Below are 53,308 nucleotides of genomic sequence, written 5' to 3'. Positions count from 1 at the left end.
CGACGTCGCCAAGCGCAAGCCGGTCGATCCGGCGACGACGCTGTTCCGTCCAGGCTCGACCTCGAAGCTCTATACCTGGACCGCGGTGATGCAGCTGGTCGAGGCCGGCAAGCTCAACCTCGACGCCGATGTGAACCAGTATCTCGACTTCAAGATCCCGCCCTATCAGGGCAAGCCGATCACGCTGCGCAACATCATGACGCACACGGCGGGCTTTGAAGAAATCATCAAGGGCCTGCTGACCTTCAACAAGCCGGTGCCGAGCCTGGGCGACGTGCTCAAGCATCGCATCCCCGCGCGCATCTATGCGCCGGGCAGCACTCCGGCTTACTCCAACTACGCCACTGCACTCGCCGGCTATATCGTCGAGCGCGTCTCGGGCGTGCCGTTCGACGACTATATCGAGAAGAACATCTTCGCCCGGCTCGGCATGCAATATGCCAGCTTCCGCCAGCCGCTCCCCGACCGGCTCAAGCCGTTCATGTCGCAGGGCTATGAGCTCGGCTCGGGCCCGGCCAAGGGCTATGAGCTGATCGGCATGGCCCCCGCGGGCGCCTCGGCGATCAGCGGCGGCGACATGGCCAAGTTCATGATCGCGCACCTGGCCAATGGCGGCCCGCTGCTCAAGCCCGAGACGGCGTTGCAGATGCACACCGCCCAGCCCAGCGCGATCCCGGCGATCAACGAGATGGCGCTCGGCTTCTACGAGCAGCGCATCAACGGTCACCGCGCAATCGCGCATGGCGGCGACACGGTCTATTTCCACAGCGACCTGTGGATCTTCCCGGAAGACAATATCGGCCTCTACATTTCGATGAACAGCAGCGGCAAGGACGGGGTGACCCGCGTGCTTCGCGGTTCGCTGTTCGACGATTTCGCCGATCGCTATCTGCCCGCGGCGAACAACGCGCCGCCCAAGGAGCTGGCCACCGCCAAGGAGCATGCCAAGCTGCTCGTCGGCAGCTGGACTAACAGCCGCCGGATCGACTCCAACTTCGCCAAGATCATCAACCTGCTCGGCGACACCAAGGTGACGCTCGACGCCGATGGCCGCCCGGTCATCCCCGCGCTGACCAGCCCGGGCGGCGCGCCGCGCAAGCTGATCGAAGTCGAGCCCTTCGTCTGGCAGGATGCCTATGGCCATGAGCGGCTCGCCGCGCAGGTCGTGGACGGCAAGGTCGCGCGCTGGAGCTTCGGCGAAGTCTCGCCCTTCATGATCTGGTACCGCACCCCGGCCTCGCTCGACTCGGCCTGGCTGATCCCGGCTTTGCTGTTCGGCGTGGCGATGGTGTTCCTCACCGCCCTCTCCTGGCCCGTCGGCTGGTTCGCGCGCCGCCGCTACGGCGCGACGCTCAAGCTCGAAGGCGAATCGCGGCGGACCTACAAGGTGCTGCGCGGCTTCGCCTGGCTGGTGCTGGGGGTGCTCGTCCTCTGGGGTGTCGTGATCACGGGTCTCGAGAATTTCGAGAGCCATGGTTCGACCGACTGGCTGATCCTGCTCGTCCAGTTTGCCGGCACGCTCGCCTTCTTCGGGATGTTCGGGCTGTCGATCTGGAACGCCTGGCTGGCCTGGAGCACCAGGCGCAGCTGGTTCGCCCGCATCTGGAGCCTGTTGCTCGTCCTCGGGGTGTTCTTCATCCTCTGGGTGGCACTGGCCTTCAACCTGGTCTCGTTCGGGACCGAGTTCTGAGGGCATGGTAATGCGCCGCTCGCTCGACATCGCCGTGGAACGGCTTCCCTTCGCGAAGCCGTTCCACATCTCCGGCCATGTCTTCACCGAGTCCGCCGTGGTGGTCGTCACTGTCTCCGACGGCCTTCACACCGGGCGTGGCGAAGCGAGCGGCGTCTATTATCTGGGCGACAATGAAGCGACGATGGTCGCCGCGCTGGAGGCGGTGCGCGGCGACCTCGCCAACGGCATGACCCGCGCCGAGCTGCAGCAAGCGCTGCCTGCGGGCGGCGCGCGCAACGCAGCCGATTGCGCGCTGTGGGAACTCGATGCCAGGCGCGAGGGTGTCCCGGTATGGAAGCTCGCCGGGCTGCCCGAGCCCAAGCCGCTGCTCACCACCTTCACGCTGGGCGCCGATGATCCGTCTGTGATGGCCGAGGGCGCCCGCGCCTATGCCGATGCCCGCGCGCTCAAGTTGAAGCTTACCGGCGACCTCGACCTCGACATCGCCCGGGTGCGCGCAGTGCGCGCGGCACGCCCGGAATGCTGGATCGGGGTCGACGCCAATCAGGGATTCAAGATCAACGAACTCGATCCGCTGATCGTCGCGTTGGTAGATTGCGGCATCGCGCTGCTCGAACAGCCGCTGGCGCGCGGATGCGAGGCCGATCTCGACGGGTTCGCCTCGCCGATCCCGATCGCCGCTGACGAGAGCGCGTTGACGCTCGCCGATGTCGACGGGCTGGTCGGGCGGTTCCAGACGATTAACATCAAGCTCGACAAATGCGGCGGGCTTACCGAGGCGATCGCGATCGCCCGGCGCGCGCGGGCGCTGGGGCTCGACGTGATGGTCGGCAACATGGTCGGCTCGAGCTGGGCGATGGCGCCCGCCTGGCTGCTCGGCCAGCTCTGCGACGTGGTCGATCTCGACGGGCCGACCTTTCTCGCCACCGATCGCAACCCGGGCATCGTCTATTCAGACGGCCTGATCGACTGCCCAGAGGCAGTCTGGGGCCAGCGTGCCCTTTCGGCCACGGCTGCAACTTAATTGTCAAATTGGATTGACTCTTCTCTGATCAGGATAATAGCATCCTGATCAGGCAACGAGGTGGCTGCAATCGCGCCGATAGTCGCGCAGCCACTGCCATCCTCCGCAAGGGAGCGGAGGTGGAGGACATCGAACTCCGAGGGGGAGACGAACGATGACGCGCAAGACCAACCGGGCTCATCTGCTGATTACCGCCGCCGCGGGGGCGCTGCTGCTGCCCTGCGCCGCCTTCGCGCAGGACAGCGCGCCGGCTTCCACCCAGACCGCGGTCGCAGGCGATGACGAGATCGTCGTCACCGCGCAGAAGCGCGAGGAGCGGCTGCAGGACGTGCCGATCTCGATCAGTGTCGTCGGTGGCGAGCAGATGCAGCAGAGCGGCGCCTCGCAGCTCGCCGACTATGCGGCCTATGTCCCCGGCTTCCAGGTCGACAATGCCGGCTCGCCGGGCCGCTCCACCCTGTCGCTGCGCGGCGTCGCGCCGATCGGGCCGAGCGCCACGGTGGGCATCTATCTCGACGATGCGCCGATCGGCTCGAGCGGCATTTACAACCGCGCCCAGACCTTCTCGCTCGATCTGCTGCCCTATGACATCGAACAGATCGAAGTGCTGCGCGGGCCCCAGGGCACGCTCTACGGCGCCAGCTCGATCGGCGGCCTGCTCAAGTACGTGACGGTGCAGCCCGACCTCAACAATTTCTCGGTCAAGGCCGGCGGCGAGGTCTTCACCATCGCGCACGGCAGCGACACCGGCTGGGCCGCGGGCGGGCTGGTCAACATCCCGATCGTCAAGGACAGCCTGGCGATCAGCGCCAGCTATTCGCAGCGCAACACGCCCGGGTTCATCGACAACGTCCTGACCGGCGAGAAGGACGTGAACGACGCCGTCCAGAAGGGCGGCCGCGTCGCCTTGCTGTGGAAGCCCGACGCCAATCTCACGGTGAAGCTCAGCGGCCTGTGGCAGCGGACCGAATCTGACAATTTCGGCATCCTCTACGAGACCCAGGGCAGCCCCGCGCCGCTGGCGCCCGGCGCCTCGTGGCTCAGCACCAACCAGCAGCTGCCCGAGCCCTTCCACAGCGACTTCAAATTCGCGTCGGGCTCGATCGCCTATGATCTGGGCTTTGCCGAGCTGAGCTCGACCACCTCGTACAGCGAGCTCAAGATCCTCGAGACCAGCGACGCGTCGCGCGTCTATGGCGTGATCTGGGGCGGCCTGGCGAACTACCCTGCCAACCTCCACCAGAAGAAATGGACCGAGGAGGTCCGGCTCACCTCGGCGACCAACAAGCTGCTCGATTGGCAGCTGGGTTTCTTCTACACCAACGAGGACAACACCCACGACCAGCTGGTCCGTGCGCTCGACGCAAACGGCGCGCCGCTCGCACCGTTCGACCCCTTCGCGGTCGTCGCGCTACCCAACACCTACAAGGAATATGCGGTCTTCGGGAACGCCACGCTCAAGCTGGGCGACGTCTTCCACATCACCGGCGGCCTGCGCTGGGCGCGCAACGACCAGACCTTCACCCAGACGACGCAGATCCCGCTGATCGGCCTCAACAGCGGCGGAGACGGTTCGTCGAGCGAAGAGATCGTCACCTGGAGCGTGAGCCCGCAGCTCAACCTCAGCCAGGACACGATGCTCTATGTCCGCGCCGCCACCGGCTATCGCCCGGGCGGCCCGAACATCGCGCTGCCCGGCTTCCCCTCGACGGTGAATTCGGAAACGGTGACCAGCTATGAAGCGGGCATCAAGGCACGCTTCCTCGACCGCAAGGTCACCTTCAACGCCGCCGCCTTCCTGCTCGACTGGAACGATCTGCAGGTGGCCCAGGCCTTCGCCAACGGCATCAACGGGCTGGTCAATGCCGGCACGGCGCGCAGCCAGGGCTTCGAGGCGCAGCTGCTGATCCAGCCGGTCCGCGGGTTCAATGTCGGTGCGAACTTCGCCTACACCGATGCCAAGTGCACGCAGACCACGCCGAACTGCACCGATGGCGACCAGCTGCCCAATGTGCCCAAGCTCGCCGCAGCGGTGACAGCCGACTATAGCTTCGCGCTCAGCAGCTCGGCCGCGGCGCATGTCGGCGGCGCGGTGCGCATCGTCGGCGACCGCATCTCGGCAGTGGCGAGCGACCCGCTGTCGGTGCCGGTCGACGGCTACGCGACCTTCGACCTCAACGCCTCGGTGACGATCGCCGAGAAGTGGACGGTGCGCGCCTATGCCCGCAACCTGACCGACAGCGAGGGGCGGATCACCACCAGCGTCGCCACGGTCAACCCGGGCTATCTCTCGACCGTGCCGGTCCAGCCGCGCACGCTGGGTCTCGCGCTCGACATCGCCTTCTGATCGGAGCCGCCAAATGAATGCCCCCTTCGGCGCGCGCAGCACCGCCCTGGTGCTGCCGCAGCCCTATCTGCTCTTCCTCGGCGACACGACCGAGCCGGGCTATGCCAAGACCGCCTTTGGCTTGCGCGACTGGGCCGGGGACAAGTGCGTGGGCGAGTTCGCATGCGGTGCCACCGTCACCACCGGGCTGCCCAGCCTGACGCCGGCCGAGGCGGCGGCGCAGGGCGCGCGCGGGCTGGTGATCGGCGTCGCCAATCCGGGCGGCGTCATCCCGGCCTCATGGCGCAAGTCGCTGGTCGAGGCGCTGGAAGCGGGGCTCGACATTGTCTCGGGCATGCACGTCCGCCTCTCCGACATTCCCGAGCTCGCCGAGGCGGCAGCTTTGCTCGGGCGGCGGCTGATCGACATCCGCGTGCCCCCGCTCGACGTACCCGTTGCCTCGGGGCGCAAGCGCAGCGGCAAAAGGCTGCTCACCGTCGGCACCGATTGCGCGCTCGGCAAGAAATACACTGCCCTCGCGCTCGCCCGCGCTTTCGAGGCGCGCGGGATCGACACCAGCTTCCGCGCCACCGGCCAGACCGGGATCATGATCGCCGGCGGCGGCATGCCGATGGACGCGGTGGTCTCCGATTTCGAGGCCGGCGCGGCGGAAGTGCTGTCGCCCGATGCCGATCCGGCGCATTGGGACGTGATCGAGGGCCAGGGCTCGCTCGCGCATCCGGCCTATGCCGCGGTGTCGCTCGGCCTGCTCCATGGCAGCCAGCCCGATATATTCGTCGTCTGCCACGAGCCCGGCCGCACCGAGATGCTCGGCACCGCGGGCTATAAGGTCGCCAGCATCGAGGAGATCATCGATCTCACCACTGCGCTCGGCCGGCGGACCAATCCGAACATTCGCTGCGGGGGCGTGAGCTTCAACACCTCGGCTTTGGGGGAAGCCGAGGCGTTGGAGGTCATGGCCAGCGAAAGCGCGCGGCTGGGGCTGCCCGTCGCCGATCCGGTGCGCGGCGGCCCTGCCTTCGACGCGCTGGTCGAAAGCTGCCTCGCATGAGCGCCCCGGCGGCAGGATCGAGCTGGTTCCAGCGCTTCCTGCTGCCGGGCTTCGCAATGAAGGCCGTCATCATCGGCGGCGGCTATGCGACCGGGCGCGAGCTGGCGGAGTATTTCCTGCCCGCCGGCCCCTGGGGCGGCCTTGCCGGCATGATCCTGGCGATGCTGATCTGGAGCATCGTCGCCGCGACTGCCTTCGCCTATGCGCGGCTGGTCGGCGCGCTCGACTATCGCGCCTTCTTCGCCAATCTGCTCGGCCCCGCCTGGATCGCGTTCGAAGGGGCCTACATCCTCTTCGTCGTGCTGATCCTCGCCGTGTTCGGGGCAAGCGCAGGCGCGATCGGCGCGGCGATGTTCGGCTGGCCGAGCCTGGTCGGCACGCTGGCGCTGGCGCTCGCCATCCTCGCCACCGTCTCGCTCGGCAACAAGGCAGTGGAGGGCGTATTCAAATATGTCTCCTTCCTGCTCTACGGCGTCTATGCGATCTTCCTGGCGCTGAGCCTGTGGCGCTTCGGCGACCGCATCGCCGACGGTTTCGCCACGCCTGCGCCGTGGAGCGGCTGGGCCTCGGGCGGGCTTACCTATGCCAGCTACAACATCATCGGCGCGGTGGTGATCCTGCCGGTGCTGCGCCATCTGACCAGCACGCGCGACGCTGTGGTCGCCGGCCTGATCGCCGGGCCGCTGGCGATGGCGCCGGCGATCCTGTTCTTCACCTGCATGATCGCCTTCTATCCCGGCATCGGCGCCGAGACGCTGCCCTCGGACTTCCTGCTGCGCCAGCTGAACGTGCCGGTGTTCCACTGGGGGTTCCAGATGATGATCTTTGCCGCCCTGCTCGAAAGCGGCGCCGGTGCGGTCCATGCGATCAACGAGCGCGTGGCGGGCGTCGTCCGTCGCCGGCGAGGCACCGAGCTCGGCCCGCGCGCCCGCGCCGCGATCGCCGGCGGGCTGCTGCTGATTTGCATGTTCGTCGCCGACCGGGTCGGGCTGATCGCGCTGATCGCCAGCGGCTACCGGCTGCTCGCTTATGTCTTCCTCGCCGTGTTTGTGCTGCCGCTGATGACGCTCGGCCTCGCACGACTGCTCCGTCGTCCCATCCCCGCTCAGGAGATCGCCGCATGAAGCTGCGCCATCTGCTCGCATTGCCCCTGCTCGCGCTCGCCATGCCTGCCTTGGCCGACCCGCCCGGCGGGCTCGACGCCAAGGTCGAGGCGCTGCGCAAGGCCAGCGGCGCCCCCGGCATCGCCGTTGCCATCGTCGAGCACGGCAAGACCACGCTCGCCAAGGGCTGGGGCTATCGCAAGCTCGGCGCGCCCGAAAAGGTCGATGCCGACACGATCTTCCAGACCGGATCGACCGGCAAGGCGTTCACCGCCGCCGCGCTCGCCATCCTTGTCGACCAGGGCAAGATCGGCTGGGACGACAAGGTGATCGACCACATGCCGTGGTTCCGTATGTATGATCCGTGGGTGACGCGCGAAATCACCGTGCGCGACCTGCTCGTCCATCATTCGGGCCTCGGTCTCGGCGCCGGCGACCTGCTGTTCGTCCCGCGCGGTAGCCTGTCGCGCAAGGAAACGGTCAAGCGGCTCGCCTATATCAAGCCCGCCACCAGCTTCCGCTCGTCCTATGCGTACGACAACATCCTCTACATGGTCGCCGGGCAGCTGATCGAGGAAGTCAGCGGCAAGACCTGGGAAGACTTCATGACCCAGGAGGTCCTGAAGCGTGGCGGCATGAACAGCGCCACCGCGACCTATGAGGCGCGCTGGGCGACGGCCGACCGTGCCTTCCCGCATGCCCGCCTTGGGGTATTGCGCGGTGACGGACCCAATTCGGTGCTCGACGAGCGCGAGGAGCTTGGCCGTGCCGCGGCGCCTGCCGGTGGCCTTGCGCTCAGCGCCAACGACCTCGCGCAGTGGCTCAAGATCCAGCTCGGCCATGGCGCGCTGCCGGGTGGCGGGCAATTGTTCAGCCCAGCCCAGGCAGCGGAGATGTGGAAGGGCGTCACTGTCCAGCCGCTCACCCCCTACCCCGGCAGCCTCGCCCCGCTCACCCCGAAGTTCAGCACCTATGCGCTCGGCTGGGAAGTCGAGGACTATAAGGGCGCGCGGATCATCTCGCATGGCGGCGGCGTATTCGGATCGATCACCCATGTTATCCTGTTGCCCGACCAGGATGTCGGCATTGCAGTGGTGGTCAATTCGGAGGACGTGGCGCTGCTGCGCGGCGTCGCGCACATGCTGGTCGACCATTATCTCGGCATCCCCGACCAGGACTGGCCCAAGCGCTTCGGCGAGTTCATGACCAACCGCATGGCGGCGGGCAAGGCGGCGCTGTCCACGGCAAAGGCCGCGCCGGCCAAGGTCGGGCCTTCGCTGCCGCTCGATCGCTACGCCGGCACCTATCGCGACGCCTGGTACGGCGATGTCGCAGTCACCCAGGGTACTGACGGGCTGCGCATCGACTTCAAGACAACGCCGCGCATGGCCGGCAAGCTGGTCCACTACCAGTACGATACCTTCGTCACCCGCTTCGACGACAAGGCGATCGAGCCGGCCTATGTCACCTTCGCGCTCGATGCCGATGGCAAGGTGGCGCGGGTGTCGATGAAGGCGGAAAGCCCGATCGCCGACTTCAGCTATGATTATCGCGACCTCGATCTGCGCCCGGTGGAAGACAAGAAATGACCAAGCGTCTCGCGTTCCTCACCCTCCTACTCTCCGGCTGTGCGGCGGCGCCCGTGGCCCAGACGCCGGCGCCCAAGCAGCACAAGGATTTCCTCGTGCTCGACACGCATCTCGACACGCCGATCCACTTCGCCCGGCCCGGCTGGAGCTTTGCCGGCCATCATGATCCGGCGACCGACCTGGTGCAGGTCGACATGGAGCGGATGGAAGCCGGTGCGCTCGATGGCGGCTTCTTCGCGATCTATACCGAACAGGGGCCGCTGACGCCGAAGGGCTATGCCGATGCTTTGGCCTATGCGCGTGGCCGCTCGGACCTGATCGACTCCACGCTGGCGAAGTTCCCCGACAAGATCGGCCGGGCCCTCACGCCCGACGACGCGCTGCGGCTCAACCGCGCGGGCAAGCTGGTCGCGTTCAAGAGCATGGAGAACAGCTACGAGCTCGGCGAGGATCTCTCGCTGTTCAAGGAATTCTACGATCGCGGCGTGCGGCTGGCCGGGCCGGTGCACGGCGCCAACAACCAGTTCGCCGACAGCTCCGGTGACAAGCCGAAATGGCACGGCCTTTCCCCCCTCGGGCGCAAATGGGTGGCGGAAGCGAACCGGCTGGGCATCGCGATTGACGCGAGCCATTCGTCGGACGACACGTTCGACCAGATGCTGGAATTGTCGAAGACGCCGCTGCTGCTCTCACATTCGAGCGGCCGCTGGGCATTCGACCATCCGCGCAACCTCGATGACGGCCGCATCCGCAAGCTCGCGGCCAAGGGCGGGGCGATCTGCGTCAGCACGATCTTCCTGTCGAACATGAACATGACGCCCGAGCGCGCGGCGCTGTTCACGCAGTACGAGCATATCGCCGACCTCGCGCCCGAAGCGCAGGTCGAACTCACCCGCAAATGGCGCGAACTCGACAAGACCCAGCCGATGTGGGGCGTCAACTTCGATCGCTACATGGAGATGGTCCTCCATGTCATCAAAGTCGCCGGCGTCGACCATGTCTGCTTCGGGGCCGATTGGGATGGCGGCGGCGGCCTGCCGGGGATCGAGGACATCTCGGCACTGCCCAAGGTGACCGAGCGGCTCCGCGCGGCCGGCTATTCGGATGCCGATCTCGAGAAGATGTGGAGCGGCAACATCCTGCGCATCGTCGGCAAGGCGCAGCGCGCGGCTACGGCGCAATAGCCATCCCGACTATGGAATGAGGCAAGCTGGCGCCGGTTGATGCGCAACCGGGCAGCGCGGTCATTTCTTCGACGTCACCCAGACGGCAACCGGCGCGATCACCTTGCCCGGCGCCGGCTTGCCCACATCGACCCGATCGATGGCCACGAGTTCGCCGCTCTCGAGCGTGAAGGAGCCCCAGGGTTTGGGCATACGGCCGAACGTCATCTTCTGGATGGGCTGGCCGGTGGTGGAATTCATGATGGTGGCAACGACTGGCATCGGGGGCCGATACGCGCTCGATTCCGCACCTGTCCAGCCCGCCTGCGCCAGATACGAGGATGCCGCGGCCAATCTCGGCACCCCGGGGCAGTCGACGCCCCGCCCTTGCTGATTCGCGCCAAAAGGGCCACATGGGATCGACTGGCGTTCCCTTCGATGAGCGCCGATTCGCATATTGGCAGCGCTGGCTCCGGTTGTGAAAGCGACGCCTTGGTCGCGGCCCAGCAACCCGAACGGCCAATTTCCATGACGGCCAGAACCGCCAAACCCGGCCGCGATGCGCGCAATGACAGCCTGCGCGACGCCGACATTCTCGACGATGCGCGGATCCAGCCGCGGCATCCCCATTAATTCAGGAGCACTTCATGACCCCGATCACGTCCAAGCCCCCGCTTCGTCCCTTCCTCGTGACCAAGGATGAAGAAGGCATTTTCCGCGTGACCGTGCGGACCACGCGGTTCAATTCGCAGGGCTATCCGCTGGTCTCGAGCGAGATGCTGGAGGACGAGTTCAAGACGCAGACTGCAGCGCGAACCTTCGTTCGCGAGCAGTACAGCGCCGAGACCAGCCAGATCGCGACCAAATAGGGAAAGCTATTTGCGGTTCTTGCGGGCAGCGTAGCGCGCGTCGCGCTCTGCCTTGCGTTCGGCCTCGCTCTTGACCGCGTCGCTCTTGGCCGAGGTTGCAGCCGCTTCGTCGGCAAGCGCCTTGGCCTTGGCGGCGCGAGCAGCCTCTTCCTTCGCAGCCTTGGCCGCAGCCGCGCGCTCGGTGCGCTGCTTGGCTTCCTCAGCCTCACGCTCCAGTCGTGCGGCCTTGCGCTCGGCCAGTTCGGCCTCGCTCGGCGCGGCCTTGGCGCGCAGCTTGTCGAGCGCCTTCTGCCGGGCCTGGCGCGAAAGCTCCGCGCGCTCGTTGAAATCAGGGGGTCTGTACGAAGTCATGTGCGGCTAGCCATCCTGGGAAAATAAACCTTGGTCCGTAAAACGACAATGGGGCGGATGCGATCCTGTCGCACCCGCCCCATTGAGTCGATCGATCAGACCGCCTGGAGATTGACCGCCGACGACTTGCCGCGCTGATCGCTCTCGATGTCGTACGACAAGCGCTGGTCAGGCTGGAGCGTCGACATGCCGGCGCGTTCCACCGCGCTGATATGGACGAAGCTGTCATTGCCGCCGTCTTCCGGCGCAATGAAACCATAACCCTTGTCGGAATTGAAGAATTTGACCTTGCCGATCGGCATGGGATGTTCCTTTCGCGAAACATGGTTTCCCGCGTGCATGTGCAAGCGGAGCCAAGGAGCGAGAAAGGGAAGGATCTGCCCGAGGGCATCAATTTCCGTCGCAGGCGACGATAGCGCGGCTGCTATGGAGATATTGGGCGCGATAAGCAATGATGCCGTGCCTGGCGGTCATCCCTCCCGCACAGGCTCGAAGGCGCGCAGGAACACCTCGGCCGCCTGTTGCGCTTCCCGATCGCGCTCCTCGACGCTGATCTCCAGTCCCCACATCACCCGCTGCTGCACGCCCAGGCACAGGCTGGAGAGCGCCCGCGCGGCATGCAGCGGGTCGTCGCGGCGCAGATTGCCCGCGGCCATCTCCCGCTCGAAAAAAGCGCACAGCAACTGCTGGGTCGGCAGCGGCGCGCGGCGGTAGAAGATATCGCCGACCTCGGGAAAGCGGTTGATCTCGGCCGCCACCAGCCGGTGCAGGCGCAGCCCGTCGGGCGAAGTGATCTTTGCGATGAAGCTGCGGCAGAATTGCAGCACGGTCGCACGCACATCGTCGCTGGGCTTGAGCAGGTCGGTGAGCTGGCGCCGATAGTCCGCCGTCGCATCGTCGAGCACCGCTGCGAACAACTCCTCCTTGGAGGGGAAATAGCTCCATAGCGTACCCTTCGAGCCGCCAAGCTCCGCCGAGATCGCCGACATCGACGCGCCCGAATAACCCTGGTCGAGGAACACGCGCTTGGCGATCGCCAGGATCGCCTCGCGCCGCTCTTCCTTCCGCGCCTCGCGCTTGCCGGGCGCCTTCTCCACGATTTTTTCCATTACCGTACTATAGGGTACGATTTCTGCTTGACAAGATGCCGGGTCGAGCCCATCTGCCGCGCCGTACCAGACAGTACGGTATTTAAATCATGATCCGATTCTCTCTTCGCCCGCTTTTGCTCACCGCGACTGCCGGGACTGCCCTTCTCTCCGCCTGCGCGCCGGTGCCGCAGCTCGGCGCCCGCCCCGAAGTGCGCGCGGCGACGAGCTATGCCGCCGACCAGTCGCTGGCCGCCCGCGCCGACGCGGCCAACTGGCCGGCCACCGACTGGTGGAGCGCCTATGGCGACCCGCAGCTCAGCGGCTTGATCGCCGAGGGGCTGGCCGACTCGCCCGATCTCGCCGCCGCCGCCGCCCGGCTCCGCTCGGCCCAGGGCTATGCCCAGCAGGCCGGCGCGGCGTTGCTTCCGTCGGTGGGCGTCAAGGCCGGCGCGACCGAGGGCAAGCAGAGCTATAATAACGGCATCCCCGCCGCCTTCGTGCCCCAGGGCTGGAACGACAGCGGCCAGGTTTCCGCCAACCTGAGCTTCGACCTCGATTTGTGGGGCAAGAACCGCGCGTCGCTCGCCGCCGCCACGTCGGATGCCGAAGCCGCGCGGATCGAGCTGGAACAGTCGCGGCTCGTGCTGTCGACCAACATCGCCAGCGCCTATGCCGATCTCGCCCGCCTTGCCTCGCAACGCAGCGTTCAGGCCCGGGCGGTCGAGCTGCGCAGCAATACGCAGAAGCTGGTCAGCGACCGGGTCACCAACGGGCTCGATACCCGCGCCGAACTCAAGCAGGCCGATGCCGCAGTCCCCGCCGCACGTGCCGACCTCGCCGCGACCGACGAGGCGATCGGCCTCACCCGCAACCGCATCGCGGCGCTGCTGGGCAAGGGTCCGGACCGCGGGCTGACGATCACCCTCCCCGCCGGCCCTGCCGAAAGCCACGGCCTGCCCGCCGGCGTGACCACCGACCTGATCGGCCGCCGCCCCGACATCGCCGCCGCCCGCGCCCGCGTCGAGGCCGCCGCCAGCCGCATCAAGGTGGCGCGCGCCGACTTCTACCCCTCAGTCAACATCAGCGCACTGATCGGCTTCCAGGCCTTCGGGCTCGACAATCTCTTCAAGAGCGGATCGACCTACGGCTCGGTCGGTCCGGCGGTGAGCCTGCCGATCTTCCGCGGTGGCGCACTGGCCGGCCAGTATAAGGGCGCCCGCGCCGGCTATGACGAAGCGGTCGCGAGCTATGACTCGGCCGTCACCACTGCCTTTCGCGAAGTCGCCGACGCAGTGACCAGCAAGAACGCGCTGGTCACTCGCCTGTCCGAGAGCCGCCAGGCGCTGAGCGACTCCGAAGCCGCCTATTCGATCGCGAAGCAACGTTATGAGGGCGGCCTCTCGACCTTCCTCAACGTGCTGAGCGCCGAACAGAGCGTGCTGCTCAACCGCCAGATCGTTGCCGATCTCGAGGCGCGGGCCTTCACGCTCGACGTCCAGCTCGTCCGCGCGCTCGGCGGAGGTTTTTCCACCAACAACGCGGCGGCCGCCGCAACCAAGGACTCGACCCATGGCTGACGCCGAACCCCAGATCCACATTGCGAACGCCGGGGAAGCGCCGGCCAAGCCGAGCCTGCGCAAGCGGCTGCTGGGTGGCATCGCAGGCGCGGTGCTGATCGCCGGCATTGGCTATGGCGGCTGGTACGCACTGGTCGGCAGCCACTATATCAGCACCGACAATGCCTATGTCGGCGCCGACACTGCCAGCGTGACGCCGATGGTCGCGGCGCAGGTCGCGGGCGTCGCGGTTTCCGACACCCAGACGGTGAAGAAGGGCGACATCCTCGTCCAGCTCGACGACAGCGACGCCAGGATCGCGCTTGCCCAGGCCGAGGCCGAGCTGGCCAAGGCCCGCCGCCAATATGGCCAGGCCTCGGCCACCAGCACCGCGCTTGCGGCGCAGGTCCAGGCCCGCGGTGCCGATATTTCCAGAGCCCGCGCCCAGCTCGCCGCTGCCGAGGCGGATTACGAGAAGGCGCGGGTGGACCTCGCCCGGCGCCAGCGCCTCGCCCCCAATGGTGCGGTGTCGGGTGAGGAGCTCACTTCGGCGACCAACGCCTTCTCCTCGGCCAAGGCCAATCTGGAGCTCGCGCGCGCCGGCATCGCCCAGGCGAACTCGACCCGCGGCGCGGCATCGGGCGAACTTGCGGCGAACAACGCGCTGATCAGCGGCACCACCGCCAATTCGGCGCCCGAGGTGCTCGCCGCGCAAGCCAAGGTGTCGCAGGCACGCCTCGATCTCGAGCGCACCGTGATCCGCGCGCCGATCGACGGCGTGATCACCCGCCGCGCCGTCCAGGTCGGCCAGCGCGTCGCCCCGGGCGCGCAGCTGATGCTGATCGTCCCGGTCGGCCAGCTCTATGTCGATGCCAATTTCAAGGAAGGCCAGCTGAACAGCGTGAAGGTCGGCCAGCCGGTGAGGCTCAAGTCCGACCTCTACGGCGGCAAGGTCGAGTATCACGGCAAGGTCGTAGGCCTGTCGGGCGGCACCGGCTCGTCCTTCGCGCTGATCCCGGCGCAGAACGCCACGGGCAACTGGATCAAGGTGGTCCAGCGCCTGCCGGTGCGCGTCGCGCTCGATCCTAAGGAACTCGCCGACCACCCGCTGCGCGTCGGCCTCTCGATGGACGCCGAGATCGACGTCTCGAAGAACTGAGGACCAGCCCGATGAACGGCAAGGCCGAGGAAATGGCGCCGCTGAAGGGCGTGTCGCTGATCCTGGCGGGCGTGGTGCTCGCGCTGACCAACTTCATGGTGGTGCTCGACACGACCATCGCCAACGTCTCGGTGCCGCATATCGCCGGCAGCCTGGGCATTTCGGGCAGCCAGGGGACGTGGATCATCACCTCCTATGCCGTGGCGGAGGCGGTGTGCGTACCGCTCACCGGCTGGCTCGCCGGACGCTTCGGCACGGTGCGGACCTTCACCTTCGGCATGATCGGCTTCGGCGTGTTTTCGGTGCTGTGCGGCCTGTCGAGCACGCTCGGCATGCTCGTCGCCTGCCGTATCGGCCAGGGCCTGTGCGGCGGCCCGCTGATGCCGCTGTCGCAGACGCTCCTCATGCGCATCTTCCCGCCCCAGCAGCGTGCCCAGGCGATGGGCGTCTGGGCGATGACCACCGTCGTCGCGCCGATCCTGGGGCCGATCCTGGGCGGTACGATCTCGGACAGCTGGTCGTGGCACTGGATCTTCTTCATCAACATCCCCGTCGCCGCGGCCTGCGCGTTCGGCGCGATGCGGCTGCTCGCCAAGGTCGAGACGCCGACGAGCAAGCTGCGCGTCGACCGCGTCGGGCTGATGCTGATGCTGCTGTGGATCGGCGCGCTGCAGATCATGCTCGATCTCGGCCGCGAACATGACTGGTTCAACGACGGCACGATCGTAACGCTCGGTGTGATCGCGCTGGTCGGCTTCCTGGTCTTCCTCGCCTGGGAAGGCACCGAGGACCAGCCGATCGTCGACCTGCGCGTGTTCCGCCACCGGGGCTTCACCGTCTCGGTGCTGTCGCTGGCCTTTGCCTTCGGCACCTTCTTCTCGTCCGCCGTGATCATCCCGCAATGGCTGCAGACCAGCATGGGCTACACCGCGACCTATGCCGGCTATGCCACTGCGTTCACCGGCGTGGCGGCGGTGATCATGTCGCCGATCGTCGCCAAGCTGTCGTCCAAGGTCGATCCGCGCGCGCTGGTCTGCTTCGGGATATTGTGGCTGGGCCTGACTTCGCTGCTTCGCGTCCACTGGAACAGCCAGGCCGATTTCTGGAGCCTCGCCTTCCCGCAGATGCTCCAGGGCTTCGGCATGCCCTTCTTCTTCATCCCGCTGACCACGCTGGCGCTCGGCGCGGTCGAGCCGCACGAAACCGCTTCGGCGGCAGGCGTGATGGCGTTCCTGCGGACGATGGCCGGCGCGATCGCCACGTCGATCTCGACCACCGCCTGGGACGACAGCGCCCGGGTCTCGCGCAGCGAGCTCGTCTCGAAGCTCAACAGCGACGGCACAGTCAACGCGCTCACCGCACAGGGCTTCTCGCTCGATCAGGCGCGGGGCGTGGTCGCCCAGCTGGTCGACAAGGAGGCCTTTGCGCTGGCGACCAGCCACATCTTCCTGCTCTCCGCGTTCGTCTTCGTCGCAGCGGCGATGATCATCTGGCTCACCCCGCGTCCGCGCCGCATGGTCGGCCCCGGAGCGGCACACTAGGCGCCGCACCCGACCGGCTTCAGCCGGTCGGACGGAGTCCAGCCAAACACCCAACCATGGGAGCATTCTGCACTATATCAGTGCCTTGAGGCCGAATCCCGAGGGTCCTACTGGCTGGGGCGGCAGGATTCGAACCTGCGAATGCCGGTACCAAAAACCGGTGCCTTACCGCTTGGCGACGCCCCAGCAGAGCGGGCGCTTATACGGGCTTAGATCAGCCGTTCAACCCAGCCGTGCGGGTCTTGTGCCGTGCCGCGCTGAATACCGCCGAGTTCGGCCCGCAGCTTCTCGGTAAGGATGCCGGGGCCGCCATTGCCGATCATGAACTCATAGCCGCGGCCGCGCACCTTGCCGATCGGCGTGAGCACCGCCGCGGTGCCGCAGGCGAACGCCTCGCGCAGCTTGCCGCTCTGGGCATCGGCCTTCCACTGGTCGATCGAATAGCGCTCCTCGCGCACCGTGATGCCCTGGTCGCGCGCCAGCGTGAGCAGCGAGTCCCGCGTGATCCCGGGCAGGATCGTGCCGCCCAACGGCGGGGTGATGATCGAGCCGTCGTCCATCACGAACATCACGTTCATCCCGCCGAGCTCCTCGACATAGCGATTCTCGACCGCGTCGAGGAACACGACCTGGTCGCAGCCTTCGCCGATCGCTTCCTTCTGCGCGACCAGGCTCGCGGCATAGTTGCCGCCGCACTTGGCCGCACCGGTGCCGCCCGGCGCCGCGCGGGTGTAATGCTCGGAAACCCAGAGGGTGACCGACGGCGCGCCGCCCTTGAAATAGGCGCCCGCCGGCGAGGCGATCACCATGTAGAGATATTCGCTGGCCGGCTTGACGCCGAGGAACACTTCGCTCGCGAACATGAAGGGGCGCAGATAGAGCGAGCCGCCCTCGATCTCCGGGATCCACTTCTGGTCGATCTTCACCAGCTCGCGGATCGAATTGAGGAACATTTCGTCCGGCAGCGGCGCCATCGCCATGCGCTCGGCGGATTCGCGGAAGCGGCGGGCATTCTCGTCCGCGCGGAACAGCGTCACGCTGCCATCGGGCGTACGATACGCCTTGAGCCCCTCGAAAATCTCCTGCGCATAGTGGAGCACGGCCGTCGCCGGATCGACCTGGATCGGCCCGCGCGGCAGGATCTTGGCGTCGTGCCAGCCCTTCTCGGTCGAATATTTGATCACCGCCATATGGTCGGTGAACACCTTGCCGAACCCGGGGTTCTCAAGCACCGCTGCACGGTCGGCATCGCTGACCGGGTTGGTGTGCGCTTCGAACTCGAAATCCAGGATCGTGGTGTCGTTCATCATACTCTTCCCGACTCTGCCTTGAGCGGCTTGCAGCGGGTTAGGCGCGGTGGCAGAAAGCGTCAACATGGCTGCCCCAATTCCTGCCTCTCCCCTGTTCCTGCGCGAGCCCGAGATCCGGCGCGGCGTGGAATTGCTCTATTTCGGCTATGCCCATCTCACCCGCTCGATCGATGCGGGGCTGGCCGAGCAGGGCCTGGGCCGCGCGCATCACCGCGCGCTCTATTTCATCGCGCGCAAGCCGGACCTGACGGTGAGCGAGCTGCTCGCGATCCTGTCGATCACCAAACAGTCGCTTGGCCGCGTACTGACCGAACTGGCCGATCGCGGCTTTGTCGAGACGCGCACCGGCGACCGTGACCGGCGCCAGCGCCTGCTGCGGCTCACGCCCTCCGGCGCGAAGCTCGAAGGCGAGCTGTTCGACGCGCTGCGCGAGAAGATGGCCGCCGCCTATTCGAACGCCGACCGCGATGCGGTGGGTGGCTTCTGGGCGGTGCTCGAGGGGCTGGTGCCCGACGAGGAGCGCGCAGTGGTGGCGACGCTGGGGCGCTAGGCCCCAGACGCCCTCCCGTCATCCGAGCCGGATCGACAGCTCCACTTCGTCGGTAAACGGCATCGACAAATAGCCGTTCGCGACATTGCCGACGCGCTCGAGATATTCCGGGCAATAATCGGCGTTGTCGGCGATCAGGATCGCGCCCGGCCGCAAGCGGCTCTCCACCCGGTCGAGAATGTCCGAATAGAGCGCCTTGGCGCCGTCGAGCAGCAGCAGGTCGATATGCTCGGGCAGGTCGGTCGCCAGCGTCTCCAGCGCATCGCCTTCGCGGAACTCGACCAGATCGGCCAGCCCGCCCTCGGCGAGGTTCGCCCTGGCCCGCGCCAGCTTGCCGGCTTCGAACTCGCTGGTGATCAGCCGCCCGCCGCCATTGTCGCGCAGCCCGGCCGCGAGGTGGAGCGTCGAGAGGCCGAACGAGGTGCCGAACTCGACGATCGAGCGCGCCCTGGTCGCGCGCACCAGCATGTAGAGAAGATTGCCCACCTCGGGTGACACCGGCAGCGCGAAGTCGCTGAGTTGGCCGTAGAATTCGCGATAGTCGGTCTTGCTGCGCATCATCGCGCGATGATCCTCGCTGGTCATGCCGGCAAAGGCCGGGTGGCGCGTCGGCGGGTTGGCATCGGACTCGGCGAACAGGCGCGCGAGCAGGGGCGCCACGGGGGCGCTCGATAGCGTCGTCATTTTGGGTTTCTCCGTGTGGAAGCAGGGGCTTGCCTGCTGGAACGGAAAATACGACTAGTTCGTCAGGTTTGACTATTCGCATTGGCAGAACGCCCGCATGACCACCGCCCGCAGCGCCCCTATTTCCTCGCGGAAACAGCCGAAACAGGAGCGCGCACAGCAGCTCGTCGAGGCCGTGCTCGACGCGGCTATTCAGGTTTTGATGAAGGAAGGCGCACAGCGTTTCACCACCGCGCGAGTCGCCGAGCGCGCCGGGGTGAGCGTCGGCTCGCTCTACCAATATTTCCCGAACAAGGCCGCGATCCTGTTCCGCCTGCAGAGCGACGAGTGGCAGCGGACATCGGCGCTATTGCGCAGCATTCTCGAAGATTCCGCCGCTCCGCCCCCTGCCCGGCTGCGCCGGCTGGTCCATGCCTTCATCCAGTCCGAATGCGAAGAAGCAGCGGTGCGCACCGCGCTGAGCGACGCGGCGCCGCTCTACCGCGATGCGCCCGAGGCGGTGGAGGCGAAGGGCGAAAGCGCCGGGATCTTCCGGGCGTTCCTGCTGGAGGCACTGCCGGGGGTGGAGGAAGCCAGGCGGACGCTGGCGGGCGACCTGATCAAAACCACGCTCAGCGAAGTGGGGAGCAGCTTTTCCGAGACGCCTCGCGAGGAGGCGGAGATCGTGGCATATTCGGAGGCCGTGGCGGATATGCTGTGTGCATATATGGAGAGGCTGGCCGAGGGGCTTTGACTATGGAGCACCACATCTGGCGGAAGATCAGGGCCACGGCGCTTGCCGCTTTGCTTGCGGCATCGCCCGTTCCCGCTCTCGCGCGCGAAGAAGCCGCGCCGCTGCCCGACGGGCTTGTCGCGTCGAGCCAGGCCAAGGTTCGCGGCCTATATGCCGAAGATCGCTTTGGCCGGGTAGACGTGAACGAGGCGGTGACGCAACTGGAGTCGAGCTGCGCGACGCGCGGCCTGAAAGCGAAGATCGAAGGCAGCGAGCTGCAATGGTCGGGCAAGCGCCAGATCTATCGCGACCGGGATCGCGTCGCGGTTTTCGAGAACATTCCTACCATCAGCGCAGACAGCGCGGCCTGCACCGCCCGGATCTCCCTGCGGCGCACCAGCTCGGTCCTCCCGGCGACAAAGGGCTCTCTGCAATTCGCCGGTTGGGACCACGACATTCCTGTCTGCAAGCCCAGATCGCTGATCCATAGCTGCATGGAACAGGTCATCGCCGGGGTGAAGGCGCGATGCGTAAGCGTGGGCGACCCGTTCGTCGGCTCCACCAATTGCTACTCGGCACAGCCGGATCTCAGCGAAGGCCTCATGCTCTCCCGCTCGGATTATTCCGACGACGGAAGCCTGCCGGACAACAGCTGGCAGATCGCCACCGTCCTGCCCGACGCCTTGATCGACCCCGCCGTGTTCGGTGCGAGGCCCTATAGCCCTACGCCACCTTGAAGCCTTCCTTGTTCATCGTCAGCGTCAGCGCCTTGTTCTTCTCGTCGCTGAGTTGGGCGCGCAGCATCGGGAAGAGGCGCATTTCCTCCTCGCCCATATGCTCCTCGATCGCGGCGCGGAACTCGCGGACCTTGGCGATCCAGTCGGGCGAGGCGGTGGGCGTGTTCTCGAGCTCGTAGAGATATTGCTTCACATAGCCGTGCTCTTTGGTGAGTTCGTCGGCACCCTCACGCTGCCCTGCCTCGCGCAAGGCGGGGTAGATGACATTCTCTTCCTCCACCGCGTGCTTCATCAGCGCGTGCTTCAGATGCGCGAGCAGCAGGTTGCGCTTGGTGGTGGAGCGCTCGTCGGTCGCTTCGATCTGGTCAAACACCTTGCGCACGGCTTCATGCTCTAGCGCGAGCGCTTCATCCCAATTGCCGGCGAGCAGGCTCGGCGCCTGCACCGCCGCCTTGCGTCCGAGCAGGGCGAGCACGCCCAGCGCCATGCCGCCCGCCGCGGCGCCGGCGATCACGCCGAGGTTGTGGCCGGTGCTCGTCCGCTTCGATCCGGTGAAGCGGCCCTTATTATCGCGGGTGGCAGTGGTGGTCGTCATGGCGCTCGACTCCATCGGTTACGCTATCGGCGCAACAACGGCGGAGCGGAGCAGGCGTTCCTAGCGGCGCGCCTCGGCGGCCATTTCGGCGCTGCGGCGCTCGGAGGCTTCGAGCGTCGCCTGCATCAGCTTGCGGATCGCGCCATCGGCATCGAGCACGTCGAGCCCCTTGCGCGTCGAGCCGCCCGGGCTGGCCACCCGGTCCGCCAACGTCGAAGGCGGCGCATCGGCTTCCGCGGCGAGCAGCCCTGCCCCGCCCACCGTCGCGATCGCGAGGCGCAGCGCCTGGTCTTCGGGCAGCCCGAGGCCGGTACCGGCGGCGGCGAGCGCGTCGATGAAGCGATAGGTGAAGGCCGGGCCGCAGCCGGCGAGCACGCCGAGCAGGTCGAGCCCGCGTTCGTCGGCCATCCACTCGACCAGCCCGAGCGGCTGCATCAGTGTATCGGCCGGATGATTATGTTCGCCGGCCATGCCGACGACCCCTTTGCCGATCGCCACCGGCAGGTTCGGCATGACGCGCACGATCGCACCGGCGGTGAACCGGTCCGCCAGCGATGCCAGCTCGACGCCGGCGAGGATCGAGATCAGCAGCTTCACGCCGGCTATACGGGCGCCATGCGTTTCGGCGATCAGGTCGATCTGCTGCGGCTTCATGCCGAGCATCACCGCGTCGGGCAGCGGCCCTTCGGGGAACTCGCGGCCCTGGCGCACGCCGGCGGGCAGCTCTCGGTCCTCGCGGTTGACGACGAAGACCTGGGCGGGGTCGATCGTCCCCGTCTCGATCCAGCGGCGCAGCATCGCGCCCGCCATGTTGCCGCAGCCCACCAGCCACAGGCTGGCCGGGGGGATCGGCTTCACGCTTCGCCCTGCGTTTCGATAAGCGAGGAGGCGAGCGCGTCCTGCGGCGTCTTGCCGCCCCACAGCACGAACTGGAACACCGGGTAGAAGCGCTCGCACTCGTCGATCGCGCTTTCCACCAGCAACTCGGCCTGGGCAAGGCTCAGCGTCGGCTCGTCGCCGTCGATCAGCGCGGCATGGCGGAACAGCAGGATGCCGCTCTGCGACCAGAGCTCGAAATGGCCGATCCACAGCTGCTCGTTGACCAGCCCGATCGTCTCATAGACCGCCAGGCGGCGCTCATCGGCAACGCGGATGTCCGGGAACGCCAGGAACTGGAGCACACCGTCATCTTCGCGCCAGATCGCGCGCAGCTCATATTCCGTCCAGCTTCCCTTGACCTTCGCCACGATCTCGTCGTCATCGCGGCTGTGCGTCCAGCCATGCGCGCCGAAATAGCTTTCGAGCATGTCGATAGGGGCTGCGTCGTCGCGGTCGAATTCCGCTTCGTCGAGCATCAGTTTCTCCACTGGGGCCGGATTGCTTGGCCAGAATCTGCCAACCGCATCGGGCCCGCACAAGCGCGGGGTTCACAACCCTGCGCAAAAGCTGTGGACAAGGTGTTTATGCTTGTCCTGCCGGCTTTTTAGGCGATTTCGGCGCCTTGGGCGCGGCTGCCGGCCGGGCAGTCCCGCCGAGCTGTGCCTCGAGCGCGGCGAGGCGCGTCTTGAGCGCGTCATTCTCGTCGCGCGCGGCCACGGCCATCGCCTTCACTGCCTCGAATTCCTCGCGGCTCACGAAATCCATGCCGCCGATCCACTCGCGGGCGCGCTCACGAGCGGCACCCTCGGTCTCACGTGCGACGCCGGCCAGCGTGCCAGCCGCGCCGTTCACGAACTTCACGAAATCGTCGAACAGGCGGTTGTCGGTCTGCATCTCGAGTTTCCTTACGCGATCACTTGATCTGTATTTCGTCAGCCGGACGCGCGGATACAAGGCTTCCCGCGTTCGGATTGAGCTGGTGGATCTGGTAAAGCAGATAGCCGGCAAAGCCGATCCAGGCCAGATACGGAAGCAGCAACACCGCCGCAAAGGTGCGGATGCGCGCGAACAGGATGAAAGTGATCAGCGCCAGCACGAACAGCGCGCCAAGGATCGCCAGCGCCGGCACCACCTGGTGCATGCCGAAGAATACCGGCGACCAGACCAGGTTGACCAGCATCTGCACCCCGAAGACGACGAGCGCGGGGCCGCGCAGCGTCGATCCGCGTGCATTGATGATCATCGCCAGCGCCAGGCCCATCAGGATGTAGAGTGCAGTCCAGGCCGCGGGGAACACCCATTCCTCGGGCATGATCGCGGGCTTCACCAGCCGGGCGAACCAGGGATTGGCGTTGCCCGACGGCGCCAGGCGCGCGGACGTGAAGCCGAGCAGCAGGATAAACGGAACCGTCACCACGGCCCATCGCAGATAGGCGAGCCTCAGCTGCCCCTTCGATGCGATTTCCCTCAACTTGACCTCCGATCGTCCCCAGGTCGCAAGGGCTATGTTGCAGCGCGCCGAAAGGCAAGCGCTGCTATTCTGTGTCCACAGCTTGATCTGCGGTAGCGCTATCGGCTCTGGTCGCGCCGATCAGGAATTCGACATTTCCCTCAGGGCCGGTGATCGGGCTGGTGGTGATGCCGGCGACGTTCCAGCCCTGCGCGGCGACCCACTCGGTCACCTCGCGGCACACGCGATCATGCACTGCGGCATCGCGGACCACCCCGCCCTTGCCCACTTCCTCGCGACCCGCCTCGAACTGCGGCTTGATCAGCGCCACCAGCCGCGCGCCGGGCCGGGCGAAGCGGAACGGCACTTCGAGCACCTTGGCGAGCGAGATGAAGCTGGCATCGCAGACGATGACGTCCGCGGCCTCGGCGATATGCCCGGGGGTGAGCGTGCGGGCGCTGGTCTGTTCATAGACGATCACGCGCGGGTCCTGGCGCAGCTTCCAGGCGAGCTGGTTGGTGCCGCTGTCCACCGCATAGACGCGCGATGCGCCGCGGGTGAGCAGCACGTCGGTGAAGCCGCCGGTCGAGGAGCCGACATCGATCGCCACCGCACCGGTCACGTCCCAGCCGAAATGGTCGAGCCCATGGGCGAGCTTGATCCCGCCGCGCGACACCCAGGGATGATCGCGCCCGCGCACGTCGATCGGGGTTTCCTCCGGCAGCTGCTGGCCCGGCTTGTCGATCTTGCGGTCGCCGGCGAAGACCAGCCCGGCCATGATCAGCGCCTGGGCGCGGGTGCGGCTCTCGGCAAGGCCGCGGTCCACGAGCATCTGGTCGGCACGTTGCTTGGGCATGCCCCCCCCTAGGGCCAACCGCTTCGGATGCAAAGCCGCGCGGCGGAGCAGGCGCTGTACGAGAAAGTCTGAGCCAACGGACTGGCGCAGCCGGCCTTCGATCCGGCGCAAGGCCTATTGCCTATTAGATTAGTAGGAATAAATCTGATGCTCCGGCCTGCCCTCCCTTGGAGTGCAAAGTGATGAGTATCTTCTCCCCGCTAGACGACCATTCGCCGCTCGTCCTCACCGTTCCCGGGCTTGGCGGCTCGGGCCCGTCGCACTGGCAGACTTTGTGGGAACAGTCCCGCCCCGATACCAGCCGGGTGGAGCTGGGCATGTGGAACACCCCGCACCGCAATGCCTGGGTGACCAGGCTCGACCAGGCGATCCGCAGCGCGCAGGCGCCGGTGGTGCTCGCCGCGCATAGCCTGGGCTGCCTGGCCGTCGCCTGGTGGGCCGAGCTGTCGCCCCAGCCCTTCGGCTGGCCGGTGGCAGGCGCACTGCTCGTCGCCCCCGCCGATGTCGACCGGGCCGAAGCCAAGCCCGAACTGGCCGGCTTCGCGCCGGTGCCGTCCAAGCCGCTGCCCTTCCCCTCGATCACGGTGGCGAGCCGCGACGATCCTTGGATCGGCTTCGACCGCGCCCGCGAGCTTGCCAAGGGCTGGGGCAGTTTCTTCGTCGATGCCGGGCCGCAGGGGCATCTCAATGCCGCCAGCGGGATCGGCTGGTGGCACGAAGGCCAGGCGCTGCTCGACCGGGTGCTCGACGCCGCATCGGACCGTAGCGGCCGCGTCCGTTCCGCCGCCGATGCCCGCTCGATCCTCGCGATTAACGCTACGGACGCCGCGCAAAGCCACTATCTCGGACAGCATGCATGATTTCGACGTGCGCCCCGCCCAAACCGGCGCACGGCACTGGTAACCGCCCGCAAATCGCCTACATTGGATTTGCGGGCGTGGCCGGGTGGCGTCCCCTAGAGCGTCACCCGGCCTACCCGCACCTTTCCCCGCCTCATCCCAGCTTTCATCGGTCGTGTGGCAACGCTAGACCCGCGCGATGGATCGCCGAGACCTGCTCGCCGCCGCCGGCCTGACCGGCCCGCTGCTCCCCCTCGCCGCCAGGGCTGCCGCCGCGCCGCTCGCCGGCCCAACCGCACCCGATGCGAGCTTCCCGCTCTGGCCCGGCGACGCGCCCGGGCTGCTCGACAAGGGCTTCCAGGGCCATGTGCTGGTCCGCAATCCCGATCCCACATTCCCCGACCGCGCAATGGATCATATCCGCACGCCGCGGCTCGATGTGTTCCGCGCGAAGAACCCCAATGGCGCGGCGATGCTCGTCATGCCCGGCGGCGGCTATGCCCGGGTGGTGGTCGATAAGGAGGGCTATGAGCTCGCCCCCTGGCTCGCCGCGCGCGGGATCACTGCCTTCGTGCTGTTCTACCGCCTGCCCGGTGACCCGTGGAAGGACCCGAGCAACGTCGCGCTCGCCGACGCGCAGCGCGCGATGCGGCTGATCCGCCATCAGGCGCCCAAGTGGAAGGTCGATCCCAGCCGCGTCGGCGCGATGGGCTTCTCCGCCGGCGGGCATTTGTGCGCCGATCTCGCCACCCGCTTCGGCCGCAAGGTCTATGAAAGCGTGGACGAAGCCGATGCGCTCGATGCCCGCCCGATGCTCGCTGCGCCCACTTATCCCGTCGTCTCGATGGACCCGGCCTTCGCGCATATCGGCTCGCGCAACCAGCTGATCGGCAAGGACGCCAGCACCGAGATGGCCGTCGAGCATTCGCCGGAGCGCCAGGTCACCGCGCAGACCCCACCCTGCTTCCTCTGCCATGCCGAGGACGACACCACGGTGCCGATCCAGAACACGCTGGCGTTCCGCGCCGCGCTCAAGGCGGCCAAAATTCCGGTCGAGACGCATTTGTTCGAACAGGGCGGGCATGGTTTTGGCTGGGGGGATCGCACCAAGGGCAAGCCGGCGCATCTCTGGCCGGAGCTGTTCCTGAGCTGGGCGAAAGGGCACGGCCTGCTCGGCTGATCGCACCTGCGATAAATCGCCGCGATGTTATGTTGTATCTTTAACCAGCCTGCCCTATATCGCTGCCCATGCCGGTGAGTCTTCCACTAGCCCGATTCTGGGGCGGTATCGATGCACGTCTCGATCGCATTGCGATGGGGATCAGTGGCCTGTGTCTGGTTCACTGCATCACCACCACCGTTTTGCTCACCGTGATCTCCTCGGCCGGCGGGCTGCTCAACCCCGCGATTCACGAGGTCGGCCTGACCCTGGCGATCCTGATGGGTGGCTTTGCGCTGACCCGCGGGGTGATGTCGCACGGCTATATGGCCCCCGCGGTTGTCGGTGCCTTCGGGATCGGCATCATGGCCGGCGCGCTGTCGCTGCCGCATGGCGACTTCGAGATTTTCTGGACGCTGGTGGGCGTGAGCCTGGTTGCGCTCGGCCACGATCTCAACCGTCGCGCGACCTACTGAACTTGCCGCGCAGGCCCCTCGGGCCTACATCAGCATCATGCACGCGCACGACCATCACGAGCACCAGGGGAACGACCTGACCAAGGCCGCACAGGCGACGCTGGAGAAGTCCGGCGAGCAGTGGACGGCGATGCGCGAGCGCGTGTTCGAGGCGCTGGCAGGGTTCGAGAAGCCCGCCTCCGCCTATGACATTGCCGAGGCGGTCTCCAAGGCCGAGGGCCGCCGAGTCGCGGCGAACAGCGTCTACCGTATCCTCGACCTGTTCGTCGGCTCGAACCTGGCGCGCCGGGTGGAGAGCGCCAACGCCTATATGGCGAACACCCACCCGGACTGCCTGCACGACTGCATCTTCCTGGTGTGCGACAGCTGCGGCCAGACCACGCATATCGATGACGACTCGATCACCAAGACGGTACGCGCCGCCGCCAAGGGCGCGGGCTTCTCGCCCGAACGCCCGGTGATCGAAGTGCGCGGCAAATGCGCGGATTGCGACTGATCGACGCTACGGCGCGTTCTGCATTTCCTCTGCACGCAAAATCCACGATCGCAAGGTTCGACTTCGCCGGATCGCGGGAGTAAGGGGTATCGGATGGCCGATCTTCCCAGCACGCCGTTGCTCGACACTGTTGATACCCCGGATGACCTCCGCAAGCTGAAGCCGCAGCAGCTCCGCCAATTGGCCGATGAGCTGCGCGCCGAGACGATCTCCGCGGTGGGCAGCACCGGCGGGCATCTCGGCTCCGGCCTCGGCGTGGTCGAGCTGACCGTCGCCATCCATTATGTCTTCAACACCCCCGACGACCGCCTGATCTGGGACGTCGGCCACCAATGCTATCCGCACAAGATCCTCACCGGCCGCCGCGACCGCATCCGCACGCTGCGCCAGGGCGGCGGTCTGTCGGGCTTCACCAAGCGCAGCGAGAGCGAGTACGACCCGTTCGGCGCGGCGCACTCCTCGACCTCGATCAGCGCGGCCTTGGGCTTCGCAATTGCCAACAAGCTCGCCGGCACGCCGGGCAAGGGCATTGCGGTGATCGGCGACGGCGCGATGAGCGCGGGCATGGCCTATGAGGCGATGAACAATGCCGAGGCCGCCGGCAATCGCCTGGTGGTGATCCTCAACGACAACGACATGTCGATCGCGCCGCCGGTGGGCGGCCTCTCGGCCTATCTCGCGCGCGTCGTATCCTCATCCGAATATATGGGGCTGCGCAGCCTCGCCAAGCGCGTCACCCGCAAGCTCTCGCGCCGCCTCACCTCGATGGCCGGCAAGACCGAGGAGTTCGCCCGCGGCATGGTGACCGGCGGCACGCTCTTCGAGGAGCTGGGCTTCTATTATGTCGGCCCGATCGACGGCCACAACCTCGAGCATCTGATCCCGGTGCTCGAGAATGTCCGCGATGCCGAAGAAGGCCCGATCCTCGTCCATGTCGTCACCAAGAAGGGCAAGGGCTATGCCCCGGCCGAGGCGGCGGCGGACAAATATCACGGTGTCCAGAAGTTCGACGTGATCACCGGCGCCCAGGCCAAGGCGCCCCCGGGGCCGCCCCAGTACCAGAACGTCTTCGGCGACGCGCTGATCGAGGAAGCGAAGCGCGACGAGAAGATCGTCGCGATCACCGCCGCCATGCCCTCGGGCACCGGCGTCGACCGTTTCGCCAAGGCCTTCCCCGACCGCGCCTTCGACGTCGGCATCGCCGAGCAGCATGCGGTGACCTTCGCCGCCGGCCTCGCCGCGCAGGGCATGCGCCCCTTCTGCGCGATCTACTCGACCTTCCTGCAGCGCGCCTATGACCAGGTCGTCCATGACGTGGCGATCCAGAACCTGCCCGTCCGCTTCGCGATCGACCGCGCCGGGCTGGTCGGTGCCGATGGCGCGACGCATGCCGGCAGCTTCGACGTCACCTATCTGGCGACGCTCCCCAATTTCGTGGTGATGGCGCCGGCCGACGAGGCGGAGCTGGTCCATATGACCCACACCGCCGCGCTCCACGACAGCGGCCCGATCGCGCTGCGCTATCCGCGCGGCAATGGCGTCGGCGTCGAGCTGCCCGCGGCTCCGCAGCGGCTCGAGATCGGCAAGGGCCGCATCGTCCGCGAGGGCAAGACCGTGGCGATCCTCTCGCTCGGCACCCGCCTGGGCGAGGCGCTCAAGGCCGCCGAGACGCTCGAGGCCAAGGGGCTTTCGACCACCGTCGCCGATCTCCGCTTCGCCAAGCCGCTCGACGAGGAGCTGATCCGCCGCCTGCTCACCAGCCATGAGGTTGCGGTGACCATCGAGGAAGGCGCGGTCGGCGGCCTCGGCGCGCATGTGCTCACCATGGCGAGCGACCAGGGCCTGATCGACGCGGGCCTCAAGCTGCGCACAATGCGCCTGCCCGACATCTTCCAGGACCAGGACAAGCCCGAGCTGCAATATGCCCAGGCGGGGCTCGACGCGAACGCGGTCGTCGACACCGTTCTCAAGGCGCTGCGCTACAACGAGGCCAATGTGGCGGACGGCGGCGCGCGAGCCTGAGCCGCGCTCCCCGGCTAACTGTTCCCCGGCGAAAGCCGGGGCCCAGTGTTTCTCTGCCGGATCGCTCTGTTACCCTGGGCCCCGGCTTTCGCCGGGGAACTGAGTGCTGCCGATAGCCGCTGGTTATCGCCGACAAACCCCTGATTCCATGGACAGCGACAGCGGAGCCGGTCACCCTCCCCGCCTATTCAGCGCCGGGGATTTGTCGATGTTCTACCGCCACGCCTTAGCGGCCCTTCTCTTCGCCGCCACCCCGGCCGCCGCGCAGGACCGCGGCTTCGACAAGGCAGTCACCGATTTCCGCGCGCTCCACCGCGCCGAAGTGGCCAAGGCCGGGATCGCCGGCAGCAGCTTCTATGTGATCCGCGACGGCCGCACCGTCGTCGCCGACCATATCGGCGAGCAGGATGCCGATGCGCATGTGCCCGTCGACGCCGCGACCATCTATCACTGGGCGTCGATCACCAAGACGATGACCGGGATCGCGATTATGCAGCTGCGCGACCGCGGGCTGCTCAAGCTCGACGATCCGATCATCCGCTACGTGCCAGAGCTCGCCGGCGTCCATGATCCCTTTGGCGACCCGAGCACGATCACCATCCGCCAGCTGATGAGCCACAGTGCCGGTTTCCGGAACGGCACCTGGCCGTGGCGCGACAAGGAGTGGCAGCCCTTCGAGCCTCCGGGCTGGGAGCAGCTCAAGGCGATGATCCCCTATACCGAGGTGAAATTCAAACCGGGCAGCAAGTTCAGCTACTCAAACCCCGGCATCGTCTATCTTGGCCAGGTGCTCGAGCGGCTCTCGGGCGAGGATTTCGAAGTCTATATCGACAAGAACATCCTGCGCCCGCTCGGCATGACGTCGAGCTATTTCGACCGGACGCCGCCCTATCTGCTGCCGCACCGCGCCCACAGCTATTACATCCAGGACGGCAAGCGCCTCCCCGCCCGCTTCGATGCCGATACCGGGGTGACCGTCTCGAACGGCGGGCTCAACGCGCCGCTGCCCGACATGGCGAAGTACGTCGCCTTCCTGCTCGGTGACCCGAAGCGCAGCGGCGAGTACGACCTCGTCCTCAAGCGCGCCTCGCTCGAGGAGATGTGGCGGCCGCAAATCTCGGCAGGCGAGGACTTCACCCAGGGCCGGATGGCGGCGACCACCTGGAGCGGCCTGTCCTTCTTCCTCGACAAGACCGACGGCATCCGGATCATCGGCCATAATGGCGACCAGAACGGCTTCCGCGCCTATCTGAGCCTCTGCCCCGACCAGCATATGGGCAGCCTGCTCACCTTCAACACCGAGACGCGCGGCGTGGAGAACGCGCCCGCCAACCGCGACATGCCCGAATCGCGCGTTGCGCTGGCCACCGACAGCCTGTGCAAGGCGGTGGCTGCGAAGGGCACTGCTTCGAAATGAGCTGCTCCCCGGCGAAAGCCGGGGCCCAGGGTAACAGAGCGATACGGCAGAGAAACCCTGGCCCCCGGGCTTTCGCCGGGGGAGCAGTGAGCGTTGCGTTACCGCGCCCGCAGCAATTTCCCGCTCTTCCCCACCCGCACACCGCTCTCATAAGCCGGCTTGCCGCCCACCATCACCAGGTCGAAGCCCTCGGCCTTGGCGAACGGATCGACATAGGTCGAGCGCGCCTTCACCCTGGCCGGGTCGAACAGGATCAGATCCGCCTTCATCCCCGCGCGCACCAGCCCGCGATCGCCCAGCCGCAGGATATGGGCGGGATAGCCCGTGCCCTTGCGCACCATCTCCTCGATGCTGAGCTTCTTGTCCCGCACCACATATTCCTCGACCAGCTTGGCATAGGTGCCGGTCGCGCGCGGGTGGCGCATGTCCGGCCCGCCATCGGTCGAGAAGGCGACGTGCGGATCGACGAGCAATATGTCCTGCAGCGCCTTGTCCTGGGTGAAATGCGCGCCCGAACCACTCTGCGGGCCGATCTTGATCAGGAAGTCGGGATATTCCATCCCGGCCTCCGCAGCCGCTTGGGCCAGCGTCTTGCCGGCATAGGGTTTGGTGCCGATCAGCAGCGCTTCCGGACCCCCGCGCCGCGTCATCCGCTGGACCAGATAGTCGCGCAGCTCCTGCCGGCGCTCGGCCACCACCTTGGCATAGTCGGTCGGCGGCAGCGCCCATTTGGGAAAGAGGATCGCAATGCCGGTATAGCCCGCCTCGTACGGATATTGGTCGGCGGTCAGGTCGATCCCTTGGCGGCGCTTCTCGGCGAGGAAGGCGAGCAGCGCGCGCGCCCGCGCCTCGCCTTTCCCGAACACCACTTTCAGATGCGAGATATGCGGCCGCGCCGGCAGCGACGAGGCGATCAGCTCGTCGATCGAGGCCTGGATGTCCTCGTCATTCTCCGAGCGCATATGGCTCATCACCACGCCGCCGTAGCGGGCTACCACCTTGCCGAGGTTGGTCAGCTCCGCCGTCTCGGAATAGATGCCCGGCACATATTCCAGCCCATAGGACAGCCCGAACGCGCCCGCCTTGAGCTCGCTGTCGAGCTGCGCCGCCATCCGCGCCAGCCCGGCGGCATCAGGCTTGCGCACCGAATCCGGCACCCCGGCGGCGCGGCGCAGCGTGCCATGGCTGGCGAGCAAAGCGACGTTGATGTCGATCTCCGCGCGGTCGACCGCGGCCATCCAGCTGCGCGGATCGAGCTCCTTGCCGAGCCGCGGCCCGCTGCCATCCTGGCCGAGCGTGATCGTGGTGACGCCCATCGCCAGGAACGCCTCGTAACTGTCCTCCAGCGGATCGCCATGGCTGTGCATGTCGATAAAGCCCGGCGCCAGCACGCGCCCCTCGCCCGCGACGACGCGGGCGGCGTCCCCCTTGCCCGTGGGCGCGCTCACCGAGACGATGCGGTCGCCGGCGACCAGCACATTGGCCAGCCGCGGCGGCGCCCCCGTCCCGTCGACAAGCCGCACTTCGCGGAACAGCGTCGTCGGCTCGGCCGCCAGCGCGGAGAGGCCCGGCAGGCTCGCCAGCCCGCCCGCCGCCACTGCGCCGCCGATCGCCTGTCGCCGTGTAAAACGCTGGCGCATCCCGCTTTCCCCTGTCGTTCCTGTTGGGCGGGACTATGCGCGCAAGCCCGGCGCAGGCGAATCGCTAAGGCTGCATAGCCTCATGGCTTCTGCGCATAGGCCCGCTCCACCGGCTCGAAGCCACCCCAGTTCTGGCGCTGCCGGCCCTTGCTGTTCTTGTCATATTCCTCGCGCCACGGGTCGACGAAGCTGCTCGCGGCCCAGGCATCATATTGCTGCGCCATCTTCTTCACCCGGTCCGGCTGGGCGGCGGCGAGGTCGTGCATCTCGGCGCGGTCCTTGTTCATGTCGAACAGCTGCCAGGGCTGCTCAAACCGCGCGACCAGCTTCCACTGCCCGTCACGCACCGCGCGGTTGCCCTCATGCTCCCAGAAGATCGGCTTGTCGCGGGTGAGCGGCTGACCGCTGAACGCCGGCATCATCGACCGGCCCTGCATCGGGAGGATCGCATTGCCGTTGAAGCTCTTCGGATAGCTGGCACCGCTGACATCAACCAACGTCGGCATGACGTCGATCAGATGGCCCGGCGCGGTGACCAGCGTGCCGCGCTGCTTCGCGCCGATGCCCTTGGGCCAATAGGCGATCAGCGGCGTCGAGATGCCGCCTTCCTCGGTATAATGTTTGAAATACTGGAAGGGCGTGTTCTCGAGCGTCGCCCAGTTCATTCCGGCCCACACCACCGATTGCGCGCTGCCCGGCGTGCCCTTGCCGTTCAGCCGGCCGTCCGGGCCGCTTTCGCCGTTGCCGCCATTGTCCTGCATGAACAGGATCAGCGTGTTGTCGAGCTCGCCCGACGCCTTGAGCCGCTCGACCAACGTGCCGATCGCGCGGTCGACCCGGCTGATCACCGCGGCATAGACCGCCATCATCGTGTCGAACCGGTCCTTGTCCGCCGCAGTCAGCTTGTCCCAGTCATAGCTGCCCGACAGCGCGGGCGGCAGCTCGGCGTCGGCGGGGATGATGCCCAGCTTCTTCTGCTTTGCGAACCGCTCGCGGCGTACCGCCTCCCAGCCGCGCAGATACTTGCCCTTGAACTTCGCGACGTCCTCGGGGGGCGCCATCAGCGGGAAGTGCGCGGCGGTGAAGGGCATGTAGAGGAAGAAGGGTTTGTGCTCGGCCTCGGCCTGTTTGAAGAACTTGGTCTGCCAGTCGACATAGAGGTCGGACGAATACCATTCGCCGCTGCCCACGCGCGGCGAGTTGGCCGGCACTTTTTCGCCGTCGATATAGACATTCTGCGCGAGCGGCTGGGGTTGGTCGGGGAAATAGAGCTCGCCGAACGGCGAGGTCAGCGAATGGTCGAAGCCGCGATTCCACGGGCCGACATCGTGCGAGATGCCCATGTGCCACTTGCCCGCCATCGCGGTGTAGTAGCCCGCCGACTTCGCAACCTCGGCCAGCGTGACGACGCGGTCGAGCAGCTTGCTCCGCAGGCCCTGCGCCCCCGGAATGTCGACGCCCTCGAGATGTCCCAGCCCCGCCTGGTGCGGATAGGTCCCGGTCATCAGCGCGGCGCGGGACGGGCTGCAGCGGGCGTTGTTGTAGAACTGGGTGAAGCTCAGCCCGCCCTTGGCCAAGGCATCGATATTGGGCGTCGGGATCTCGCTCCCGAACGCGCCGATGTCGGAGAAGCCGACATCGTCGAGCAGAATCACGATCACGTTGGGGCGGGTGGGCTGCGGCTTGGCCGCGGTCTGGGCGCCGCTCTGGAGCGGCAAGGCGGTCGCGGCGACGGCGAGCGCGGCGCCACAGGCGCGGGTGAGCAGGCGGCGAATATGCGCAGGTTTCATGGCGAGGGTCCCTCTCTCTGGTGTCGAACGTCGCCGAGACCCTCCCCGGTGCAGGCGCGCAGCCCAAAGCTACACCGGTAAATTATCATATCAATACCATAGTTGTCGCAACCTGTCGCAGCGGGCGCGATTTGCCGGCGGTCAAATCCGGCAGGGGCGGGACTCGCCTTGGCCGCGCATCGGCACTAAACCTCCGCCCGTGCTCCAGATGACCTCGCTCCCCGCCTCCGCCCGCCCCCGCGCCCTTGCCCATTGGCTGTTCTTCGTGGCGGCACTGATCGTGCTGATGGTGGTGATCGGCGGCATCACGCGGCTTACCGAGTCGGGCCTCTCGATCACGCAGTGGAAGCCGCTCACCGGCGCGATCCCGCCGCTCAATGACGCGCAGTGGCAGGCCGAGTTCGCGCACTATCAGCAGATCGGCCAATATCAGCAGCTCAACCGCGGCATGAGCCTGGCCGAGTTCAAGAACATCTTCTTCTGGGAATATCTCCACCGGCTGCTCGGCCGGGTGATCGGCCTGGCCTTCGCGCTGCCGCTGATCTGGTTCGCGATCCGTCGGGCGATCCCGAAAGGCTATGGCTGGCGGCTGATCGCGCTGCTCGCCTTGGGCGGTCTCCAGGGCGCGCTCGGCTGGTGGATGGTGAAGTCGGGGCTGAACACCGTGCGCACCTCGGTCGATCATTTCTGGCTCGCCGCGCATCTGCTCACCGCGCTGTTCACGCTGGGCGGCATCGTCTGGACCGCGCTCGACCTGCTCGCGCTCAACCGCAATTCGCGCCCGCAGCCTGCCCGGCTGACCGGTCTGGGCGCGGGCGTGCTGGCCCTGCTCTTCGTCCAGCTCTTCTACGGCGCGCTCGTCGCCGGGCTGCGCGCCGGGCTAGTGACGGACCAATGGCCGCTGATGAACGGGCGTTTCTTCCCCGGGGTCAGCCAGGCGGGGCAGACGCTCGGCCATACGCTCTTCTCCGATCCGGCCGTGGTCCATTTCATCCACCGCTGGTGGGCATGGGTCGCGGTGGCCGGGCTGATCGTCCTCGCCCGCAAGGTCCGCGCGGCGAACCGCCCCGCCTCGATCGCGATCCACGCCGCCTTCGGCACCCAGATATTGCTCGGTATCGCGACGGTGATGACCGGCGTGCCGATCTGGCTCGCCGCGCTCCACCAGCTTACCGGCGCGCTGGTCGTGATGGCGACCGTTTGGGGCGCGCACGCCGCCGGCAGCCGCCGCGCTTGAGCGAACTCGCGCTCTTCTACGTCACCTTCGCCACCCGCGCCGATGCCGAGCGCGTGGCCGAGACCCTCCTTGCCGAGCGCCTCGCGGCCTGCGCCAACATCCTGGCGCCGTGCACCTCGCTCTACCTCTGGCACGGCAACCTCGAGCGCGCCGAGGAAGTGCCGGTGCTGTTCAAGACCCGCCCGATGCTCGCCACCCGGCTGCGCGAGCGGATCGCCGCGCTCCATCCCTATGAGTTGCCCGTGATCGAGAGCTGGACCGCGACCGCCAGCGCCGCGGCCGGCGCCTGGGTGGAAAGCGAGACGCGCTGATGCTGCTCGCCGCGATTGTCCTTCAGGCAAGCGCGGTCAGCTTCGCCCCACCGCTCGACACGCCGCTCCGCGTGGTCAGCGAGCGCCATGACGGCGCGCGCGGCTTCCGCCTCGAACGCGATCTTCGCTTCTTCCAGGACGGCACCGGCTACCGCGCCACCGTGACGCTGCGCGCCGCCACCGGCGACACGCCCGACGGCAGCGGGGCGCTCTATGAGGCCGGCTATGCCGCGCTGATCGGCACGCCGATCACCTTCCACCTCGACAGCAGCGGCGCCGTGACCGGGATCGACGAGCTGCCAACGCTGTGGGAACGCTATTGCACGCGCGTCGCCGAAGTCGCGGCCGAGCGCCGCGTCCTCGCGCCGGCCGATCGAGCCCGGCTCGCTGCCCGCATCGCCACGCCGCTCCGCGCACTGCCGGTCGAAAAGCAGCGCGCGATGTTCGCCTCGCTCGTCTCCGTAATAATCGTCGAGGAGCCCGTGGCCCCGGGCACCGCGCCCGTCCATCTGCCCGCCAGCTCGGCCTATGGCGGCGGCGCGGCGCTGGACGGCATGCGTACCGTGGCGCCATTGCCCGGCGGCCTGCTCCGCAGCACCACCAATGCCGCGTCCGACACGGCGACACTCGAGCAAGTCACCGAGCTCGATCCCCGCACCGGCCTGATCGCCCGCACGAGCAGGACGATACGGATCCGCGCAGCCGGGCTGGAGAAGCTGAGCACCACCGTTATCACGGTCGAACCGGTGGCTCGCTGACACCTGGTATCCAGATACCCGTCAGCAAACCCACGCATTTCTTGACTTTTCACCAGCGAATCGTCAGAGGGGCCATCAACCGCGCTGCCCGAGAGGGTGGCGCGCTCGCGTTTCATACTTGAAAGGTCTCGCCCAATGAAGGCGCTGATGAAGACCACCAAGTCGGCAAAGCCGGCCGAGGTGGAGAAGAAGTGGCATATCGTCGATGCCGACGGCCTGATCGTCGGCCGCGCTGCCGTCGTGATCGCCAACGTCCTGCGCGGCAAGCACAAGACGAGCTTCACCCCGCACGTGGACTGCGGTGACAATGTCATCGTGATCAACGCGGACAAGATCCGTTTCACCGGCAAGAAGCTGGCGCAGAAGGTGTACTACAAGCACACCGGCTACGCAGGCGGCATCAAGGGGATCACCGCGGGCAAGGTGCTCGAGGGTCGTTTCCCGGAGCGCGTGCTTGAAAAGGCTATCGAGCGCATGATCCCGCGCGGCCCGCTCGGCCGTGAGCAGATGCGCAACCTGCGCATCTACGGCGGTTCGGAGCATCCGCACGAAGCTCAGAACCCCGAGGTCCTCGATATCGCCGGCATGAGCCGCAAGAACAAGGTGGGCGCATAATGTCCGACAACCGCCAGTCCCTTTCCGATCTCGGCAACATCGCCGCCGGCGAGCAGGCCGTCGCAGCCGAGGCGCAGGCTTCGGCCGAGACCCAGGCTGACGCCTATCTGGCCGGCCAGATCAACGAGCCTTCGACCCCCGCCGTCCTGCGCCAGCAGGAGCTCGACAAGTTCGGCCGCGCCTATGCGACCGGCCGTCGTAAGGACGCCGTTGCACGCGTCTGGCTGAAGCCGGGCACGGGCAAGATCACGATCAACGGTCGTGACCAGGAAATCTATTTCGCACGTCCGACGCTGCGTCTCGTCATCAACCAGGTGTTCGGCATCACCGAGCGCGAAGGTCAGTATGACGTGATCGCCACCGTCAAGGGCGGCGGCCTTTCGGGCCAGGCCGGCGCGGTCAAGCATGGCATCAGCCAGGCGCTGACCAAGTACGAGCCGATCCTGCGTTCGCCGGTCAAGGCAGCCGGGTTCCTGACCCGCGACAGCCGTACGGTCGAGCGTAAGAAGTACGGCAAGGCGAAGGCCCGTCGTAGCTTCCAGTTCTCGAAGCGCTAAGCGCTCTCGGCAACTGCCAACGAATTGGGGCGGTCCGGCAACGGGCCGCCCTTTTCGTTTGTGCGCCCGCCCGCTAGCTTCGCGCCATGGCGCTCGACCACCCCGACACGATCCGTATCCTCGCCTTTCTGGGCGAGATCGGCATTCCGGTGGCGCGGGGCGCGATCACGGGCGACAGCTTCCTGCCGGGCATCGCGGTGCGTGACGGCGGGCTGGTGCTCGACCCGGCGCAACGCTTCTATCCCGGCGACCTGCTGCATGAAGCGGGGCATATTGCCTGCACTGATCCCGCCCGCCGGCCGACGCTATGCGAAGTGGAGAGCGATCCCGGCGAGGAAATGGCGGCGATCGCCTGGTCCTATGCCGCCGCCCGCGCGATCGGGCTCGACACGCGCATGCTATTCCATGCCGATGGCTATCTGGGCGGCAGCGAGGCGCTGGCGGTGGCCTTTGACAATGGCCGCGGGCCGGGCCCGCCCATGCTGCAATATTACGGCATGGCCGCCGAACCGCACCAGGCGGAAAAACTCGGCCTACCCGTCTATCCGCAGATGGCACGCTGGCTGCGCTAGCCTGATTGCGGCGCTTGCAATGTAGGATTTCGCCTGCTTGGCTTTCCGCGCCGGCGCCCTGCCCGGCCGCTCTTTGACGCTGTTGGAAAGATAGGATCGCGCTCGCGCAAGGATGTTGCGAGACGCGCAGCGTTTCCCCGAATCGAGTCAACCCAAGCGCTGCGTAAACCGGGTCTTGGCGTGGACTTCATGTACTTTGGCGAGTCGCGGCACGTCGCGGTGTTGGAAAGCTAGAGGCGCACCAGCCAGCCGGTATAGTGCACGACATCGCCAAGCAGCGGCAGGCCAACGCCAACCTCAAAGCAGAAACGCTCCCCCTCCTGCCACTCGCGCCCGAGGATGCGCGGGCCGAGCCAGCGCGGCATCGGCACGCCGAACGCAGTCCAGCGGCGCAGCACCATCTCGAGCCCCGCATCGGTTGCGGCCAGGTCGAAGGCGAAGTTCAGCGGACCGAAGCGCTCGGCGACACCCTGCCCCGCCTGACTCATCTCGCTGGAAAAGACATGGCCGCCAAAGTCACGCGTCCAGCGCTCCTTCTCGCCCTGCGCGGCGAAGGCGACATGCACCGGATAGCTGCCGGCCGGCGGAAAGCCCATCACCCGTCCGAGCAGCCAGGCCAATCCCCTGCCCCGGCGGACTTCGCCTTCCCCTGCTGCGCCGGCATCGCCGGAAAAGTCGTGCATCGCGCGGACCGCGGGCGGCAAGGCGTCGAACCGCGCGCCCATCGCCCGGGCATAGAGCGGCGTGGCGGGCCGCTCCTCGATGTCATGGCGGATCGCCAGGGCGGCAAAGAGCGGCTCAAAGCGCGAGAGCGTCAGCAGCCCGCTGGCATCCTGCGCGCCCGGGTGCACTCGTCCGGCCAGAATATCCTCGGCGAGCAGCTGCGCGGCGAGCGTCGGGATTTCGGGCCCGTCGCCCTTGTCCGCGATCAGCGTCCAGCGGCGTTCGACACCCGATCCGAACAGTGTGACCGACATCGCCGAGCGGTCGCTTCCCGCTTGGGCGGTGATCCGCTGGAGCTTGTGCAGCCATGGCGCCGCGCCGCGGAGCGACTTGATCCACCCCCAACGCACCGGCCAGCTGAGAAGCCACAGCGCGAGCATCTGGAAGCCCAGCTCGGTGCCGGCGCGAAAGGTAACCGCCGGGCGGCCAGGCAGTGCATCGGGCATCAGGCTCAGGTCGGGCACTTCGGCGAGCGCGATCCAGCGGCGCAGCGGCGCCATGTCGGCAATCGCCAAGCGCTCGCGCCGCAACGCCTGCCAGCCCGTCGCCTGCGTCCAGCGCTGCCCGCGCCACACCCGCACCGGCTTGCCGACATAAGAGAGGATCGCCGAAGCCACCGACGGCCCCCCCACCGCGCGGTTCGAGGCGCTGATCGCGATATCGACCCGCTCCACGCGCGCCAGCCCCTCCGCCAGCTGCCGCACCACTGTGCCGGACAACGCCGGCACGCTCGAGGCGCCGCTGACGATCGGCACTCCCACCGCGGCGCCCTTGTTCAGCGCGCCGATCCCGGCGACGAAATCGCGCGAGTCCGCCAGGTCGAGATAGGGGATGCGCATCGCGATACAGGCTTCGGGCACGGTATAGCCGCTGCCCTGGAACGGCCCGGCCGCGTCGATCACCAGCTCCGGCCGCTCGCGTGCCAGCACCATGCCGATGCCGTTGCTGCGATCCGCGACGATCGGCTCTGCCCCGGGATGCGCCGCGCAAAATACCGCTGCCTTGGCATGGCTCCGGCCCGTGACCAGCACCTTGTGGCCGCCATCAAGCAGTCGCCGGCTCAGCCGCGCGCCAAACCCGCCATAGCCGCCGATGATCAGGATCCGGCTCACAGGATCCGCGCCCGTTGCTCGGCGCTCGGCACCCAGCAAGTCTCGCGCTTGCCGAACAACCGGTAACGATTGCGCGCCACGCGGCGGTAAAGCGCATCGCGCCAGGCCTGCGGGATGACACGCAGCACACCGAGCGCCCGCCACGGCCAGCCCAGCCCCCCGGCGATCGCCAGCACCGCATCGCTGTCCCGCCGCGCCTGTTCGTCCTCGATCACCAGCATCGTGTCGGGATTGTCCGGATCGATGCCGAAGCGCCCGCAAAGCGCCTGCCCCGCCTCGCTCTGCACCGAAGCGAGCCGGAAATGCCCGCGCCGGTCATGCCGCAGCACGAATTGCGCATTGGCAGTGCACAGCACGCAGATACCGTCGAACAGGATGATGGGGCCGGGCCCGCTCATTCGGCCGGCCCTCCCGCAGGCCCCGGCCCACGCACCGCACGGAAAGCCAACCCACCGGCCAGGCCGGAGACCCCGAACCAGAGCGTCGTCATCAGTAAGTCGAACGGGTTTGCTCCGGTCGTCGCGACCCAGAACGGAATCGGGATCGCGCCGATACCGAAACCGACTAGCCCGGCATTCCACCACCGGAGCGGCCAGCGCTCGATCAGCACGGCATAGAGCGGCGCGGCGATGAAGACGCAATGCGCAAGTGCAACGGGCGTCGCGAGGAGGATCCAGAGCAACCCAAGCGCCAGCACGTCCGCCACATTGATCCACAGTCCGAACGCCAGCGCGCCAATCGCGGCGGAGACCAGCACGGCAACGACGCCGGCGAGCGCGGTCGAGGCGCTCATTCCGCCGGATCCGCGAACACGCAGAGCTGGTGGACCAGTTCGCCGAGCATCGGGTGGACAAGGTCAAGGCTGAACACGAACCGCCCGCCGCCAATGTCCATATGCCCCACCGTCAACGCCCCCGGCATCGCCCAGCCCGGCAGTTCCAGCCGCCAGCGACCTAGCTTCAGGAAGTAATGATCGCTGACGAACAGCAGCGCCCCGCCCGCTTCTTCCAGCCGCAATGCGATCCCGACGCCAAGCCCCAGATATTCCTCGATCCCTGTCCGCCCGGCGAAGCGCTTGGCGCTGTGGATAACCTGTGGAAAACCCTGTGCACGGCCATATTGCCGCGTCCAGTACTGGCCCTGCCCGTCCGCATCCGCTGTGACGCTCACGCTCGCCGACACGCCGATATCGGTCCCAAGCGGCAGCGGTGCGCCGATCAGCCGGGCTGCCTGCGCCAGCACGCGGCCCGGCCGGCTCATCCGGCACTCGGCGACTTCGCCGAGATAGGAAACACAGGCCCCCGCCTCGATCTTGCGCAGGAAGCGGCGGCGCGTGGCGGGCGGAAGGAACAGCCAGCGCTCACCAAGCAGCCTGGCGAACGGGCTGTCGCCATCGTCTCGACAGGGCGCGGCGACGCGGTGCCACCCGGCATAGCGGGCCAGCGCGCCCGGCGCATATCCGATTGCCGTTGCCATGCGACCGTCCTTTCCGCGGCTCGAACGGCCGCTATTCCGCCTTGCCCTTGGGCAGGAAGGCGAGGATCCGCTTGCCGAGCCGGATCAGCGTCATCAGCCGGCCCGGGGGCACGCTCATCATCTGCTGGTACCAATCGTCGATCGTCACGACGAAATCCTGCATCGCCTCGATCCGCCCGCGCGCCGTGTCCGAGATGCGCGCATCGCGCCGCGCCTCTTCGGTGCAGACACGCAGCGCCGCCACAGCGGGGTCGATCTCGCGCTCCTTGCGCCCCTGCGCGATGCGGGTGAGCATCTGCATCAGGTCGACCTCGGCCTCATAGTGGTCGCGCCGGTCGCCCAGCACCGGCACCCGGCGGATCAGCTTCCAGCCGAGCAGTTCCTTGAGGCTGTTCGACGTATTGCTCCGCGCGATGCGTAGCGTGTCACTGATCTCCTCGGCGTTGAGAGGGCGATCGGAGAGGTAGAGCAGCGCATGGATCTGGGCGACCGAGCGGTTCACCCCCCATTGCCCGCCCATCTCACCCCAGTGCAGCACGAACTGCTGTACCGAAATCGGTAGCTGAACAGCGTTGTCCGTAATTTCTGTCATAACAGAAATATGAGACGCGATTGCGTGGATGTCAATGCGCATCGCATCCCGTCGCGCATATCGCGCAGCTCGCCGCCGGATGCGCCGTTGCGGTAGCGCAACTAGCGGCCTGGGCTGCGGCGTGTGCGCCCGGCGCAATCGCGATGAAGATTTCCTTAGGTATTTCTGCAGGTTGCCCGACTTTCCCCTCTAAATTATTCAGAGACATGCAGGTTGCGGCGGTTCCGCGACGGCCGGGGGATTACAGGGTGTTCCAGCAACGCAAACTGGCCGTGCTGAGCGCGGCGCTTGGTCTGCTCGCGCTCGCGGGCTGTGACAGCGGCGGAGGCGGCGGTTCGACTTCGAGCGGCGGCGGCGTGGTCGCCGCGCCCAGCCCCACGCCCACGCCCACGCCGGTGGTGTTCACCGACGGCGATGCAGCGCGTCTGGCGAAGCAGGCCAGTTTCGGCGCCACCACCGATCTGATCTCCCGGATCAAATCGATCGGCGCCACGGCCTGGGTCGACGAGCAACTCGCCACTTCCTCCAGCAGCTATGCCGACCTCACGACGGAAGTGCGCCGCGATTTCTGCGTGAGCACCGACACGATCTGCAACCGCGCTCATTTCAGCCGCACGCCCGTCGCGATGCGCTTCTACGCCAACGCGATCGCCGGCTCGGACCAGCTGCGCCAGCGCACCGCCTTCGCGCTCGGCCAGATGGTCGTCGCCTCGGAGGCCGAGGTGAACTCGACCGCCGGAATCGCCTATTTCAATCAGATCCTGCTCGCCAACGCCTTCGGCAATTACCGCGACATCCTCCAGCAGGTGACGATGAGCGGCTATATGGGCGACTATCTCGACATGGCCGACAGCAACAAGTCGGGTCCGTCGGAGAATTATGCCCGTGAACTGCTCCAGCTCTTCTCGATGGGCCCGGACCAGCTCAACATGGACGGCAGCCTGAAGCGCGACGGCGCCGGCGCGGCCATCCCCAACTACGGCACTGACGATATCAAGGGCGTCGCCAAGGCGCTTACCGGCTGGACCTATGCTCGGGTCGGCGGCGCGGCGATCACCGATGGCAATGCCCGCGATTATTCGAAGCCGATGATCCAGGTGTCGGCGCGCTACGACACCACGCAGAAGAGTTTCCTCGGCACCACCGTCGCCGCCGGCGCCTCGCAGGATGCCAGCGTCGCCGCCGTGGTCGATGCCGCGTTCAACAATCCATCGACCGCGCCCTTCGTCGCGCGCCACATGATCGTCCACCTCGTCACGGCGAACCCGAGCCCCGCCTATATCGGCCGCGTCGCTGCGGTGTTCGCCGACAATGGCAGCGGCAAGCGCGGCGACATGAAGGCCGTGATCCGCGCGATCCTGCTCGACAGCGAGGCGCGCTCGGGCCCCACTTCGTCCAGCGGCAAGCTCAAGGAGCCGGTGCTGCTGATGACGTCGCTCGCCCGCACGATCGGCTTCGCGACCGACGGTTATGTCTTCCAGACCCGCGACACCAGCCTCGGCCAGCCCGTCTTCCGTGCGCCTTCGGTGTTCAACTTCTATCCCGACGACTTCCCGCTGCCCGGTTCGACCACGCTGAAGAGTCCGGTCTCGAAGCTGCTCAATACCTCCAACGTGCTGCGCTGGCATAATTTCGTCTATGACTGGACCGTCTCGGGCGACGCCAATCGCAGCGAATATGCGCTCGATTCCGGCCTGCCAATGTCCTCGCTCACCCAGCCGCTCTGGGCGACCTGGGAAGCCTATGGCACCGACCTCGACGCCATGATCGCGCGGATCGACCTGAACTTGTTCGCGAACACGCTGAGCCAGGCGCAGAAGGACGCGCTCAAGGCGGCAGCCACGCCCATCACCAATGCCGATGCCAATATCCAGGCGCGCCGCCGCGCCCAGATGATGCTCTATGTCGCGGCTTCGAGCCCGATGTTCCTGGTCGACCGCTGAGGAGCCGGACCGATGACTTTCTCCCGACGCGACTTCATGAAGGTCACCGCCGGCGCCGGCGCCATGGCGGCGATCGGCCAACTCGGCCGCACCACGGCGATGGCCGCACCGAGCGGCAGCTACCGCGCGATGGTCGGCGTGTTCCTGTTCGGCGGCAATGACAGCTGGAACATGGTGATCCCCACCGACGCCCGGCACGCCCAGTATCTGGCGTCGCGCGGCACCGTGGGCATCGCGGCGAGCCGGCTCACGTCGCTCACCGGCGCAGCCTATGCGCTCCACCCGGCAATGGCCGCGCTCCGCCCGATCTGGGACGAGGGCAGCCTGGGCCTCGTGCTCAACGCCGGCACGCTCTATGCGCCGCTGACCAAGGCGACCTACCAGTCGCGCGCCGATCTGCGCCCGATGAACCTGCTCAGCCATTCGGACGAGCAGTCGCACTGGCAGGGCATGCGCGCCCGCGATTTCGCGACCGACGGCTTCATGGGCCGCCTCACCGACAAGATGGGGGTGAGCAGCATCCCGTCGATGATCTCGATCGCCGGCTCGAACCTGGCGGTGATCGGCAAGACCAGCTCGGCGCTTGTCCTGCCCTCCACCGGCACGCTGTCGCGCTCGGGCTATTCGAACACCTCGAACGCCGCCAACAACGCCAAGAACAGCGCGCTGACCGCTTTCTCCTCGGCCACCGGCCTCGGCGATGTGGCGGAGGCGAGCGCACGCGACATCAACGCCAGCTACAACCAGGCGACCACCGCCAACGGGATCATCTCGGCGGCCAGCGCGCTCGACGGCTATTTCGTCAATCCGACCACCGGCGCCGCGCTTACCAGCGACGTGGCCCGCCAGCTGATGCGCGTCGCCCGCATGATCGATGCGCGCGGCTCGCTCGGCCACGGACGCCAGACCTTCTTCGTCAGCCAGGGCGGGTTCGACAACCACTCCGGCCAGACCAATGGCGGCAACAACGATACCGGCACCCACGCCAATCTGCTCGGCGATCTCGCCATGGCGCTGGCCGGTTTCCACCGCGCGATGCAGTCGATCGGCATGGCGGAGAACGTCACCAGCTTCACGATGAGCGACTTCGGCCGGACCTATCGCGGCAACGCCCAGAATGGCACCGACCATGCCTGGGGCGGCAATCATCTCGTAATGGGCGGCAACGTGACCCCCGGCGGCATCTTCGGCGCCTATCCGGATCCGGTGCTCGGCGGCGCGACCGATGTGAGCAGCGAGGGCCGCTTCGTCCCCGCCGTCGCGCAGGAAGAATATATCGGCGCGATCGCCCGCTGGCACGGCGTCAGCGATGCCGACATGCCCTATGTCTTCCCCAACTGGTCGACTTGGAGCACCGCCGGGCGCGCGCCACTGGGACTGTTCCGAACCTAGTTGCTCGGCGCTTAACCCCGTATCCGGATTGCGCTATCGTTCCACCCGGGTAATGGCGCCCGCCTTTCGGGGAGGCGAATAATGGCCAATCTCTATCGCATCACGCCGTTCATGCATGTGCCGGACATCGAGAAGGCCGTGTGGTTCTTCACCGAGGTGCTGGGCTTCACGCTCTATTTCCGCACCTCCAACTATGTCTATGTCCAGCGCGAGGCCGCCGCTTTCCGCCTGCTCGAGAATATCGGCGACGATGGCGCCCCCCCAGGCAACCGCCGCTTCTGCTATTATATCGATGTCGAGGATGTCGACGCGGTGTGCGAGGAGCTGAAACCCAAGGCGTCGCTCCTCAACGATGGCGACATCTACGGCCCGGTTGACCAGATGTACGGCCAGCGCGAGCTGATGGTGGTGGCGCCGGACGGCAATCTGCTGGTGTTCGGGCAGGACATCTCGAAGCGCTAGCCTAGAGCGCCACGCTTCCCTCGCCCATGAAGCGCGCTTTGGTGGAGAAGCTCGCGCCCTCGACGGTGATCTCGTTGAACGACGGCGGCTGTGCGCGCACCCGCTCGGAGAGTGTCCCCGCCCCGATCAGCCGCACCGTCCGCCCGCCGACCTGCTTCTCGACATCGAACGGGTCGTGGACATGGCCTGTCAGCACCGCATGCGCGCCCGCCTGCGCCAGCGCGCCCAGCGCCTCGGGCCCGCGATGCGTCTCGGAGGTCATCCGCGTGCCGCCTTCGACCAGCGGATGGTGGCAGGCGACGAACACCAGGTCGCCTGTCGGCACTGCCTCGACCAGCGCGAGCGATTCCTGGAGCGCGCGCGTGCTCACATAGCCCTTCGACCAGTTGAGCCGCCACTGGAAGCGCGCCGTGGTCTTGAGCGGCACCACCGCCACGCCCTTCACGTCGAGCGGCTTCTCGATCATCGTCTCGAGCGCGCGGTAGCGCTTGTATGGCGTCACGAAGCGCGCCCACAAATTGAAGTACGGCAGATCGTGATTGCCGACCTCCACCGTCACCGGCCGGCCCAGCCCCTGCAGCCATTTGGCGGCCGCGCTGAACTCCTTCGCCCGTGCCTGCATCGTCAGGTCGCCAGTCATGATCACGGCATCGGGCTGCTCTTCCTTCACCCGCGCGCCGAACCAGTCGACCGCGGCACGGTCCTCGCGCCCGAAATGGACGTCGCTGACATGGAAGAGGCGTGTCATCCCAGATCCTCGCGCGTCGCGATAAAGGCCTTGCGGCTCATGCCCGCCTCGATCGCACGGCCGGGATCTAGCGACACCGGCTCGCCATCGAACAGCGCGAGCACCGGCTTGTTCCCTTTCGCGCTCAGCCTGTCGGTCAGGCTCTCGCTCACCGCGCGTGCGGCGACCCAGTCGCCGGTCAGCGATTCCCAGCCCAATTGGACGATCGAACCCCAGTCGCGCGCATCCACCGCCGCAACGTGCAGCTCGCCTTCCTCGGGCCGGACGAACACCGCCTGGTAGCGTTGCTTGAGCCCCGGCACGCCGTCGATCCGAATGCCGCTGCCACCGAAAGTGCGGTTCCATGCGACGTGCGCGGCGACGAACAGCTTCTTGATCGCCCCCTTGCGCGCCGCTTCCCGCGCCCGGAACCAGGCAGTCGCCGGCCCCAGGATCAGCCCGACAAAGCCGCGATGCTCGCCGGCTTTCACATAGGGAAGCGCGATCCGCGTCTCTTCATCCTGCGCGAGATGGATGATCTCCTTGGGATCGAGCGTGGCGTGCAGCTTCTTGGCGAGCAGGTTCATCGTGCCGCCGGGCAGGATCAGGAAGCTGCCCTTCCAGGTCGCCAGCGCCGAGAGCGCCGCGTTGATCGTCCCGTCGCCGGCGAACAGCACCACCGTGTCGACCTTCTTGCGCGTGAGCGCGGCGCCCTTGGGGATCTCCTCCGCCGGAAATTCGGTGCGCCCGACAAGGCTTAGCCCGCGCTCCTCGAACACGGCTTCGAGCGCGTCGCACTTGGCCTTGTTGGTCGATCCCGAGCCGGGGTTGGTAATGAACCAGAGTTTCTCCATCCGGTTCGTAACGCCTCAGCATCGATTTGGCTCAATAGCGGTAGAGCCGAACCTTCTGGATACCGAACTGCCCCGGCGGCAGGCGGACGTGACGGCCCTGGTGCGTCTCGTCGCCATTGAGCCTGCGCCCCGCGACCCATTTGCCGTCGACAAAGCTCCCTTCCTCGACGCTATCCAGGCCCACCCGCGGCTCGAAGGTCACCGTGATCCCGCTGCCCGCGACCAGATAGTCCTCGCCGCCCAGCCACAGAATAATCCCGCCATGCTCGGCCGGCTCCTGCTTGTCCTTCGGCGTCCAGGGATCAACGAAGTTCACGGTCAGCTTGTAGCCGCCCAGCGTCGCCATTTGCGAGCTGCTATCGACCACGCCCTCGAAGCTCACGACCGGCGAGAAGCCGTCGCGTGCCTTTGCGGCGAACAGCGCCGGGGTCAGTTGCTCGAGCATCGCATAGAAGCCGCCCAGCCGATCCTTGTCGGCGATATTCTCGATCGCGAACGGGCTGAACCCGATCGCGCCATGCTTGCCGATCACCCGCATCGCATTGGCCGGCGCGCGCGGGTCGCCCGCCTGATTGGCCTCGGGCACGAACAGCACATTGCCGGGCACCACATAGCCATCGGCGATGCCAGCGAAGTTCGGGAAGTAGATATCGGGCGAGAGCATGTCGATCGCCGGGCCTGCGTCCTTCCACTCCCGCATCAGATGCGCGAGCGGCCCGCCGCTCGGATAGTCACCCGGCAGCTTGCCCGGCCGACCCTGCGCACCGTTGACGTACATCGGCAGCCTGTATTCGCGCTTCCCCGCCTCTGCGACGGCATTGGCCCAGCGCGCATAGTGATGCGCGGTGAAAGCCTCTTCGCCGCCCTTCCATTTGGTGAAGGCAGCATCGGCCAACGCCCCATGCTCACGCGCGGTCGGCAGGTAGCCTATTTCGTTCTCGACCTGCACCATCAGCACGGTGTGCTTGTCGCCGTCGATCGCCTTGAGATGCTTCATCACCGCTGCGAACGCGCGCGCATCGGCGTCCAACGTTGCCTTGCCGAACACTGAGAGGATGTCCTGCGGCTGCCCGTCCTTGTCCGTCGAGCGCAGGAACCGCTTGCCGTCGCGCTTCACCCAGGCGGGGGCATAGGTGGACATGCTGTTCTTCCAGCTGCCGAACCACAAAAGCACCAGCCGCATGTCATGCGCACGGGCATCCTCGACCAGCCAGTCGAGGCTCGAGAAGTCGAACTTCCCTTCCTCCGGTTCGATCGCCTCCCAGGCGACGGGCGCCAGCACCGTGTTGAGACGGAGCGCCTTCAGCCGCTGCCAGTGCGGCGCCAGCCAGGCGCGGTCGGTGGCGGACGAATTGCCCAGCTCGCCCCCGCGGATCAGGAACGGCTTGCCGTCGACGATCAGCCGCCCGCCTTCGAGATGCGGCGTCTGGCCAAAGGCCGGCGTGGCGAGGAAAAGGGCGAGCGCGGAGAGCCAGCGGAGCATGGCTGCGACAATAGTCTGATTTAATCGCGCTTGGGAAGTTGGAGCGGGTAGCGGGAATCGAACCCGCGCTAGAAGCTTGGGAAGCTCCTGTGATACCATTTCACCATACCCGCAAGTAACTGATATTGCTTCAGGTTCCTGCGTCGCCACCAGCTTGTTTTGCAAACTGTTTTGCAGCGATGCGAGCGCCCAGTGCCACGACTACGGCCTTTTGGTCAACATAGACCTTGCGAATTTGGCCGACGCGAGCCGGCGACCACCCCATGATGTCGGCCGCTTCCTCGTCCGTGCAGTCCCATTCGGTGAGCAACATCGTGCAGAAAGTGCCGCGTACATCGTGAAGGTGCTTCGGGCGTTCGTTGCCCTCGTCGTCGACGTGCACAATACCCGCCTCGCGCTTGATCTGGCTGAAGCCACTTCCGAAGCCGTCGAGCGACCATGGCTTGCCATGGTTGTTCACTAGCACGGTGTTCACCCCTTCGGCGCGCGGTCGCGCCCGCAGCTCGGCCAGCACCGCTTCCAGCTGGGGCGTCTGCGGGATCACGACGCGACGGCGCTTACGGCGGCTCATCTTGAGCGCTTTCTTCACGATGGCGAACTCGCCGATCTGGTCCCAAGTGAGCGTAATCAGATCTTCCCGGCGTAGGCCGGTGACCGCTGCCAGGCTGAGCCCGTCAATGAGGGCTTGGCGGTTGCGGCCATCCTTCTTCGCGGAAGCTGCGAACTTCTCGAAGTCCTCCGGTATCCAGATAATCTCGGCGCGGTCGGCGCCCTTGTAGAGGCTGGGCACGTTGCGGGCGACGTTAAGCTTCACGTGGGCGTGCAGGCGCGCGTAATCGAGTAGAAAGACCAGCACCTGCACGGCAATGTCCGCCGTTCGCGGCGTGTTCTTCATAGTGTCGCGCCAAGCTACGACCTTGGCGATCATTCGCGGATCGTCCCAGATCGCGGGCGGAAACTTGCCCCACTTGGTCTCAATCGCGTCAACGTGCCGGCGCCAGACATATTTCGTGCTGTCGGCCAGCGCGTTCCATTCCGGGCTGCCCTCGGTCTCTGCCTTCGCGGGATTGACCGGGCAGCACTTGCGGATGATCCACCGGAAGGTGCTCGGGTTGATCGCGGTGTCGTCGACCAAGGCCGCCGCGACGGCCGCATGATCGGAAGACGTGAGCTTCGGCTTGCGCGGGCTCTCCACCTTGCGGATCAGCGGCCCGCCTCGGAATGCGTAGATATACCACGTGACCGGCTTGCCCTTGCGGGCGGACTTGATGAACTGGACGCTCATTGCGCCTCCGCGAGCATCGCGTCGATCATATCGCGCCAGCAACCATCTGCCGCTATCTCGGGTTCGCCCTGCTCCTGGCATTGCACGATTGCGGTCGCTCCAGCCTCAAGCATCGCGGGGCTCGTATCGCGGATCGCTAAGACTACGCTGCGAACCTCAGGGAGAAAGCTCTCCCACATCGGCCGCCCCTCAAACGTGATGTTCTCGGGGTGGCCGGCCAATGTGCAGAGCGCCCTTGCCGCGCGCTCGATCGGAGATTTGCTCATAGCTCGTCCTGATACTTGTCGAAGGCATTCGTGGGCGCCGCCGGCGCCGCGCGCGACTCAATCACGCGGATGGAGCCATCAGGGGAGACCTCGATCCCGCCCACGTCAAGGCCCAGCTCACGTGCGACGCTGACGAGCGTGGGCGCGAGAGCGCGGATCTTCGCGTCTGTCGGGTAGCGTACCCTCGGCTTTTTGGCCTGCGCATTCATATGTTCAGATCCAGGCCGAGCTTGATCCGCCAGAGAGTGTATTCAGTCCACTCCATGCGGCCACGACCTTCGTTGGCCGCTCGATCATCGTCGCGATACTCGCGCATCAGCTGGTTGGCGCGGTTGCTGGCGCGACGGCCAGCCTCGCGTGCTTCGGGCTTGCCCTGTGTGCCGTTCCGGGTGACGCGCGCGGTAATCACAAGCGGGATCAGCACCACACCCCGCTTCTTCGATCGATCGTGCCACGCGCTATTGTGCTTGGGGCAGCAGAAGAGCTGATTGGCGACCTTGGGCTCGAAGAGCTTCATACACTCCGGGCAATGGCGCGGCGCCCATCCGCCCACGTTTTGGCCGGGAAGCCGGTTGTGGCGCTTCTGAGAGCCGCCTTGGTCCAAGGGGGCGTCGTTCATCAGAAAAGCCCCTTCTGTTGCTGCGGCGCGGCCTTGGGCCGAGTGGTGCCGCGCTGTGGCGCAGGTGCGGGCGTGGGGATCGGCATCGTGGCCGGCTTGGCGGGGCGGTTGGCGGCCAGTGCGCGGGTGTGCTGGTTCGAGATGTGGAGCAGCACGATCGCGGGCGTTCCCGCAGGCGTCATGGGCTGGTGATGCCAGGCCAGCGCCGCGACCAGCGCCGCGAGATCCGCGCAGCCCTGGTCATCGGGGCGGCCCTTGGCGATCTTCGCCCAGGCGGCGGCGGCGGCTTCGAGGTCCGCGCGGGTTGCGGCATGGCTCACTGCCAGCTCGGGCATAGGCTCTCTGCGAACCACCGCCCGCCAGATCGATGCAAGATCGCGCATCGTGAGCTGGCGGTTCTGCGCCTCCAGCATGGTCATCCGCCCGGCCTCGACGCTCGCCGGGTCGCTCTTGAAGCGATCGGCGAGCAGCCGCTCGGCGGCGGCCGCGAGGCCGTGCCAGTCATGGCGCATGGCGGGCTTACCGGCATCCGGATCGGCCGGCGCGTTGGGGGAGGCGCTGAGGATCATGCCGCACCCTTTCGCGGCCACCAGCAAGGCACGGAGCAGGTGCATCGTTTGGTCGCGTCTGCTCGCCCCTCGCGAACGGCGCGCTGGATCTCCGCCACGGTTGCGCAGGGCCGGAAGAGATCGAGCTGGGCGCTCACTGGAGCGTCTCCAGCCATTCGAGGATCAAGCGCACCGACTTGCGTTCCTCGGCTTGCAGGTGTCGGCGGCCGAGATGCTCGCGCATCTCCTCGATTGCGTAGTGGAGCGCGTCGTCCCGCGAGGCGGCGAAGTGACCCCACTTCTCGCCGACGCGATAACCGCTTCCGCCGCCATTCGTGTTGAATGACGTTGACCACATCCACCGCCCGTCGACATGCTGGTGAAGTTCGATCTCAGCCCACCGCCAGGCCATCTTGGGGTGCGCAAGCGAGAGCATTTCATCCGGGGCGCTCTGGAGCACGCGGCCGTGCGGTTGGACGGGCTCACGCATTGCGGGCGTGAACTGGCGGGCGAAGAGATCGAGCTGCAAGGTCATGCCTGCGCCACCGGCAGATCTTCGCGCAGCTCAAGAAGCATGATGCGCATACGGATCGACGTGCGCCCGCGCTTCATGAGCAGGGCGATCTCACCGATCTTCCGCCCCTCATGGGCGAACGCCATGAGCTGTTCATCCTCGTCAGGCGTGAAGGTGCGGAACGTGCGCCCGTCGCGGCCGGTGTAGACCGTGCGCTCCTGCGGCGTGTCGGTGCGCCGCTGCCGGGGCGACACGGCACCGTGCTTGAGGCACTGGTAGTTGATCGCGCCGGACGAGACACCCAGTCGGGCGGCGATGGCCGTGGTCGACCATCCCGTCTCGCGCTTGGCGCAAGCCCATTCGATCTGCTCGCTCGTGAGCTTCATCCCGCCCACCCCGCGACAAAACGACGGCAGGCGTAGAGCAGATGATCGGCATCATCGTCCAAGGCCTGCCCGGCCTTGATCGAGGCTTCGAGCGCCAGCTTGAGCGCGTCCGCGAGCTTCTCGATCGGCTCGTCGTTCCAGAGGGTGCGGTGATGTAGCGGCCCCTCTAAGCCTGCCTGCATCAGCTCTGCCGTCGCGTTCGCGGCCTGAGAGGCGGCGACCTGACACAGACGCCGGAATTCGGGTGTGTCGTTCATCGCCGTTGCCTCCGCTTCGGCACGGGGCCGACGCCGATCATCCGCCGGGCCTGCTCGATAGGGATCAGGCGAACACCGCGGTCGCCGAACCGCTTCATCACGGCGTCGGGATTGGCATTGGTGAGCAGCAGGTCGCCGTTCCGCAGTACAACGGGCTCACTGTGATCGGACAAGTCCGAGCCGGGGCGCCAGCCATCGACAACGTCGCGGCATCCGAAATGCTTGCGGAAACGCTCGGCGTGGAAAGTCTTGCCGCTGGCCTGAGGGCCATGGATCACGGTGATCGTCATTCTGCAGGCTCCATTGCGTCGCGGTCGCCGGTGAGGCGCGCGATGTTGGTGAAGGTGTCGGGGTTGGCGGCCGGCGGGTTCGCGGTGGCCAGCTTGCGGCCGAGGGCGCGCATGATCTCGCTCCGGATCGAGCTGGCGATCTGGGTCAGGCCATTGCGGCGGGCGCGCATGTAACGGTGG

General features: G+C 66.9%; 62 protein-coding genes and 2 tRNA genes (2 of these 64 running past the window's edge). 30 read left to right on the top strand and 34 right to left on the bottom strand.

The genetic code is table 11. The features are described from left to right. From HZY97_RS20665 to HZY97_RS20635, 7 genes are all read left to right on the top strand, one after another. Positions 1-1,690 carry the 3' portion of a serine hydrolase gene (locus HZY97_RS20665; protein WP_180147971.1) on the top strand. Its footprint begins 287 nt before the window's first position, so the window shows 1,690 of its 1,977 coding nt (coding positions 288-1,977); the start codon falls outside the window, past its left edge; it ends in the stop codon at positions 1,688-1,690. A gap of 4 nt (positions 1,691-1,694) precedes the next feature. Then, on the top strand, positions 1,695-2,717 hold the full coding sequence (locus HZY97_RS20660) for a dipeptide epimerase (RefSeq protein ID WP_180147970.1): 1,023 nt from the start codon (positions 1,695-1,697) through the stop codon (positions 2,715-2,717). A 154-nt stretch (positions 2,718-2,871) separates the two neighbouring features. Beyond that, positions 2,872-5,064 (top strand): TonB-dependent receptor, encoded by a 2,193-nt coding sequence (locus tag HZY97_RS20655; protein ID WP_180147969.1) that lies wholly within the window; start codon positions 2,872-2,874, stop codon positions 5,062-5,064. Between the two features lie 13 nt (positions 5,065-5,077). Next, complete coding sequence (locus HZY97_RS20650) at positions 5,078-6,115, top strand: DUF1611 domain-containing protein (RefSeq protein ID WP_180147968.1); 1,038 nt, start codon at positions 5,078-5,080, stop codon at positions 6,113-6,115. After that, a complete protein-coding gene (locus HZY97_RS20645; protein ID WP_180147967.1) occupies positions 6,112-7,239 on the top strand; it encodes a hypothetical protein in 1,128 nt (375 codons plus the stop codon). Before HZY97_RS20650 ends, HZY97_RS20645 begins: the two co-directional genes overlap by 4 nt. Continuing rightward, positions 7,236-8,807 (top strand): serine hydrolase, encoded by a 1,572-nt coding sequence (locus HZY97_RS20640; protein WP_180147966.1) that lies wholly within the window; start codon positions 7,236-7,238, stop codon positions 8,805-8,807. Before HZY97_RS20645 ends, HZY97_RS20640 begins: the two co-directional genes overlap by 4 nt. After that, positions 8,804-9,991: a dipeptidase gene (locus HZY97_RS20635; protein ID WP_180147965.1), complete on the top strand. Its 1,188-nt coding sequence runs from the start codon at positions 8,804-8,806 to the stop codon at positions 9,989-9,991. Before HZY97_RS20640 ends, HZY97_RS20635 begins: the two co-directional genes overlap by 4 nt. A gap of 60 nt (positions 9,992-10,051) precedes the next feature. Here the strand turns inward: HZY97_RS20635 and HZY97_RS20630 are convergent, their stop codons facing one another. Next, positions 10,052-10,252: a hypothetical protein gene (locus HZY97_RS20630; RefSeq protein ID WP_180148020.1), complete on the bottom strand. Its 201-nt coding sequence runs from the start codon at positions 10,250-10,252 to the stop codon at positions 10,052-10,054. Between the two features lie 156 nt (positions 10,253-10,408). Between HZY97_RS20630 and HZY97_RS20625 the strand changes: the two genes are divergently transcribed. Further along, positions 10,409-10,603, top strand: coding sequence for a hypothetical protein (locus HZY97_RS20625; RefSeq protein ID WP_180147559.1), 195 nt, complete (start codon positions 10,409-10,411; stop codon positions 10,601-10,603). A 14-nt stretch (positions 10,604-10,617) separates the two neighbouring features. Further along, positions 10,618-10,839, top strand: coding sequence for a hypothetical protein (locus HZY97_RS20620; RefSeq protein ID WP_180147964.1), 222 nt, complete (start codon positions 10,618-10,620; stop codon positions 10,837-10,839). Positions 10,840-10,845: 6 nt separating this feature from the next. Here the strand turns inward: HZY97_RS20620 and HZY97_RS20615 are convergent, their stop codons facing one another. The 3 genes from HZY97_RS20615 to HZY97_RS20605 all read right to left on the bottom strand — a co-directional run bounded on the left by HZY97_RS20615 (position 10,846) and on the right by HZY97_RS20605 (position 12,299). After that, positions 10,846-11,190: a DUF6481 family protein gene (locus HZY97_RS20615; protein ID WP_180147963.1), complete on the bottom strand. Its 345-nt coding sequence runs from the start codon at positions 11,188-11,190 to the stop codon at positions 10,846-10,848. A 95-nt stretch (positions 11,191-11,285) separates the two neighbouring features. Next, positions 11,286-11,492 carry a cold-shock protein gene (locus HZY97_RS20610; protein ID WP_180147962.1) on the bottom strand — a complete coding sequence of 69 codons (207 nt, stop codon included), beginning with the start codon at positions 11,490-11,492 and terminating at the stop codon, positions 11,286-11,288. A gap of 168 nt (positions 11,493-11,660) precedes the next feature. After that, complete coding sequence (locus HZY97_RS20605) at positions 11,661-12,299, bottom strand: TetR/AcrR family transcriptional regulator (protein ID WP_180147961.1); 639 nt, start codon at positions 12,297-12,299, stop codon at positions 11,661-11,663. An 89-nt stretch (positions 12,300-12,388) separates the two neighbouring features. Here HZY97_RS20605 and HZY97_RS20600 point away from each other — a divergent pair, with 89 nt between their 5' ends. From HZY97_RS20600 to HZY97_RS20590, 3 genes are read left to right on the top strand one after another with little or no spacing between them, the layout of a single operon-like run. After that, positions 12,389-13,858: an efflux transporter outer membrane subunit gene (locus tag HZY97_RS20600; RefSeq protein ID WP_180147960.1), complete on the top strand. Its 1,470-nt coding sequence runs from the start codon at positions 12,389-12,391 to the stop codon at positions 13,856-13,858. Next, positions 13,851-14,996 (top strand): efflux RND transporter periplasmic adaptor subunit, encoded by a 1,146-nt coding sequence (locus HZY97_RS20595; protein WP_180147959.1) that lies wholly within the window; start codon positions 13,851-13,853, stop codon positions 14,994-14,996. Before HZY97_RS20600 ends, HZY97_RS20595 begins: the two co-directional genes overlap by 8 nt. 11 nt (positions 14,997-15,007) lie before the next feature. Then, positions 15,008-16,537, top strand: a complete 1,530-nt coding sequence (locus HZY97_RS20590) for a DHA2 family efflux MFS transporter permease subunit (protein WP_180147958.1) — start codon at positions 15,008-15,010, stop codon at positions 16,535-16,537. A gap of 111 nt (positions 16,538-16,648) precedes the next feature. On the opposite strand, the gene HZY97_RS20585 is transcribed toward HZY97_RS20590, so the two are convergent. Both HZY97_RS20585 and HZY97_RS20580 read right to left on the bottom strand, forming a co-directional pair. Further along, a tRNA-Gln gene (locus tag HZY97_RS20585) sits at positions 16,649-16,723 on the bottom strand. 23 nt (positions 16,724-16,746) lie between these two features. Further along, positions 16,747-17,844, bottom strand: coding sequence for a branched-chain amino acid aminotransferase (locus tag HZY97_RS20580; protein WP_180147957.1), 1,098 nt, complete (start codon positions 17,842-17,844; stop codon positions 16,747-16,749). Between the two features lie 67 nt (positions 17,845-17,911). Between HZY97_RS20580 and HZY97_RS20575 the strand changes: the two genes are divergently transcribed. Further along, complete coding sequence (locus HZY97_RS20575; RefSeq protein ID WP_180147956.1) at positions 17,912-18,397, top strand: MarR family winged helix-turn-helix transcriptional regulator; 486 nt, start codon at positions 17,912-17,914, stop codon at positions 18,395-18,397. An 18-nt stretch (positions 18,398-18,415) separates the two neighbouring features. Here HZY97_RS20575 and HZY97_RS20570 read toward each other — a convergent pair whose 3' ends face one another. Continuing rightward, entirely contained in the window at positions 18,416-19,081 is a 666-nt protein-coding gene (locus HZY97_RS20570; RefSeq protein ID WP_180147955.1) for an O-methyltransferase, read from the bottom strand. Between the two features lie 97 nt (positions 19,082-19,178). On the opposite strand from HZY97_RS20570, the gene HZY97_RS20565 reads away from it, so the two are divergent. Both HZY97_RS20565 and HZY97_RS20560 read left to right on the top strand, forming a co-directional pair. Continuing rightward, positions 19,179-19,814, top strand: coding sequence for a TetR family transcriptional regulator (locus HZY97_RS20565; protein ID WP_180147954.1), 636 nt, complete (start codon positions 19,179-19,181; stop codon positions 19,812-19,814). Between the two features lie 2 nt (positions 19,815-19,816). Continuing rightward, complete coding sequence (locus HZY97_RS20560; RefSeq protein ID WP_180147953.1) at positions 19,817-20,530, top strand: hypothetical protein; 714 nt, start codon at positions 19,817-19,819, stop codon at positions 20,528-20,530. Here the strand turns inward: HZY97_RS20560 and HZY97_RS20555 are convergent. The 6 genes from HZY97_RS20555 to HZY97_RS20530 all read right to left on the bottom strand — a co-directional run bounded on the left by HZY97_RS20555 (position 20,517) and on the right by HZY97_RS20530 (position 24,310). Further along, positions 20,517-21,125: a hemerythrin domain-containing protein gene (locus HZY97_RS20555; protein ID WP_180147952.1), complete on the bottom strand. Its 609-nt coding sequence runs from the start codon at positions 21,123-21,125 to the stop codon at positions 20,517-20,519. The genes HZY97_RS20560 and HZY97_RS20555 overlap by 14 nt on opposite strands. A gap of 60 nt (positions 21,126-21,185) precedes the next feature. Next, positions 21,186-21,983: a pyrroline-5-carboxylate reductase family protein gene (locus tag HZY97_RS20550; RefSeq protein WP_373684456.1), complete on the bottom strand. Its 798-nt coding sequence runs from the start codon at positions 21,981-21,983 to the stop codon at positions 21,186-21,188. Beyond that, entirely contained in the window at positions 21,980-22,480 is a 501-nt protein-coding gene (locus HZY97_RS20545; RefSeq protein ID WP_180147951.1) for a YbjN domain-containing protein, read from the bottom strand. The genes HZY97_RS20550 and HZY97_RS20545 overlap by 4 nt, the downstream gene beginning before the upstream one ends. Positions 22,481-22,586: 106 nt before the next feature. After that, positions 22,587-22,898: an accessory factor UbiK family protein gene (locus HZY97_RS20540; RefSeq protein ID WP_180147950.1), complete on the bottom strand. Its 312-nt coding sequence runs from the start codon at positions 22,896-22,898 to the stop codon at positions 22,587-22,589. A gap of 19 nt (positions 22,899-22,917) precedes the next feature. Continuing rightward, positions 22,918-23,475, bottom strand: a complete 558-nt coding sequence (locus HZY97_RS20535) for a TspO/MBR family protein (RefSeq protein ID WP_180147949.1) — start codon at positions 23,473-23,475, stop codon at positions 22,918-22,920. 64 nt (positions 23,476-23,539) lie between these two features. Beyond that, positions 23,540-24,310, bottom strand: coding sequence for a TlyA family RNA methyltransferase (locus HZY97_RS20530; RefSeq protein WP_180147948.1), 771 nt, complete (start codon positions 24,308-24,310; stop codon positions 23,540-23,542). Positions 24,311-24,492: 182 nt separating this feature from the next. Here HZY97_RS20530 and HZY97_RS20525 point away from each other — a divergent pair, with 182 nt between their 5' ends. The 6 genes from HZY97_RS20525 (at position 24,493) to HZY97_RS20500 (ending at position 30,719) form a co-directional block, all read left to right on the top strand. Next, positions 24,493-25,170, top strand: a complete 678-nt coding sequence (locus HZY97_RS20525) for an alpha/beta hydrolase (protein WP_180147947.1) — start codon at positions 24,493-24,495, stop codon at positions 25,168-25,170. A 178-nt stretch (positions 25,171-25,348) separates the two neighbouring features. Next, a complete protein-coding gene (locus HZY97_RS20520) occupies positions 25,349-26,329 on the top strand; it encodes an alpha/beta hydrolase (protein WP_180147946.1) in 981 nt (326 codons plus the stop codon). Between the two features lie 134 nt (positions 26,330-26,463). After that, positions 26,464-26,784, top strand: a complete 321-nt coding sequence (locus HZY97_RS20515; RefSeq protein ID WP_257215199.1) for a MerC domain-containing protein — start codon at positions 26,464-26,466, stop codon at positions 26,782-26,784. A 37-nt stretch (positions 26,785-26,821) separates the two neighbouring features. Then, the gene (locus HZY97_RS20510; RefSeq protein WP_180147944.1) at positions 26,822-27,280 is read left to right on the top strand and encodes a Fur family transcriptional regulator; all 459 of its coding nucleotides are present in this window, start codon (positions 26,822-26,824) and stop codon (positions 27,278-27,280) included. Positions 27,281-27,373: 93 nt separating this feature from the next. After that, on the top strand, positions 27,374-29,302 hold the full coding sequence (dxs, locus tag HZY97_RS20505; RefSeq protein WP_180147943.1) for a 1-deoxy-D-xylulose-5-phosphate synthase: 1,929 nt from the start codon (positions 27,374-27,376) through the stop codon (positions 29,300-29,302). Positions 29,303-29,510: 208 nt separating this feature from the next. Continuing rightward, entirely contained in the window at positions 29,511-30,719 is a 1,209-nt protein-coding gene (locus HZY97_RS20500; protein WP_180147942.1) for a serine hydrolase, read from the top strand. 98 nt (positions 30,720-30,817) lie between these two features. Here the strand turns inward: HZY97_RS20500 and HZY97_RS20495 are convergent, their stop codons facing one another. Next, positions 30,818-32,359, bottom strand: coding sequence for an amidohydrolase family protein (locus HZY97_RS20495; RefSeq protein WP_180147941.1), 1,542 nt, complete (start codon positions 32,357-32,359; stop codon positions 30,818-30,820). Between the two features lie 80 nt (positions 32,360-32,439). Beyond that, positions 32,440-34,149, bottom strand: coding sequence for an arylsulfatase (locus tag HZY97_RS20490; RefSeq protein ID WP_180147940.1), 1,710 nt, complete (start codon positions 34,147-34,149; stop codon positions 32,440-32,442). 208 nt (positions 34,150-34,357) lie between these two features. Here HZY97_RS20490 and HZY97_RS20485 point away from each other — a divergent pair, with 208 nt between their 5' ends. The 6 genes from HZY97_RS20485 to HZY97_RS20460 all read left to right on the top strand — a co-directional run bounded on the left by HZY97_RS20485 (position 34,358) and on the right by HZY97_RS20460 (position 38,199). Next, the gene (locus HZY97_RS20485; protein ID WP_180148018.1) at positions 34,358-35,386 is read left to right on the top strand and encodes a COX15/CtaA family protein; all 1,029 of its coding nucleotides are present in this window, start codon (positions 34,358-34,360) and stop codon (positions 35,384-35,386) included. Next, positions 35,383-35,697 (top strand): divalent-cation tolerance protein CutA, encoded by a 315-nt coding sequence (cutA, locus tag HZY97_RS20480; protein WP_180147939.1) that lies wholly within the window; start codon positions 35,383-35,385, stop codon positions 35,695-35,697. The genes HZY97_RS20485 and cutA overlap by 4 nt, the downstream gene beginning before the upstream one ends. Beyond that, positions 35,697-36,455, top strand: a complete 759-nt coding sequence (locus tag HZY97_RS20475) for a hypothetical protein (protein ID WP_180147938.1) — start codon at positions 35,697-35,699, stop codon at positions 36,453-36,455. The genes cutA and HZY97_RS20475 overlap by 1 nt, the downstream gene beginning before the upstream one ends. 135 nt (positions 36,456-36,590) lie before the next feature. Further along, a complete protein-coding gene (gene rplM, locus HZY97_RS20470; protein WP_180147937.1) occupies positions 36,591-37,070 on the top strand; it encodes a 50S ribosomal protein L13 in 480 nt (159 codons plus the stop codon). Next, positions 37,070-37,627 (top strand): 30S ribosomal protein S9, encoded by a 558-nt coding sequence (gene rpsI / locus HZY97_RS20465; RefSeq protein ID WP_180147936.1) that lies wholly within the window; start codon positions 37,070-37,072, stop codon positions 37,625-37,627. The genes rplM and rpsI overlap by 1 nt, the downstream gene beginning before the upstream one ends. 86 nt (positions 37,628-37,713) lie before the next feature. After that, entirely contained in the window at positions 37,714-38,199 is a 486-nt protein-coding gene (locus tag HZY97_RS20460) for a hypothetical protein (RefSeq protein WP_180147935.1), read from the top strand. 230 nt (positions 38,200-38,429) lie between these two features. Here HZY97_RS20460 and HZY97_RS20455 read toward each other — a convergent pair whose 3' ends face one another. From HZY97_RS20455 to HZY97_RS20435, 5 genes are read right to left on the bottom strand one after another with little or no spacing between them, the layout of a single operon-like run. Beyond that, on the bottom strand, positions 38,430-40,034 hold the full coding sequence (locus tag HZY97_RS20455; RefSeq protein ID WP_180147934.1) for an SDR family oxidoreductase: 1,605 nt from the start codon (positions 40,032-40,034) through the stop codon (positions 38,430-38,432). After that, positions 40,031-40,432: a thiol-disulfide oxidoreductase DCC family protein gene (locus tag HZY97_RS20450; protein WP_180147933.1), complete on the bottom strand. Its 402-nt coding sequence runs from the start codon at positions 40,430-40,432 to the stop codon at positions 40,031-40,033. Before HZY97_RS20450 ends, HZY97_RS20455 begins: the two co-directional genes overlap by 4 nt. Then, on the bottom strand, positions 40,429-40,827 hold the full coding sequence (locus tag HZY97_RS20445) for a hypothetical protein (protein ID WP_180147932.1): 399 nt from the start codon (positions 40,825-40,827) through the stop codon (positions 40,429-40,431). Before HZY97_RS20445 ends, HZY97_RS20450 begins: the two co-directional genes overlap by 4 nt. Continuing rightward, positions 40,824-41,510: a DUF4166 domain-containing protein gene (locus HZY97_RS20440; RefSeq protein ID WP_180147931.1), complete on the bottom strand. Its 687-nt coding sequence runs from the start codon at positions 41,508-41,510 to the stop codon at positions 40,824-40,826. Before HZY97_RS20440 ends, HZY97_RS20445 begins: the two co-directional genes overlap by 4 nt. Positions 41,511-41,541: 31 nt before the next feature. After that, complete coding sequence (locus HZY97_RS20435) at positions 41,542-42,102, bottom strand: GbsR/MarR family transcriptional regulator (RefSeq protein ID WP_180147930.1); 561 nt, start codon at positions 42,100-42,102, stop codon at positions 41,542-41,544. A 248-nt stretch (positions 42,103-42,350) separates the two neighbouring features. Between HZY97_RS20435 and HZY97_RS20430 the strand changes: the two genes are divergently transcribed. The 3 genes from HZY97_RS20430 (at position 42,351) to HZY97_RS20420 (ending at position 45,899) form a co-directional block, all read left to right on the top strand. After that, entirely contained in the window at positions 42,351-44,045 is a 1,695-nt protein-coding gene (locus tag HZY97_RS20430; protein ID WP_180147929.1) for a DUF1800 family protein, read from the top strand. A gap of 12 nt (positions 44,046-44,057) precedes the next feature. Then, entirely contained in the window at positions 44,058-45,437 is a 1,380-nt protein-coding gene (locus tag HZY97_RS20425; protein ID WP_180148017.1) for a DUF1501 domain-containing protein, read from the top strand. An 81-nt stretch (positions 45,438-45,518) separates the two neighbouring features. Then, entirely contained in the window at positions 45,519-45,899 is a 381-nt protein-coding gene (locus HZY97_RS20420; RefSeq protein WP_218943173.1) for a VOC family protein, read from the top strand. A gap of 1 nt (position 45,900) precedes the next feature. Here HZY97_RS20420 and HZY97_RS20415 read toward each other — a convergent pair whose 3' ends face one another. From HZY97_RS20415 to HZY97_RS20350, 14 genes are all read right to left on the bottom strand, one after another. Further along, entirely contained in the window at positions 45,901-46,647 is a 747-nt protein-coding gene (locus HZY97_RS20415; protein ID WP_180147928.1) for a metallophosphoesterase, read from the bottom strand. After that, a complete protein-coding gene (locus tag HZY97_RS20410; RefSeq protein WP_180147927.1) occupies positions 46,644-47,480 on the bottom strand; it encodes a diacylglycerol kinase family protein in 837 nt (278 codons plus the stop codon). Before HZY97_RS20410 ends, HZY97_RS20415 begins: the two co-directional genes overlap by 4 nt. Positions 47,481-47,511: 31 nt before the next feature. Then, a complete protein-coding gene (locus HZY97_RS20405; RefSeq protein WP_180147926.1) occupies positions 47,512-48,963 on the bottom strand; it encodes a DUF5597 domain-containing protein in 1,452 nt (483 codons plus the stop codon). 39 nt (positions 48,964-49,002) lie between these two features. Next, a tRNA-Gly gene (locus HZY97_RS20400) sits at positions 49,003-49,076 on the bottom strand. Positions 49,077-49,093: 17 nt separating this feature from the next. Beyond that, positions 49,094-50,248, bottom strand: a complete 1,155-nt coding sequence (locus HZY97_RS20395) for a tyrosine-type recombinase/integrase (RefSeq protein WP_180147925.1) — start codon at positions 50,246-50,248, stop codon at positions 49,094-49,096. Beyond that, the gene (locus tag HZY97_RS20390; protein ID WP_180147924.1) at positions 50,245-50,514 is read right to left on the bottom strand and encodes a hypothetical protein; all 270 of its coding nucleotides are present in this window, start codon (positions 50,512-50,514) and stop codon (positions 50,245-50,247) included. Before HZY97_RS20390 ends, HZY97_RS20395 begins: the two co-directional genes overlap by 4 nt. Beyond that, the gene (locus tag HZY97_RS20385; RefSeq protein WP_180147923.1) at positions 50,511-50,723 is read right to left on the bottom strand and encodes a hypothetical protein; all 213 of its coding nucleotides are present in this window, start codon (positions 50,721-50,723) and stop codon (positions 50,511-50,513) included. Before HZY97_RS20385 ends, HZY97_RS20390 begins: the two co-directional genes overlap by 4 nt. Next, positions 50,720-51,031: a hypothetical protein gene (locus tag HZY97_RS20380; protein ID WP_180147922.1), complete on the bottom strand. Its 312-nt coding sequence runs from the start codon at positions 51,029-51,031 to the stop codon at positions 50,720-50,722. Before HZY97_RS20380 ends, HZY97_RS20385 begins: the two co-directional genes overlap by 4 nt. Before the next feature lie 101 nt (positions 51,032-51,132). Then, a complete protein-coding gene (locus tag HZY97_RS20375; protein ID WP_180147921.1) occupies positions 51,133-51,702 on the bottom strand; it encodes a hypothetical protein in 570 nt (189 codons plus the stop codon). A 133-nt stretch (positions 51,703-51,835) separates the two neighbouring features. After that, a complete protein-coding gene (locus HZY97_RS20370) occupies positions 51,836-52,216 on the bottom strand; it encodes a hypothetical protein (RefSeq protein WP_180147920.1) in 381 nt (126 codons plus the stop codon). After that, the gene (locus HZY97_RS20365) at positions 52,213-52,581 is read right to left on the bottom strand and encodes a hypothetical protein (RefSeq protein WP_180147919.1); all 369 of its coding nucleotides are present in this window, start codon (positions 52,579-52,581) and stop codon (positions 52,213-52,215) included. Before HZY97_RS20365 ends, HZY97_RS20370 begins: the two co-directional genes overlap by 4 nt. Continuing rightward, positions 52,578-52,838 (bottom strand): hypothetical protein, encoded by a 261-nt coding sequence (locus HZY97_RS20360; RefSeq protein WP_180147918.1) that lies wholly within the window; start codon positions 52,836-52,838, stop codon positions 52,578-52,580. The genes HZY97_RS20365 and HZY97_RS20360 overlap by 4 nt, the downstream gene beginning before the upstream one ends. After that, positions 52,835-53,128, bottom strand: coding sequence for a hypothetical protein (locus tag HZY97_RS20355; RefSeq protein ID WP_180147917.1), 294 nt, complete (start codon positions 53,126-53,128; stop codon positions 52,835-52,837). Before HZY97_RS20355 ends, HZY97_RS20360 begins: the two co-directional genes overlap by 4 nt. Next, positions 53,125-53,308: the 3' portion of a hypothetical protein gene (locus HZY97_RS20350; RefSeq protein WP_180147916.1), read on the bottom strand. Its footprint extends 107 nt past the window's final position; 184 of the gene's 291 nt are visible here — the last part of the coding sequence; its start codon lies beyond the right edge, outside the window; it ends in the stop codon at positions 53,125-53,127. The genes HZY97_RS20355 and HZY97_RS20350 overlap by 4 nt, the downstream gene beginning before the upstream one ends.

Source organism: Sphingomonas sp. R-74633, from assembly GCF_013416555.1.
Lineage (GTDB): Bacteria > Pseudomonadota > Alphaproteobacteria > Sphingomonadales > Sphingomonadaceae > Sphingomonas.
The sequence above is the reverse complement of the archived record's forward strand: the minus strand, read 5'-3'. Positions and strand labels throughout refer to the sequence as shown.

Excerpts from the sequence above, each read along its gene's own strand:
- HZY97_RS20650 (WP_180147968.1), top strand. The coding sequence starts at position 5,078 with ATGAATGCCCCCTTCGGCGCGCGCAGCACCGCCCTGGTGCTGCCGCAG.
- HZY97_RS20420 (WP_218943173.1), top strand. The coding sequence starts at position 45,519 with ATGGCCAATCTCTATCGCATCACGCCGTTCATGCATGTGCCGGACATC.
- HZY97_RS20640 (WP_180147966.1), top strand. The coding sequence starts at position 7,236 with ATGAAGCTGCGCCATCTGCTCGCATTGCCCCTGCTCGCGCTCGCCATG.
- HZY97_RS20610 (WP_180147962.1), bottom strand. The coding sequence starts at position 11,492 with ATGCCGATCGGCAAGGTCAAATTCTTCAATTCCGACAAGGGTTATGGT.
- dxs (WP_180147943.1), top strand. The coding sequence starts at position 27,374 with ATGGCCGATCTTCCCAGCACGCCGTTGCTCGACACTGTTGATACCCCG.
- HZY97_RS20575 (WP_180147956.1), top strand. The coding sequence starts at position 17,912 with ATGGCTGCCCCAATTCCTGCCTCTCCCCTGTTCCTGCGCGAGCCCGAG.
- HZY97_RS20450 (WP_180147933.1), bottom strand. The coding sequence starts at position 40,432 with ATGAGCGGGCCCGGCCCCATCATCCTGTTCGACGGTATCTGCGTGCTG.
- HZY97_RS20600 (WP_180147960.1), top strand. The coding sequence starts at position 12,389 with ATGATCCGATTCTCTCTTCGCCCGCTTTTGCTCACCGCGACTGCCGGG.
- rplM (WP_180147937.1), top strand. The coding sequence starts at position 36,591 with ATGAAGGCGCTGATGAAGACCACCAAGTCGGCAAAGCCGGCCGAGGTG.
- HZY97_RS20530 (WP_180147948.1), bottom strand. The coding sequence starts at position 24,310 with ATGCCCAAGCAACGTGCCGACCAGATGCTCGTGGACCGCGGCCTTGCC.
- HZY97_RS20555 (WP_180147952.1), bottom strand. The coding sequence starts at position 21,125 with ATGACGACCACCACTGCCACCCGCGATAATAAGGGCCGCTTCACCGGA.
- HZY97_RS20540 (WP_180147950.1), bottom strand. The coding sequence starts at position 22,898 with ATGCAGACCGACAACCGCCTGTTCGACGATTTCGTGAAGTTCGTGAAC.
- HZY97_RS20390 (WP_180147924.1), bottom strand. The coding sequence starts at position 50,514 with ATGAGCAAATCTCCGATCGAGCGCGCGGCAAGGGCGCTCTGCACATTG.
- HZY97_RS20580 (WP_180147957.1), bottom strand. The coding sequence starts at position 17,844 with ATGAACGACACCACGATCCTGGATTTCGAGTTCGAAGCGCACACCAAC.
- HZY97_RS20510 (WP_180147944.1), top strand. The coding sequence starts at position 26,822 with ATGCACGCGCACGACCATCACGAGCACCAGGGGAACGACCTGACCAAG.
- rpsI (WP_180147936.1), top strand. The coding sequence starts at position 37,070 with ATGTCCGACAACCGCCAGTCCCTTTCCGATCTCGGCAACATCGCCGCC.
- HZY97_RS20545 (WP_180147951.1), bottom strand. The coding sequence starts at position 22,480 with ATGCTCGACGAAGCGGAATTCGACCGCGACGACGCAGCCCCTATCGAC.
- HZY97_RS20365 (WP_180147919.1), bottom strand. The coding sequence starts at position 52,581 with ATGAAGCTCACGAGCGAGCAGATCGAATGGGCTTGCGCCAAGCGCGAG.
- HZY97_RS20595 (WP_180147959.1), top strand. The coding sequence starts at position 13,851 with ATGGCTGACGCCGAACCCCAGATCCACATTGCGAACGCCGGGGAAGCG.
- HZY97_RS20500 (WP_180147942.1), top strand. The coding sequence starts at position 29,511 with ATGTTCTACCGCCACGCCTTAGCGGCCCTTCTCTTCGCCGCCACCCCG.
- HZY97_RS20625 (WP_180147559.1), top strand. The coding sequence starts at position 10,409 with ATGAGCGCCGATTCGCATATTGGCAGCGCTGGCTCCGGTTGTGAAAGC.
- HZY97_RS20445 (WP_180147932.1), bottom strand. The coding sequence starts at position 40,827 with ATGAGCGCCTCGACCGCGCTCGCCGGCGTCGTTGCCGTGCTGGTCTCC.
- HZY97_RS20460 (WP_180147935.1), top strand. The coding sequence starts at position 37,714 with ATGGCGCTCGACCACCCCGACACGATCCGTATCCTCGCCTTTCTGGGC.
- HZY97_RS20440 (WP_180147931.1), bottom strand. The coding sequence starts at position 41,510 with ATGGCAACGGCAATCGGATATGCGCCGGGCGCGCTGGCCCGCTATGCC.
- HZY97_RS20385 (WP_180147923.1), bottom strand. The coding sequence starts at position 50,723 with ATGAATGCGCAGGCCAAAAAGCCGAGGGTACGCTACCCGACAGACGCG.
- HZY97_RS20630 (WP_180148020.1), bottom strand. The coding sequence starts at position 10,252 with ATGCCAGTCGTTGCCACCATCATGAATTCCACCACCGGCCAGCCCATC.
- HZY97_RS20615 (WP_180147963.1), bottom strand. The coding sequence starts at position 11,190 with ATGACTTCGTACAGACCCCCTGATTTCAACGAGCGCGCGGAGCTTTCG.
- HZY97_RS20635 (WP_180147965.1), top strand. The coding sequence starts at position 8,804 with ATGACCAAGCGTCTCGCGTTCCTCACCCTCCTACTCTCCGGCTGTGCG.
- HZY97_RS20410 (WP_180147927.1), bottom strand. The coding sequence starts at position 47,480 with ATGGAGAAACTCTGGTTCATTACCAACCCCGGCTCGGGATCGACCAAC.
- HZY97_RS20660 (WP_180147970.1), top strand. The coding sequence starts at position 1,695 with ATGGTAATGCGCCGCTCGCTCGACATCGCCGTGGAACGGCTTCCCTTC.
- HZY97_RS20405 (WP_180147926.1), bottom strand. The coding sequence starts at position 48,963 with ATGCTCCGCTGGCTCTCCGCGCTCGCCCTTTTCCTCGCCACGCCGGCC.
- HZY97_RS20380 (WP_180147922.1), bottom strand. The coding sequence starts at position 51,031 with ATGAAGCTCTTCGAGCCCAAGGTCGCCAATCAGCTCTTCTGCTGCCCC.
- HZY97_RS20520 (WP_180147946.1), top strand. The coding sequence starts at position 25,349 with ATGGATCGCCGAGACCTGCTCGCCGCCGCCGGCCTGACCGGCCCGCTG.
- HZY97_RS20655 (WP_180147969.1), top strand. The coding sequence starts at position 2,872 with ATGACGCGCAAGACCAACCGGGCTCATCTGCTGATTACCGCCGCCGCG.
- HZY97_RS20605 (WP_180147961.1), bottom strand. The coding sequence starts at position 12,299 with ATGGAAAAAATCGTGGAGAAGGCGCCCGGCAAGCGCGAGGCGCGGAAG.
- HZY97_RS20395 (WP_180147925.1), bottom strand. The coding sequence starts at position 50,248 with ATGAGCGTCCAGTTCATCAAGTCCGCCCGCAAGGGCAAGCCGGTCACG.
- HZY97_RS20495 (WP_180147941.1), bottom strand. The coding sequence starts at position 32,359 with ATGCGCCAGCGTTTTACACGGCGACAGGCGATCGGCGGCGCAGTGGCG.
- HZY97_RS20435 (WP_180147930.1), bottom strand. The coding sequence starts at position 42,102 with ATGACAGAAATTACGGACAACGCTGTTCAGCTACCGATTTCGGTACAG.
- HZY97_RS20370 (WP_180147920.1), bottom strand. The coding sequence starts at position 52,216 with ATGACCTTGCAGCTCGATCTCTTCGCCCGCCAGTTCACGCCCGCAATG.
- HZY97_RS20515 (WP_257215199.1), top strand. The coding sequence starts at position 26,464 with ATGGGGATCAGTGGCCTGTGTCTGGTTCACTGCATCACCACCACCGTT.
- HZY97_RS20490 (WP_180147940.1), bottom strand. The coding sequence starts at position 34,149 with ATGAAACCTGCGCATATTCGCCGCCTGCTCACCCGCGCCTGTGGCGCC.
- HZY97_RS20525 (WP_180147947.1), top strand. The coding sequence starts at position 24,493 with ATGAGTATCTTCTCCCCGCTAGACGACCATTCGCCGCTCGTCCTCACC.
- HZY97_RS20475 (WP_180147938.1), top strand. The coding sequence starts at position 35,697 with ATGCTGCTCGCCGCGATTGTCCTTCAGGCAAGCGCGGTCAGCTTCGCC.
- HZY97_RS20485 (WP_180148018.1), top strand. The coding sequence starts at position 34,358 with ATGACCTCGCTCCCCGCCTCCGCCCGCCCCCGCGCCCTTGCCCATTGG.
- HZY97_RS20355 (WP_180147917.1), bottom strand. The coding sequence starts at position 53,128 with ATGACGATCACCGTGATCCATGGCCCTCAGGCCAGCGGCAAGACTTTC.
- HZY97_RS20360 (WP_180147918.1), bottom strand. The coding sequence starts at position 52,838 with ATGAACGACACACCCGAATTCCGGCGTCTGTGTCAGGTCGCCGCCTCT.
- HZY97_RS20425 (WP_180148017.1), top strand. The coding sequence starts at position 44,058 with ATGACTTTCTCCCGACGCGACTTCATGAAGGTCACCGCCGGCGCCGGC.
- HZY97_RS20565 (WP_180147954.1), top strand. The coding sequence starts at position 19,179 with ATGACCACCGCCCGCAGCGCCCCTATTTCCTCGCGGAAACAGCCGAAA.
- HZY97_RS20570 (WP_180147955.1), bottom strand. The coding sequence starts at position 19,081 with ATGACGACGCTATCGAGCGCCCCCGTGGCGCCCCTGCTCGCGCGCCTG.
- HZY97_RS20415 (WP_180147928.1), bottom strand. The coding sequence starts at position 46,647 with ATGACACGCCTCTTCCATGTCAGCGACGTCCATTTCGGGCGCGAGGAC.
- HZY97_RS20590 (WP_180147958.1), top strand. The coding sequence starts at position 15,008 with ATGAACGGCAAGGCCGAGGAAATGGCGCCGCTGAAGGGCGTGTCGCTG.
- HZY97_RS20375 (WP_180147921.1), bottom strand. The coding sequence starts at position 51,702 with ATGATCCTCAGCGCCTCCCCCAACGCGCCGGCCGATCCGGATGCCGGT.
- HZY97_RS20620 (WP_180147964.1), top strand. The coding sequence starts at position 10,618 with ATGACCCCGATCACGTCCAAGCCCCCGCTTCGTCCCTTCCTCGTGACC.
- HZY97_RS20560 (WP_180147953.1), top strand. The coding sequence starts at position 19,817 with ATGGAGCACCACATCTGGCGGAAGATCAGGGCCACGGCGCTTGCCGCT.
- HZY97_RS20645 (WP_180147967.1), top strand. The coding sequence starts at position 6,112 with ATGAGCGCCCCGGCGGCAGGATCGAGCTGGTTCCAGCGCTTCCTGCTG.